This is a genomic window from Bradyrhizobium sp. USDA 4369 (assembly GCF_054056435.1).
Genome location: NZ_JBSRYH010000001.1, coordinates 4,373,108 through 4,428,956, shown reverse-complemented (window position 1 = coordinate 4,428,956; position 55,849 = coordinate 4,373,108). Strand labels below are relative to the sequence as shown.

Genomic DNA, 55,849 nt, shown 5'->3' with positions numbered 1-55,849 from the left:
GAGGGCGTGACGGCGATGTGGTGGCGTGGGGCAAGTGCTTTGGTGCTGATGGCAGCATTGGTCCAGCAGGCGCAGGCGCATCCCGAGCGTCCCCCGGCGGAGTTGCCGACCGTCGATGTCGACGCCCCCAAACGAACTGCCAAGCCCAAGCCACAGATCAGGCGCGAGGCGCAACGGCCGAAGCCCGGCGCACCGCGATCGCCTGCTCCGGCGACGCCAGCGGCAACGGCCGCAGCCCCCGCGGCACCGTCCGGCGCTGTCGGCTCCGGGCCGGCGCGCCCGCAGGGCATGGCGAGCGAGGTCGTGATCACCGGCGAGGAGATCAACGCCCGTCCGGCCACGCGCCCGGGCGAAGTGCTCGAGGCCGTGCCCGGCCTGATCGTCACCCAGCACTCCGGCGAAGGCAAAGCCAACCAATATTTCCTCCGCGGCTATAATCTCGACCATGGCACCGACCTCGCGCTGTTCGTCGACGACGTGCCGGTCAATATGCGCACGCACGCCCATGGCCAGGGCTATGCCGATCTCAACTGGCTGATGCCGGAGACGATCGGCCGCGTCGACGTGCGCAAGGGTCCTTACTTTGCCGACGAAGGCGATTTCGCTTCGGCCGGCAGCGTGCATATCGGGCTGGTCGACAGCGTACCCAAGGCGATCGCGCAGATGACCGCCGGCAGCTTCGGCTATCGCCGCTTCTTCGGCATGGATTCCGTGCATGTCGGCGACGGCCACCTCCTGATCGCCGGCGAGGCCGGCCGTTATGACGGGCCGTGGACCACGCCCGATGACGCCAAGAAGCTGAACGGCCTGATGCGCTACTCGCAGGGCACGGCCACCGACGGCTTCTCGATCACCGGCATGGCCTATGCGAACCGCTGGACCTCGACCGACCAGGTGCCGGAGCGCGCCATCACCTCGGGCGATCTCGGCCGCTTCGATGCGTTCGACCCGACCGATGGCGGCAAGACCAACCGTTTCGCGCTGTCCGGCCGCGTCGCCGGCACGGATGATGCCGGCTCCTGGAAGGCCAACGCCTATGTGGTGAAGAGCCAACTCGATCTCTACAACAACTTCACCTATGCGCTGCGCGATCCGGTCAATGGCGACCAGTTTCACCAGCACGACGACCGGCTGATGCTCGGCGCCAACGCGTCGCGGACCTTCAACGGCAGCTTTGCCGGACGCCCGATGGAGACGACGATCGGCGTCCAGACGCGCTATGACGACATCGCATTGGCCTTGAGCTACACGAACCAGCGCAGCTTCCTGCGCGCGGTCCGCAGCGACAAGGTCGGCGAAGGCAGCGTCGGCCTCTATGTCGAGAACAGCGTGGGCTGGACCGACTGGCTGCGCACCACAATCGGCTATCGCGGCGACTATTACCAGACCCACGTCTATTCGCTGTACAACGGCAACAACACCGGCGATGCCGCGGCCAGCCTCGGCAGCCCAAAGTTCCGCATGGTGATCGGCCCGTTCAACAAGACTGAATTCTTCCTCGGCGCCGGCTATGGCATGCACAGCAACGACGCGCGCGGTGCGACCACCACCGAGGACCCGGCGGATTCGACCAACAAGCTCGCCTCCTCGCCGCTGCTGGTCCGCACGAAGGGCGCGGAGGTCGGCGTGCGCACGCGCATCATTCCGGGGCTCGATTCGTCCCTGAGCGTCTTCATGCTCAATCAGGACTCCGAGATCCTGTTCTCAGGTGACGCCGGCGATACCACGGCCAGCCGGCCGAGCCGGCGCTATGGCTTCGAGCTGACCAATCACTACCGGCCGGCGTCGTGGATCGACATCGATGCCGATCTCGCCATGACGCATGCGCGCTTCGTCGGCACCGACAGCGACCAGGCCGCAACCTATGCCCAGCTGGTTGGGTTCGGCGCGCCCGCCGAGGTGCTGCGCGGCAATGCGCCGGGCAACTACATCCCCAATGCGCCGTCCATGATCGCCTCGGCCGGCATCACGCTGGGCGAGAAGACCGGCTGGTTCGGCGGCCTGCGCTGGCGCTATCTGGGATCGACGCCGCTGACCGAGGACGATTATTTCCGTTCGACCGCCACCAGCGTGTTCAACGGCCGCATCGGCTTCCGCGACGCCAATGGCTGGCGTATCCAGCTCGACGTGCTGAACCTGCTCAACACCAAGGCCAACCAGATCTCCTACGGTTACGGCTCGTTGCTGCCGACAGACCAGCTCTACCAGGATTGCTACGGCAGGACGCCGAAGGGGGTGCCGGCGCAGGTCTGCCAGGCCGGCGTGATGGACCGCGTGCTGCATCCGATCGAACCGCTGACCTTCCGGGTGACGGTGGCCGGGACGTTCTAGCGGCTGCGTCGCGATTCGGATCTCAGATGATCGGTTTCAGACCATGACGCTTTCGCTGGCAGCGCAACGTAGCTTGCGCCGATCATTCGGCCTCATGCTAGGATGAGCCCCCAACAGACCGAACGACGCCTCCATGACCGATCGCGCCGCTCATTGGCAGACCGTCTACACCACCAAGGCTGAAACCGAGGTCAGCTGGTACCAGGCCGATCCGGCGACGTCGCTGCGGCTGATCCGCGATGCGGTCGCGGCGCCGGCTGCGCGGATCATCGAGATCGGCGGTGGCACCTCGCGGCTGGTCGATGCGCTGCTGGCCGCGGGCTACCGGGCGCTCACCGTGCTCGACATTTCCGAAGCGGCGCTCGCGACCACCCGTCACCGGCTTGGCGCGGCGGCGGGCGATGTGACCTGGATCAGGGAAGACGTCACCACCTGGATGCCGGACGCGACCTATGACCTCTGGCATGATCGCGCGGTGTTTCATTTCCTCACCGAGGCGCGCGACCGCACCGCCTATGTCGAGCGCCTGCGCAGGGGCGTGGTACCGGGCGGCGCCGTCATCATCGGGACCTTTGCACTCGATGGCCCGGACAAATGCAGCGGGCTGCCGGTGGTTCGCTATGATGCGCAGCGTCTTGCTGCGACGCTGGGCTCCGGCTTCACGCTCGAGAACAGCTGCAGCGAAACGCATCGCACGCCGTGGGGCTCGGTGCAGCAGTTCCAATTCTGCCGCTTCCGCGCCGGTTAGTCAGCAGCACAAAGGCGGACCGTCCGCCACCACGACGATCTCGAAATCAGCGGCCTCCTCGCACGCGATGTCCTCGGCTCCGGCGGACACCACCTCCTGCTGTGGCGGCGTCCGCCATGGAATCGGCTTCGGCGGCATCTGCTCCAGCCGCTTTGCATCAGCGACAGCGCGGCGCGCAACTTTCAGTGAGCGGCAGACCAGCACGGCCTCCGCGTCGGTGCCGACCTCGAAGCCTGAGCCAATCGCCCTGATGCGATACGATGCCATCTTCGCCTCTCCCAACCCGCCAGCAACCAAACCCCGCGCGCCTTGTTCCTTGGGACTGTGGCAGGTCTAGTGTCGGCCATTGGCGGACGGCCAGGATGGTCAACGATGTCTTAACGCGCCATCCGCGCTGATCGCGTTTGCGTGCCGGTCCGGCACAAACCGGCGGGAGGGTCGCCCGGCGCTCGGAGAAATCCACAGACACGCACAGCGGCGGATGGGGAGGGGCGAATAGCGAATAGGGAGTGGCAAATGTTCGGCGAGCTGAGGCGCGCCCTACTCGCTACTCCCTATTCGCTATTAGCCCCTCAATAATCGCGGAGCTCGTCTTCCTCGTTGATCAGCTGGCCAATGCTGCGCGGCGCCTTGCGGGGGATCGCGCTGGTCACATCGGGATCGCGCTGGCCATAGCCGTAGCGGCGCTGCTGGGCGCGCGACGCGACCGCCTCGCCGGATTGCGCCGCCGGCTGGCAGATCAGGCGGCGGCTGGCCCGGCGCATCAGGTCCACATGGATATGGTCGTAATGATAGACGTTGGAGCCCGGCGCCAGCACCGTGGTGAACTGCTGGCAGGCGCCGCCCTGCACGTCGCGCAGAAAGCCCTGCTCTTCCGGCAGCCCGATCCAGCCATCCTTGACGCTGATGCGGCGGCCGTCCGCCAGCGTGAAGGCGGCGATGTCGAGTGCATTGCCGAAGGCGTGCTCGGAAATATGCGCGCTCGGATTGCCGTTCATGCCGCGGCAGGAATAGGCCGAGATCTGCTTGATCTCGACCACCCGCATGCCGAACCAGCGCATCGCCGCGGGCTGCACCGATTCGGCGAGCCAGCGGTCGAGCGCGGACACGATCGGACAAGCGAGCGTCGCCGTCGGTTTCACCGCGACCGGACCAACCGCGCCCACCACATCACCGCGCGACGGGCCGAGCCGCGGCGATGCGTCCGGCTGCTGCTGCTGATAGGGACCGCGTGAAGCCGCGGGCTGGTTGCGATAAAGCGGCGCTGCGCCACCGTCGGGAGGAAGATTGCTGTCGTCCTCGCCCGGCGCCGCCCCGGGCGGCTCGAGCCGCAGCGGCGCACCAGCGGGCGCGCCATAGGACGGCGGCGACGCGGCCGCATTCGATGGCGGATAGACAGGCTGTGGCGTCACCTGCGGCCGATAGGTGGCCGGCGGTGGATAGGCTGGCTGTTGCGGGCTGATCGGCCAGCGCGGCTGGCCGCCGATCGCGGCCGGCGGACGCAGGCTCTCATCGGCAAAACCATAGCTCGCATTGGCCTCGCCGATCGCCGCCACCTTCAACGGGTAATCGGCGCCGCACATGCCCGGGCCGGAGATCGGCTCGATGCGGACGATATCGGCGCTCTCTTTCACGGCGCCGGATTTCAGGCAGGCGATCTCGGCCTCGGCCCGCCACGGTTCGCGCTCCTGGAAAAATCCACGGCCGCAACCCGCAAGCGAAACAAGGACGATGGAGCCGACGAGATACAAACGAACTCCGCGCGTCATGTGCAGAGGTTTGCGGCAATTTGCTTAAGGACCTGTCAATGTCGTCTGTTGACGCCGCGGAAACCATGCCGCCGCGGGCGACATGCGATCGACGGCGAAGCGGCAGCGGCGCTGTCTTTTTTGCCGAGGCCGAACGGCTATCATCGCCGCGCGCTGCAGCCGCGCTGAACGTGAAAAACGGGAGCCGTGTCATGACCCTTGCCGGTCGACTGAGCATGGTGATCGCCTATGTCGCGTTTGCATTCGTGGGCGCGATCGTGATCGGCCTGTTCTGAAGCGCCATCGGCGTCACATGCGCACTTGCCACACGCGAACTTGATCGGCTGCCGTCGCGATGCGCGCAGCATTGGCGGTCGATGCCGACCGTGAGCTGCGTCACAGATGCGCGGCGCTCGCGCGCCTAGCGTTGCCTCAGGTTCACGACGCGGCCCGAGGGAGTTCAACCTATGAAGACCATGTTTCTGGCTGCTGCAGCCATCTTGATCGCGGGCAGCGCGGCGCAGGCCGGCAGCTCGATCGCGTTCGATATCGACGGCCGCAAGATCCGGGTCACCCTGCCCCGCAACTGCCAGTCGCTATCCTGCCTGCAGGTCTCCGGCATCGATCTCAGCGGCCTGAAATCCAAGTTCGATGACGACGACGCCCCCGCGAGCAGCGCCGCTGCGGCAGCCCCGGCTGCGGCGGCTCCTGCGGCCGCCGCGCCCTCGACGCCCGCGCCCGTGGTCAACCCGCCCGTGGTGAACGCGCCTGCGCCCGTCACCGCAGCGCCGGTTGCAGCCGCGCCTGCTCCGCTCGCCCCGCCGGTCGCGGTGCAGATGCCGGCGGCGCCGGTCACTTCGAACGCCGCGCCGCCGGCCCCGGCCGCACCGGTGGCCGCGCCGGCGCCGGCAGCAACCGCCGTCGCCGTAGCGCCCCCGGCCGGCCAGCCGGCGCCCGCCGCGACGGCGGACCCGAACTCACCGCTCGGCCTGTGGGCCACCGAAGGCGGCAAGGGCAATGTCGTGATCGAGCCCTGCGGCACCAACATCTGCGGCTTTGCCGAGAAGACCCGCGAGAAGATCCTGATCAACATGAAGCCGAAGGACAGCAAATGGGTCGGCCGCATCCACGATCCGGACGGCGGCGGCAACTACGACTCCACGATCGCGCTGAAGGGACCGAACACGCTGCGGGTCCAGGGCTGCGCCTTCGGCGGCCTGTTCTGCGGCGGGCAGACCTGGAAACGGATCAGCTGAGAAACGGATCAGCTGATGACGTGTCGGCTGACATTGTCCCGCGTTGTCAGAGTCCCTCGTTGCCAGCGATACCAAGGCCCCGCCGGATCGGCCCCCGGCGGGGCCTTTCTTCATCGGCCGCGGCTCACGCCACCTTGGCCGGGATCGCCGGAGCAACGGAAAGCGCCGCGGGCAGCGGCAGCGACAGCCGCACGCGCAGACCACGCGGCGCATTGGGCATCAGCGCGAGGCCGCCATCGTGCTTCTTCATGATCTCCAGCGCGATCGACAGGCCGAGACCGAATCCGCCGGCCGAGCGCGCCTGGTCGAGCTTGACGAATGGCTCCAGCGCGCGCGCCTGCAGCGCCTGGGGAATGCCCGGGCCGTCGTCGGCGACCTCGATCGCAATCATGCCGTCGGTCGCGACCGACAGGCTCACCACCACCTCGCTGCCGTGCTTGACCGCGTTCTCGACCACATTCGTGACGGCGCGCGACAAGGCCCGCGGCCGGCCCTCGCAGACGAGCCGCTGCGGCCCCTGATAGGTGACGGCGTGGCCGACATCGGCGAAATCGCAGCAGATCGTCTCCAACAGGCTCGACAGCTCGATCCGTGCCGGCTGCTCGGCCTTGGTGTCGTCGCGCAGATAATCCAGCGTCTCGTCGAGCATGCGGCTGACCTGGTCGATGTCGCGCAACATCGCCGCGCGCATATCACCGTGCCCGATCCGGTCCGAGCGCAGGCGGAGCCGCGTCAGCGGCGTGCGCAGATCGTGGCTGATGGCGGCCAGCATGCGGGTGCGGTCGTCGAGCAAGGCGCGGATGCGGGCCTGCATGTCGTTCAGCGCCTCGGCAACCTGGGCGATCTCCCTGGGACCGCGGCCGCTGAGCGGCGCCTGCGCGGCCGGCGACCGGCCGAACGCGGCGGCCGCGCGCGCCATCTCCGACAGCGGCCGGATGATCGCCCGCGCCGCATAGATCGACAGCAGCACGCCGAGGATCAGAGTGAGGAAGAGGAACACGAAGGTCGGCTTCAGCACCATCGGCCAGAACTCCAGCCGCGGCACGTCGTCGAACACCAGCGCGCGCTCGCCATCGATCTGGACGATGATCTGCGTCGGCGGCGGCGCGGCGCCGTAGCTGACGCCATGGAGCAAGGTGATGTCGCGCAGCACGCTGAGCTGGCGGCGGGCCAATTGCGACGTCCAGGGCACGTTCCGCATCGGCCTGGCCAGCAGCGTGAGCGAGGTCAGCGGCACCAGCTCGACCTGGATGCCGGAATTGCGCAGGCTCGACAGGCTGCTGTCCACGGCCCCGGCATCGTTCGCGGCGCGGACAAAGTGCACCGCCTCGGCCACCCGCGCGACGCCATAGGCCGGCGATTCCTGCTCGTCGGGCGGATCGAGGAACAGCAGCGCCGCCGCGATCATCAGCACCACGCCGAACAGCACCGACAGCGATGCCAGTGTCACGATCTGCGTGGTGAGGCCGAGCCGTGGGCACGTCTTGTTGTCAGGCTTCATCGATGGTCTCGACCCTTGGCGTGAAGACATAGCCGCCGAGCCGCACGGTCTTGATCAGGCTCCAGCTCCTGGCGCCGGGCTCGATCTTCTGCCGGATGCGGCTGATGTGAACGTCGATGCTGCGCTCGACCGGTCCGGCCTGGCCGCCATGCGCAAGCTCGATCAACTGCTCGCGCGACAGCACGCGGCCGGCGTTGCGGCAGAACGCCAGCAGGATGTCGAACTCGGCGCTGGTCAAGGTGATCTTGACGCGGTCGGGATCGAACAAAGTGCGCGTCGCCGGCTCGATGCGCCAGCCGTCGAAGGTCATCGGCGCCTGCCGCGCCGCGATCACGGCGGGATGCAGCTGCGAGCGGCGCAACAGCGCGCGGATGCGCGCCACCAGCTCGCGCGGATTGAACGGCTTGACGATATAGTCGTCGGCGCCGAGCTCGAGCCCGAGAATGCGGTCGATGTCCTCGCCCTTGGCGGTCACCATGATGATCGGCACGGTCGAGACCTGGCGCAGCCGACGGCAGATGCTCATGCCGTCCTCGTCGGGCAGCATCAGATCGAGCATGATCAGATCGACCTGCTCGCGCTGCAGGACGTCGTTCATCGCCGCCGCCGAGGCGACGAAGCGCGGCGCAAAGCCATGCTCCTGCAGCAGCTCGGTGAGCAGCGCCGCGATCTCGCGGTCATCCTCGACGCAGAGAATGCGCGCCGCTGCCGGTATGTTTGCGTCTGCAGCCACGGCGGTATTGTGTGACGACATCATGTGCGGAACATGGTCGATTTGAGTCGAAATGAACAGCCTGAAGCGGCCCCCGATCGTGGCGAAAGTAAGCTGTATTGTTAAGGCGGAAACATTTCTTCACGCGACTTAATCCCGCGCAATCGGCTTACCGCTTAAGGCTTTGGGCATCAATGAAGCATCAACAGGGAAGTCCTGCGGCGTGGCCGACCGGCCGGCGCGGCCCGCTTCCGAACGCGATCGCCAGCCGCCGTGACACGCCTCCTGCTCGCATTATGCCTCGCAGCCCCGCTGCTCGCCGGCTGCGCCGTCGGCCCGGACTACGTCACGCCGGATTTCGGCGTGCCGAAAAGCTGGAGCAGCGAACGCCGCCGCCCCGCGCAGGCGCTGAAGCTCGCGCAATGGTGGCGCAACCTCGCTGATCCGCAACTCGACCAGCTGATCACCGAGGCTGTCGGCGGCAATCTCGACGTGGCCTCGGCTAAGGCGCGCATCCGAGAGGCTCGCGCCACCCAGCGCCAGGCGGTCGGCGCGCTGTTTCCGAGTATCAGCGGCACCGGCTCCGCGACCGAAACACGCAGCGCCAGCTCGTCGACGGGCGGTGTCGCCATCGGCCCGACCACCTACAGCCAATATCAGGCCGGCTTCGATTCGAGCTGGGAGCTCGATCTGTTCGGCGCCAATCGCCGCGCGGTCGAAGCCGCATCATATGGCGTCGACGCTGCGGATGACGATCTGCGCGCGACGCTGCTGACCCTGGTCGGCGACGTCGCCTCCAACTACATCGATGCCCGCGCCTACCAGGCGCGGGTGGCGTTGGCCAAGCGCACCGCGGCCTCGCAACGCGAGACCGCCGCGCTGACCGAGCGCAAGCAGAACGCCGGTTCGGCGTCCGCCGTCGACACGGCCAAAGCGAACGCGCTCGCTGCCAGCACCGAGGCGACGATACCGACCTATGAGAGCTCCTATCAGCAGGCCGTGCACCGGCTCGGCGTGCTGCTCGGCCGCGATCCGGCGGCGCTCAGCCTGCGGCTGTCGCGCGCCACGGCCATCCCCTCGCCACGTCTGCCGCTGCCCAAGGGCATCCCTGCCGACATGCTGGTGATGCGGCCCGACGTGCGCAAGGCCGAGCGTCAGCTTGCGCAATATACGGCGAAGATCGGCCAGGCGACCGCGGCGCTCTATCCGGATGTCAGCCTCAGCGGCACCGTCTCGACGTCAGCGCTGAAGCTCGGCGACATCGGCAAGAGTTCGACGATCGGCTGGTCGATCGGGCCGAGCCTCTCCGTCCCGATCTTCAATGGCGGCAAGCTGCAGGCTGCGGTCGAGGTCGCGGAGGCGCAGCGTGACCAATATCATGTGGCCTGGCAGAGCGCCGTGCTAAGCGCGCTGGAGGATGTCGAGAACGCCATCGTCAACCTCGCCCAGGAGCGCATCCGCATTCGCAGCCTGACGGAATCGGCGCGCCGTTACAGCGAGGCCGCCAAGCTGTCGCGCTCGCTGTACGAGACCGGCTCCAGCACCTTCCTCGACGTGCTCGATGCCGAGCGCTCGCAATTCACCGCCGAAGACAGCCTGCTGTCAAGCCGGGCCACGCTGGCAAAGGACTACGTGGCGCTGGCGAAGGCGCTCGGCGGCGGCTGGACCGGCGCGATCGACAGCTCCGTTCCCATTGTCGTCGACGACAACACCGGTCCACATCTGGCGCAGACTGTCGTGGCCAGGTAACCGAAGCGTTTTTCCGAAGAGATCAAACCCTCGCCATGAACGCGCCCCTGCCTCCCATGCCCAGACCGGCCGCCATCGACGGCGGCGTTTCGTCGCCGGTCAAGCCGAAGCCGCAGCGCCGCTGGTCACGACTGATCGTCGGTGCGGCCATCGCGCTGGCAGTGGTCGCTCTGCTCGTTGCCCGCTACAGCAAAAATCCCAACGCCAATCTGGTCACGGCCCCGGTCACGATCGGCGATGTCGAGCAGACCGTGCTCGCGACCGGCACCTTGAAGCCGGTCAAGCTTGTTGCGGTCGGCGCCCAGGCCTCGGGACGGCTGGTGACACTCAATGTCGGGCTCGGCCAGAAGATCAGAGCGGGTGACCTCATCGGCGAAATCGACTCGCTGACGCAACAAAACACGCTGCGGACCAATGAGGCCGCCCTGCGCAACGTGCGTGCGCAGCGCGACGAGAAGGTCGCCACGCTGGCTCTTGCCGAGGCCAATATGGCGCGGCAGCAGGTCACGCTGGCGCAGAAGGCGTCGTCGCGGGCGGATTACGACAATGCCGAAGCGACCGTGAAGCAGACGCAGGCCCAGATCGCGCAGCTCGATGCGCAGATCGTCGAGGCGGAGGTCGCCATCGAGACTGCGCGCGTGAACCTCGCTTATACCAGGATCACCGCACCGATCGACGGCACCGTGCTGTCCATCGTGACCCAGCAGGGCCAGACGGTGAATGCGGTGCAGTCGGCGCCGACGATCGTCGTGCTCGGCCAGGTCGAGACGATGACCGTGCGCGTGGAAATCTCCGAGGCCGATGTCGTCAGGGTCAAGCCGGGACAGAACGTCTACTTCACGATCCTCGGCGATCCCGATCGCCGCTTCCACGCGACCCTGGACTCCATCGAGCCGGCCCCGGAATCGATCAAGAGCGATTCGAGCTTCTCATCGACCTCGACGACGACATCGAGCAGCAGCAGCTCGTCCTCTTCCACCACGTCCTCGGCGATCTATTACAACGGCGTCTTCAACGTCGCCAATCCGGATGGGCAGTTGATGACCTACATGACGGCCGAGGTCCACATCCTGCTTGGTGAAGCGCGCCACGTGCCGACGATTCCGTCCTCCGCGCTCGGCAACGCCAATCCGGACGGCAGCTATACGGTCCGTCTGCTCAATGGCGCCGGGGCATTGGAGAAGCGCAACGTGCGCATCGGCCTCAACAACAAGATTCGGGCCGAGGTGAAGTCCGGCCTGAGCGAGGGCCAGCGCGTCGTCATCGCCATGCCCGAGGAAGGTCCGAAGCAAGCCGTGATGCCACCGCCGCCGTCATCCGGAGGGCCATGATGGCAGAGGTGCTGATCGACCTGCAGAATGTTGGACGCCGCTATGCCTCCGGCGACAGCACGGTGCACGCCTTGCGCGGGATCGACATCCAGATCGCACGCGGCGAGATGGTGGCGATCATCGGCCAGTCGGGCTCCGGCAAATCGACCTTGATGAACATCCTCGGCTGCCTTGATCGGCCGACCTCCGGCAGCTACCGGATCGCCGGCCGCGAGATGAGCTCGCTCGATCCGGACGAGCTCGCGGCGTTGCGTCGCGAGCATTTCGGCTTCATCTTTCAGCGCTACCATCTGCTCGGCGAACTGACCGCCGCGCAGAACGCCGAGGTTCCCGCCGTCTATTCAGGGCTCACGCAGGCTGCGCGACGCCACAAGGCCGAGGCGCTGCTGCAGCGGCTCGGCATGGGGAGCCGCATCGATCACCGGCCAGGCCAGCTCTCGGGCGGCCAACAGCAGCGAGTCTCGATCGCCCGCGCGCTGGTCAACGATCCCGACGTCATCCTCGCCGACGAGCCGACCGGTGCACTCGACCGCGCCAGCGGCGAGGAGGTGCTGCGCATTCTCGACGAGATCAGCGCCTCCGGGCGCACGGTCATCATCGTGACGCACGACGCCGGCGTCGCGCAGCGGGCGCGGCGCATCATCGAAATCCAGGATGGCCGCGTCATCTCCGACCGGCTCAATCCACGCAGCTCGACACAGGCTACGACCACGGCAGCCGAGGTCCTGACGCCCTCCGCATCGTCATGGTGGCGCAGCTATCTCGATCGCTTCCGGGAAGCCTCGCGGATGGCGCTGCTCGCCATGAACGCACACCGGATGCGGGCCTTCCTCACGATGCTCGGCATCATCATCGGCGTCGCCTCCGTCGTGCTGGTGCTGGCGCTCGGCAAGGGCTCGCAGGCGCGCGTACTGAAAGACATCAACCGGCTCGGCACCAACACGCTGGAGTTCTTTCCGGGCAAGGATTTCGGCGACACGCGCGCCAACAAGATCAGGACCCTGGTGCTCGCCGACGCCAAGGTCATGGCAGAGCAGCCCTATGTCGATGCGATCTCGCCGACGGTGTCGACCACCAGCACCCTGCGTTTTGGCGCCATCGAGGTCAGCGCGCAGGTCTCGGGCGTCGGCGAGCAATATTTCCGCGTCAAGAATACCGAGCTCGCGGAAGGCAGCTATCTCGACGCCGACACGGTGCGCTCCTACGCCCAGGATGCGGTGATCGACGACAATGCGCGCAAGGCGCTGTTTCCGGATCTGGATGTGAGCCCGCTCGGCAGCGTGGTCCTGATCGGCAAGGTGCCCTGCCGCGTCGTCGGCGTCACCAAGCAGCAGCAGGCCGGGTTCGGCTCCAGCTCGACGCCGATCGTCTATCTCCCCTACACCACTGTGCAGGCCCGCTTCATTGGCAACCAGGTGCTGCGCAGCATCAGCGTGCGCGTCGACGAGGCGACGCCGATGGCCGCCGCCGAGCGCGCGGCGACGGCGCTGCTCACCGCGCGCCACAACGCCAAGGATTTCTTTGTCCTCAACACCGACGACATCCGCAAGACGGTCGAGAGCACCACGCAGGTGCTGACGCTGCTGGTCGCGGCCATCGCCGTGATTTCGCTGCTGGTCGGCGGCATCGGCGTCATGAACATCATGCTGGTGTCGGTGTCCGAGCGCGTCGGCGAGATCGGCGTACGCATGGCGGTCGGCGCTCGCCGCAGCGACATCCTGATGCAGTTCCTGATCGAGGCGGTGCTGGTCTGCCTGCTGGGCGGCGCGCTGGGCCTCGGACTCGCTGTCGGCTTCGGCTCCATCTTCAATGCACTCGATGTCGGCTTTCAGCTGATCTATTCACCGCTCGCCATGGTCGGCTCCGCGGTCATCTCGATGGCGATCGGGATCGGCTTCGGCTACATGCCCGCACGCAGCGCGTCGCGGCTCGATCCGGCGACAGCGCTGGCGCGGGAATAGGTCTCGGCACACAGGGGGCTTAGCATCTCAGACGATCCGAGTTGATGAACGACAGCTGCGCTCTCACCCATGGCGATTGAAGCACGGCGAGCTCGGCGCCCCCCACCCTGCAGCAAGGCGATCGCATTTGACGAAATGGGACAATCGCAGCAAGAACGCCTGCCAATCTGTTACTCCGTCATGCCCGGGCTTGTTCCGCCTGCGCGGCCGTAGCCGCTCCGGCGCGGCGTAGGCCCGGGCAGGCGGGACAAGCCCGGCCATGACGTGGAGACAGATGGGCGCACTCTGTAAAGCGCCATATGGGATGGTCCTGCGCCGGATGGCGTCTTCCGCAGTTGGCCTGACACAGCCGCCCTCCGCGCGCTGGCGCTACCGCTTCGCCGCCATCTGCGTGCTCGCTGCGGCGTCCTTGGCAACGGCGCCCTTGTCGACCCATTCGGGCGGTGCGCCGAGCCGGTTGGCGACCATGCCGATCAGGCCGGGATCGCGGCCGAACACCTCGCAGGCCACGTACTTTGGCTTTCCCCCCAGCGCGGCGCCGATCCGTTCAATCGACGGCAGCTTCGGCGCCTTGCCGAACGGCGTCTCGCCGGTCACCAGCATCTGGCCGAAATCGGCGCTGAACGAGGCCGCCAGATCATAGGCGTCGCCGGCCTGTGACAGCACCGGCGAATTGGTGAACGAATTGGCGCCACGCGCCCACACCATCGCAGCCTGCTGACGTCCCTTGCGGTCGACCGCCTCAGCTTCGACCGTGAGACTGCCGAGGCCGATCGGCAGCCGCGGCACCGGCACGGGAACGCCGAGCGCACCGGGCACGGCCGACACGACCTTGGACGCCCCCGCCGCGACCGGGTCGGTTGCCGCCGCCTGGGTGATGAAGGTGCGCGTCGTCAGGTCGGCCTTCTCATACGGAGCGACGACCGTGAAACGTTCGCTCAGATTGAGACACAGCGCGCGATCGACGGCATTGGCGACCAGCCGGCGCTGCTCGTCGCTCAGAACCTCGTTGGCCTGTCCGGAAAACGACGTCGGCATGATGCGGATGGTCGAGGCCGCGAGCACCGCGTCCTTGTCGACGTTCAGCAAGGACTTGGCGAGAACGCCGTTGGATTCGGACAGCGTCTGATAGGACGCGAGCGCCCCGCTCTGCGTCATCGGCGCGGTGGCGCAACTGGCCAGGCCCAGGGCCGTGCAAAGCATGGTCACGCGAGCGGCGGCCGACGTGTACGATCTCACCCAACACGCGATGTCGACTTCGACCATGCCCGGACCGCCTCACGCCTATCATGTCCGCCCTTTGCGGACGGGGCATCCTTCTCATCCGACAATTCGGACAGCGTAGGGCGGAAGCGTGGAGAGATGTTACGAAACGGCGCGAACCACGGAGAGAGTGCGGCGTGCGTGTCGCGAGCATGGCGTTGCCGCGACAAGCACTATTCTCCTACGGGAGCCCGGCCTCCAGGAAGGGTCGCCTATCCGGCAGGTCGATAGGACAACTGATTAGGACGAGCCGCGCAGCGATAAGCCAATGTCCCCACTCCCCTCGTGGGTCAGCGGAGACCCCGCATGAGTCCGCCACGCGAGAGGCGGCGCACCTGACGGACCCGCGTCACCCCGCAATAGCGCGATTGGTTCTCAGCAATTTTGCGCAGCGGACAGCAGTCATTGCCGCGCGCGGCCCGCACAGGGGGCTTTCGGCAGGATCCGTTGCGGATCAACCGCTTCGCCAAGCACGCTCAGGCGGCGCGGCCGAGCCAGGCCCGCATCTTCTGCGCCAGGCTGCGCCGGGCGCTGCCATTGGGCTCATCCGCGACGGCTGAAGACGTGTCCGGGCGCAGCTCTGCCGCCGCGTCCGCATTCGGCATGTCCGATGGCGCTTCGGCGCTCGCGCGGGCGTCCTCGGCGGCCGGCGCAGGAGAGCCGGGCACCAGCGATTTGATCGCGGCCGCCACCGCCTCGACGCGCGCGAGATCCGCCGGCGCGCGCTCGGTTTCCGGCGGTGCCGGCTGCAAGGTCTCCGCTTCGACCTGCAACGGCGCGGGTGTGTCGGGCTGGACCGGCGCGGGGGGCTCCAGCACGGGCACCACCTCGGCTGCGGGCTCGCACGCGATCTCCGGGGGCGCCTCGGCCGGCTCTGGCGGCGGCGCGGGGACCTGCGACGACAGAGTAACGCGGCTGCGGCGCTTCTTGGCCGTCGCAGGCTTTTCCGCCACGACCGTCTCTGCCGGCTTCTTCTCCGCCGAGGCCTTCTCTGCCGAGGACTTTTCTGCCGAGGCTTTATCGGCCTGCGCCTTTTCGGCCGCGACCTTGGGTTCCAGCGCCGGCTTCGCCTTGACCTTGCGAATCAGGCCGGCCAGCGCATAGGGGCCGACCGTCTCCAGGAAGGTCTTCTCGTGATCGCGCGACAGCCGCTCGACAGCGGCGTCGAGCGGCAGCCAGTCGACCGCGCGAACATCGTCCATAAGCGGCTGCATTTGGTCCCCGGACGCCTCCATGCGCCAATAATGCACGACCTTCGAGCGGGTGCCGGTGTCGTAAACCAAGGTGCCGAGGAACTCGTGCACGGTCACCCTGTGGCCGGTCTCTTCCAGCACCTCGCGCTTGGCGGCGTCACGCGGCGTCTCGCCGTCGTCCAGCTTGCCCTTGGGCAGCACCCATTCGTCGCGCTTGCGCAGGCGCACCACCGCGACCCGCGGCGGTTGCTCCCGCCGCAGCACAATGCCGCCTGCCGCCATGATGGGCGCTCTCGCCATCGCCTCTCCTGTGGCCGGGGATCGCGGGGGCCGCGATCCCGATTCGTGAATTGAGCGCAACGATATAGTGAAGCGCAACGGCGAAATCGAGCGCCGGTGGCGCAGATCTTACATTCCCTCGGCGGCGACGCGCCTGCGCCACAGCGGCTGACCGGCGCGAATCCGCGCGCCCTCGGCGATCTCGGGGCAGAAGGTGAAGTCGCCAGGCGCAAGCAGGATGATGGTGGAGCCGTGCTCGAACCAGCCGAGCTCATCGCCCTTGCGCACGACATTGTCGCAGCTGTAGGCGAGCGGCCGTTCGGTCTGCGCGTTCAATACGCGGTCCAACGCGTGCAGGCGGATGCTGGCGACCAGGATCGCGGCGACCGGCACGATGGTGAACGGCTCGCCTGTCGCGAGATGGGTGCGGATGACGGCGCGCTCATTCTTGCAGAACAGCCGCTCGACGCGCTTCAGCGCGATCGGATTGACGTTCCAGACGTCGCCATGGATCAGGCTGACATGGTCGAGCGTCATGTCCGCTGGCGCGTGAAAGCGGTGATACATGCTCGAGGTCAGCCGGATGGTGATGAAGCAGCCGTTGCGATGGGTCTCGACCACGGCGGGATCCATGACGAGGTCGCGCAAGGCGTAAGGCGCGCCCTTGATCTGATAGAGTTCGCCATCGCGGATCTGGCCATGGGCGCCGACGATGCCGTCGGACGGGCTGGTCACGATCGCGGGATCGGGATCGAACGGCCGCAGCCCGGCCTTCAGCTCGCGGGTGAAGCAGGCGTGCAGGCTCTTGAACTCGCTCTCCTTGGCCTCGGAGAGGTCGAGATCGGAGAACAGCTTCCACAGCGCGATGGAGGCGTCCTTCACCAGCGGATTCTCGATCTTGGAGAACCAGCCCATGAAGCGGGTCAGCGCGGCGCGCGGCACGCGGTTGGTGAGCAGGAAGTTGAGGTCTTCCTGTTGGGTGAAGGAGGCGATCAGGCTTTTGACTGTCATGAATCTGTCAGCAGGAGTGGTTAGCGCTTTTGGGCATGATGGAAAACGCGATTCCTTATGTAACGCTGGCGATTGGCGCTGCCGTGACGGCCGCCGTCGCCCCCAAGGTCAAGGCCCGCATCGAGCTGTCGCGTGCCAAGCACCGCTCGCTCGCCGGCCATTCCAAGATGTCGCGGCGGATCTCCAGGCTGATCCCGCGCTATGAGTTCGAGATCGACGACTTCTTCCGCTCCGATGGCGCGCCGCAGGAGATCGCCACCCGACGCCAGGACGGCTTCTTCCGGCTCGGCGCGCTGTTCCAGGAGAAATTCGCCAAGAGCCGCGCGCTCACCGCCGAGGCGGCGAGCCGCATCTCCGACCTGCAATTCACCCAGTCCTACCGCGTGCCGTTCCAATACAGCCGGCTGGTCAAGGAGCAGCTCGGCGCTGGCTCGTTCATGCAGGCCTCGTCCGGCGTCACGCTGACCGACCTCGACGGCAACCAGTTCTACGACCTCACCGGCTCCTACGGAGTCAACATCTTCGGCTACGACTTCTACAAGGAGTGCATCGCGGCCGCCGAGCGGCGCGCGCAGGCGCTCGGCCCGGTGCTCGGCCTGTATCATCCGGTCGTTGCCGACAATGTGAAGCGCTTGACCGAACTGTCCGGCATGGACGAGGTCTCGTTCCACATGTCCGGCACCGAAGCTGTCATGCAGGCGGTGCGGCTCGCCCGCTACCACACCGGCCGCAGCCATCTGGTGCGCTTCGCCGGCGCCTATCATGGCTGGTGGGGCGACGTGCAGCCCGGCGTCGGCAATCCGATCGCGCCGCACGAGACCTATACGTTGGCCGAAATGTCGGAACGTACGCTGCACGTCCTGCGCACACGGCGCGACATCGCCTGCGTGCTGGTCAATCCGCTGCAGGCGCTGCATCCGAACGGCAACGCGCCGGGCGATTCCGCGCTGGTCGATTCCTCGCGCAAAGGCCGCTACGACCGCGAGGCCTACACGGCCTGGCTGAAGCAGTTGCGCGAGGTCTGCACCGAGCGTGGCATCGTGCTGCTGTTCGACGAGGTGTTCCTCGGCTTCCGGCTCGCCCCGGGCGGCGCCCAGGAATATTTCGGCGTCAAGGCCGACATGGTGACCTACGGCAAGAGCCTCGGCGGCGGCCTGCCGATCGGCGTGGTCTGCGGCCGGCACGAACTGATGCGCCGCTTCCGCGACGACCGTCCGGCCGACATCTGCTTTGCCCGCGGCACCTTCAACTCGCACCCTTACGTGATGACGGCGATGGACGAGTTCCTGAGCCGGCTCGACAGCCCGAACTTCCGCACCATTTATGACGGGCTCGACGCCACCTGGGACGGCCGCGCCCGCGAGCTCAACACCGCCCTGAGCGCGCGCGACCTGCCGGTGCACGTGTCCAATCTGCAGTCGATCTGGCTGGTCGAGTACACCGTGCCCTCGCGCTACAATTGGATGCTGCAATTCTATCTGCGCGCCGAAGGCCTGGCGCTCAGCTGGATCGGCACCGGCCGCTTCATCTTCAGCCTGAACTACACCGACGCCGATTTCGCCGAGGTCACCAAGCGCTTCGTCCTGGCGGCGGAGAAGATGAAGCAGGACGGCTGGTGGTGGAACGATGGCACCCTCACCAACAAGGCGATCAAGCGCCAGATCCTGAAAGAAATGCTCGGCGCCGTGGTCGGCCGTTGAGGTCGCTCTCTGCCCCGCTTTCGCGGGGCGGTCGCCGACGGCGATCGGAGTTTTGCACTCGTCTGTCTCCAGGCCGTCATAGCCGGGCTTGTCCCGGCCAGCCACGTTGGTCGGCATCCCGGGAACGACATGGATGCCCAGGACAGGCCTGGGCATGACGGTGTAGCTCACGAGCAAAACTGCTCGTCGCGACAGTCCCCTCTTCTTGTATGGAATCGCCATGCTCCCTTGCGGGGCAGTTCGGCCCGCCTGCAGACCCCGACGGGCGGCGGCTGTCGCCTCTGGCGCTCGCATACTGGGCGGAGCACGCCTGCCCCCTCCCCGGCCCTCCCCCGCAACCGGGGGAGGGAGCGCACCGCGCTCATCGCGACAGCTTGCGTCCAACATCGAGACGTTCCCACAAACACCGATGCCCGGGGCAGGCCCGGGCATCGCGCAGTTCAGATCGAGCGCCCGGCTCAGGCGTGCTGCTCTTCGAGGTTCTCGCCCATCAGGTGAAGGCCCGGATCGATCAGCTCGCCGCGCAGCAGCGCCAGCGGCGCCGAGCGGTACTGCATGAAATCGTTGAACGGGTCGGTGATGATCTTGGTCATCCAGACCAGGCCGGTCTCGACGTCGCGGATGAAGAACAGCTGGACGGTGCGGAAGACGAGGCCACCGATGCCGATCACGAGCCAGAGCTTGGCGGTCTCGCGGGCGAAATCCATCGCCGTGGTCCAGGGCGACAGCAGGCCGAATAGGGTCGGCTGCAGATACAGCACCACCGGGGCCGCGGCCCAGATCGACATCAGCACGACCTTGCGCTGCAGATTATAGCCGACCTTGATCTCTTCCTTGTGCTCGTGGGTCGCCTGGTTGACGTGGTCATAACCCTTCGGCTCGAAGAAGAAATGCCCGGCCTGGCGCGACGTCATCGACACCAGCCAACCGATCAGCGCCGACATCAGCGGATCAAACACCATCATCACATAGGCGATCAGGAAGCTGAGCGCGCTGACGAAGTGCAGGCTCTGATTGATGCGGCTGTGGTGATAATAGCGATGGTCGTCCCAGCGCTGGATCCGCAGCTGCTCCAGGAAATGCTTGATCATGGTTGCTCCGAAGAATGAGTTGCAGGTCGTGTACAGGGATTCGGTGTAGATCGTGTGACATCATCAAGATGTCACACGATCGGACGCAAGAAAACGTCGAAAACTACCGAGAAGCGCGCGCGCCGCGGAGGGAGGCTGCCGCGCCTCAGGCTGCGGCAGCGAGGTCCTGCTTGCGGAAGCGCACCAGCGAGAAGTGTCCGAGCGGCGGGATCAGGCGGCGCTCGACCAGCTCCATGCGCTGCGCGCCAGCGAGCCAGCGCATGTAGCGCGACCAGCCGAACTCGGCGGTGCGGAAGCCGAGCCGGCGCACCACCGGCTGCAACGCCTGCTCGATGACCCGGCGCAGACCATCATCGGCGCTGACGCGGGTAAGGATGATCAGCTCGCCGCCGGGACGCAGCACGCGGGCGAACTCGTCGAGCGCGACTTCCGGATTCGGCACGGCGGTCACGACATATTGCGCCATCACGACATCGAAGGAGTCGTCGGGAAAATCGAGGTTCTCGGCATCCATCACCGCCAGACCCTCGACATTCTTCAGCCGCTGCTCGGCGACGCGGCGCATCGCCTTGCCGAGCATCGCCTCGGAAATGTCGGTGCCGAATACCCGGACATGCGGGGCATAAAGCGGCAGCGAGATGCCGGTGCCGACACCGACCTCGAGCACGCGCCCGCCGAGCTTGTTAGTGGCGCTGATCGCGGCCTTGCGGCCCTTCTCGAACACGCCGCCGAAGACGAGGTCGTAGATCGGCGCCCAGCGATCATAGGCCTGTTCGACCTGCTCGCGATCGAAATCAAGCTCCTGCGCACCGCGGAGCTTCATAGTTTCTGCCATCGTTACATCTCACTCTGTTTTGCAATTGATGTGGTGACGCGATGTTAGCCGTCAGCCGCGTACGACGCTCTGCCCGACCAGCACCGGCGTGGGACGCACGACACGGGACGGCTGCAGCACGGCGAGATTGCCGATGAACTGGCGCGCGCTGTTCTCCCAGGAGCGATCCAGCGCGAAGGCGCGGCAGGTCTCGCGCGACATGGTCAGGGCCTTGAGGCAGGCGGCGCGCAGGTCCCAGTCGATCGCACCGATCGGATGATCGGCAATGACGTCGAGCGGTCCGGTGACCGGGAACGCCGCCACCGGCGTGCCGCAGGCCAGCGATTCGAGCTGCACCACGCCGAAAGTATCGGTCAGGCTCGGAAACACGAAGACATCGGCCGCCGCCATATGCGCGGTCAGGTCCTTGCCGGTCTTCTCGCCGAGGAAATGCGCCTTCGGAAAACGGCGCTCCAGTTCGGCCTTCTGCGGACCGCCGCCGACCACGACCTTCGAGCCCGGCAGATCGAGCGACAGGAACGCTTCCAGGTTCTTCTCGACCGCGACGCGGCCGACAGTCATGAACACCGGACGCGGCAGATCGAGCGCGGCAGGCTCGTCCGGATTGAACAGCTTGGTGTCGACGCCGCGCGTCCAGAAACCGAGCTTCTTGAAGCCGCGCGAGGCCAGGTCCTGCTTCAGCGAGTTGGTCGCCACCATGGTCATGGCCGCGGCATCGTGAAAGCGGCGCATCACCCAATAGCCGACCGCGTCGGGAATGCCGGTACGCACCGACACATATTCCGGGAAACGCGTCGTGTAGGAGGTCGTGAATGGCAGGCCATGGCGCAGACAATAGCGGCGCACCGCCCAGCCGATCGTGCCTTCGGTGGCGATGTGAATTGCATCAGGTGCTGCGGCCTCGATGCGGCGAGCGATTTCGCTGGCCTTGGTGATCGCAAGCCGCAGGCCCGGATAGGTCGGCACACCGAATGACGGAAACCCCTCCGGCGTGAGGAAGGTGATATCGGCGCCGAGGCCCGCGGCCGCGCGCGACAGCGACGTGAGCGTGCGCACCACGCCATTGACCTGCGGGTGCCAGGCGTCGGTTGCGATTAAGATCCGCATAAGTCGATCCGGAAAGTTGCAGCGATTCTGAACATCCGCAAATTCCGACATTCTTATTTCAGGCGTGTGACGTCATCGAACTGTCGAAGGTTCTTTTTGCCGCTCCCGGCCGTTTTCCGCGATGTTCGTGGCCCCCGCGGCGCAGCGGCTGTCGTGAAACCGTCATGAAACAAACGGTTAAGCCGACGAAGCCGTTTTGCACCTGCTACGAAAACGCAACGAAACTTTTCTCCCTTATGAGTTGCAGCATAAGGCGCCGATCAAGCTGCGCCAAAGCTGATGACAGGCGACTGATTTCAAATCCGCTGACCGACGTAACGGCAGCGGCGCACGCGCGATCAAACAGGGGACATTGATGTTCACCTCGGGCATATTCCGTTGGCATTTCCGCATCCTCGCCGGCGCGCTGATGACGGCGACCATCGTGACGGCCACGCCAACACAGGCCGCCTCGCCGGCCCCGCTCCCGTTTCCTTTCCTGCTGCCACCGGTTCCGAGCTTCGAGCCGCCGGCAGCCGAACCGCAGACGCTCGCGCCCAGCGAGGACGACGCGACGGCTTATGATTTGCCGGCCCGCCTGCGCCGCCAGGTGGTGAACTACGCCACCCGCGAAGCGCCAGGCACCGTCATCATCGATACGCCCAACACCTATCTCTACTACGTGCTCGGCAACGGCCAGGCGATGCGCTACGGCATCGGCGTCGGCCGTGATGGCTTCACCTGGTCCGGCACCCAATCGGTCACCAGGAAGGCCGAATGGCCGGACTGGACGCCGCCGCCGGAAATGATTGCCCGCCAGCCCTATCTGCCGCGTCACATGGCCGGCGGACCAGGCAATCCGCTGGGCGCCCGCGCCATGTATCTCGGCGGCACGATCTATCGCATCCACGGCACCAACCAGCCGGCAACGATCGGCACGCATGTATCCTCGGGCTGCATCCGCCTGACCAATCAGGACGTCATCGACCTCTATGCGCGCGTCAATGTCGGCGCCAAGGTGATCGTGCTGCCGATGGACCGTCGCGCCGATCTCGGCCGCATCACCCGCTGATCGTCACGCCTGCAGTCGTTCACTTCTCATCTTCCCCTTCCTCCCAGACTTGGACCGCCCGGGCCCCGCGCCTCAGGCGGTCTTTTTTTGCGCCCTGGTCTGATAAGCCGTCTGGCGCCGCCTGCGCCATTCACCATCGCGACCGAATGATGGCGGGCAGCGCGTCCGGCTGCCCTGGCGCGCCTGCGTTTGGCCCTGTAAGCTTGGCAACCTTGCATTAACCGCGATCTCGCCGTTGCCGGAGCGCGCCGGGATCGCCACCGCTGGAGTCCGTGGATACGACATGAAGCTTCCGACGCCGCGTCCGGACTGGCAGAACAAGCCGCATCCGCTGGCTCCGAAATCGCAGCCGCCGCTGCGACGCTCGCCGCCGCCGCTGCGAATCATCCTGTTCGGTGCGGCCGGGCTCGCAGCGCTCGTTCTCATCGGCATCATCGTCGCGGAAGTCTTTCTGTTCTCCAGCACCACCCCCCCACCGCCATTGGCCGCGTTGCCGCCATTGCCGCCGGCGACCCGCAACTCGACCATCATGGCGCCGGTGTCGATCTCGCTCGGCGCCATCCGCGACGCCGCCGAAAAGGCGACGCCGCGCAATTTCTCGGGCAAGGCCGAGAATCCGGTCACGCAGCTGCTGCAGAATGCCGATATCGGCTGGAACGTGTCGCGCGGCGCCATCGCCGCGACCGGTGCCCAGGACACGCTGTCGCTCGCGACGCCGCTGTCGGGCCGTCTCAACGTCACGGGCACGTTGTCGGCCAAGACCACCGGCGCCCTGGGAGACGCCATCGGCGGACTGCTTGGATCGGACGCCGCCAAACAGATCGGGGTCAATATCAAGAATCTCAACGCGACCGCCGACATCAAGGGCAATGTCATGATCGCGATGCGCCCCCGGCTGGCCGCATCCTGGTATGTCGAGCCCAACTTCGCCGCCCAGGTCAACCTGGGCGACACGGCTTTGACCGTTGCCGGGGCGCGCCTCAACGTGCCGGCGCAGATGAAGCCGATCATCGACAAGAACGTCAATGATCAGCTCGGCGTGCTCAGCGAGCGGCTGCGCAAGGACCCGACCCTGAGGCGGAACGCGCAGATCCAATGGGAGCGCGCCTGTCGCTCGGTCCCGCTGCAGGGCACGGCGCCCGGCCTGCCGGCCGTCTGGCTCGAGATCAAGCCGACCCGGGCGCTGGCCGCGCAACCCGTGATCGACGCAAATGCCGTAACGGCCACGATCGGGATCGAAGCCGAAACACGGGTGACGCCGGCGCAGACCAAGCCGGAATGCCCGTTCCCGGAGAAGATCACGATCGTCCCGCCCACGGCCGGCGGCATCAATGTCGCGGTTCCGATCGACGTGCCCTTCACCGAACTCAACAAGCTCGTCGATTCGCAGCTCGCCGGGCGGACGTTTCCGGAAGACGGCTCCGGCCCGGTCGCCGTCACCGTGAAGCATGCGACCGTGGTCCCCTCCGGTAACCGGCTGCTGATCTCGCTCCAGGTCAAGGGCAAGGAGAAGGAAAGTTTCTTCGGGTTCGGGGCCGAGGCAACCGTCCATATCTGGGGACGGCCGATGGTCGATCAGGCGCAGCAGATCCTGCGCCTGTCCGACCTGCAACTGGCTGTGGAATCGGATGCGGCCTTCGGCCTGCTCGGCGCCGCCGCGCGCGCTGCGGTCCCGCATCTGCAGCGCGCGTTGCTGGAGCGCTCGGTGATCGATCTCAAGCCGTTCGCCGATAATCTTCGTGAGAAGGTCGCCGCCGCGATGGCCGAAATGCACAAGAACGAAAACGGCGTCAGGGTCGATACCGACGTCAACAATCTCGCTTTGACCGACATTGCCTTCGACGCCACAACGCTGCGCGTCATCGCCTCGGCCGAAGGGACGATGACGGTGCGTGTCAACGCGCTGCCAGGGCTGTGAGCTGAAACCTTTCGCAACCGTCCCATGCGCGGCCTCGCTTTGCAGGGCGCCGTCAAGACAGCTAGAACTGCGCCCGCCAACAACAACAATCTCGGGAGAGAAACATGAAACCTTCGGCGCAAGCCGTCGCCGCAGCCCTCGCGCTCGCGGCCCTCTGCGGAACCGCTCAGGCCCAGACGATCTCGGACGATGTCGTCAAGATCGGCGTGCTCACCGACATGTCCAGCCTCTATGCGGACGCGACCGGCAAGGGTTCGCTGGTGGCCGTGCAGATGGCGGTCGAGGATTATGGCGGCAAGGTCAAGGGCAAGAAGGTCGAAGTGGTCTCGGCCGACCACCAGAACAAGCCGGATGTCGGCGTCAACATCGCCCGCAACTGGTATGACAATGAGAAGGTCGATGCCATCTTCGACGTGCCGACCTCTTCGGTCGCGCTGCCGATCTCGGCGCTGACCCGCGAGAAGAACAAGATCCACATCAATTCCGGCGGCGGTTCATCCGACATCACCGGCAGCCAATGCTCGCCCAACACGGTGCACTGGACCTATGACACCTACGCGCTGTCGAACGTGGCGGGCAAGGCGATGGTCAAGCGCGGCGAGGACACCTGGTTCTTCATCACCGCCGACTACGCGTTCGGTCAGGCCCTGGAGCGCGACGCCGCCAATGTCGTGAAGGAGGCCGGAGGCAAGGTGCTCGGCGACGTGCGCCATCCGTTGAACTCGTCGGACTTCTCCTCCTTCGTGCTGCAGGCCCAGGCTTCCAAGGCCAAGGTGGTCGGTCTCGCCAACGCCGGCGGCGATACGCAGAACGCGCTCAAGCAAGCGGCGGAATTCGGCTTGGCGCAGAGCGGCCAGAAGATGATCGCGCTCTTGATGGAGATCACCGATGTTCACTCGCTCGGCATCAAATCGACCGCCGGGCTGATCGTCACCGATGCGTTCTACTGGGACATGAACGACGAGACCCGCGCCTTCTCCAAGCGCTTCAACGACAAGGTCGGGCACATGCCGACCATGATCCAGGCCGGGCTCTATTCCGCGACGATGCATTACCTCAAGGCGATCGAGGCCATCGGCACCGACGAGGCGCCGAAGGTGATGGAGCAGATGCGCGCAACGCCGGTGAACGATTTCTTCGCCAAGAACGGCAAGATCCGCATCGACGGCCGCATGGTGCACGACATGTATCTGTTCGAGGTCAAGAAGCCGGAGGAGTCGAAGGGCGACTGGGACCTTTACAAGCTGATCGCGACCGTGCCGGGCGACGAGGCGTTCCGCCCGCTCGACAAAGGCGGCTGTCCGCTGGTGAAGTCGAACTGAGCCTCGGACTGCGACCTGCCCAACTCATTCGTGACAGCGCGCCTGGCCAAGCCTGGCGCGCTGCTTTTTCTGAAGCATTCCAATCCGGCCCCGGGCACCGCGACCAGAACGTGCCGCTCGCGGTAGCCTGATGCATCAACGTCGCGGACAACCTGAAGCCACGACTTGTCCGCTTCTTCACCTGTGAGCTTGACGGGCCCTGATGAAAGCAGCAACAGGTAGGAAAGACGTTTCACTGGCTTGCCCGACGTTGCCGCCAGGAAACATTACGTAACAAAATTCTTCGCAAAACGCCGCGATTCTAGGTCAATTGACGGTATGGCCCAGACACAACCACACATCCTTGTCGTCGAGGACGACCGCGAAACGCGGACGCTGATCGCGAAATATCTGCGCAACAATTCCTGCAATGTCACGACCGCGACCGACGGCCGCGAGATGACCCGCATCATGGGCGATCACCGGATCGACCTTTTGATCCTCGACGTGATGTTGCCGGGCGAGGACGGCCTGACCCTCTGCCGCAAGCTACGCGCCGAATCGCAGGTTCCGATCATCATGCTCACTGCGCGGGGCGAGGATGTCGACCGCATTCTCGGCCTGGAAATGGGCGCTGACGACTATCTGCCGAAGCCGTTCAATCCACGCGAGCTACTCGCCCGGATCAATGCCGTGCTGCGCCGGCAGGCCGCCGCGATGACCGCAAGCGCAACCGAGGGCGCGACCGCGCTGAGCTTCCTCGGCTGGCGGATCGATTTCCGGCTGCGCGAGCTGCGCAATCCCGAAGGCGCACGCGTCGCGATGACCAGCGCCGAGTTCGATCTGTTGCGCACCTTCTGCGAACGGCCGGGCCGCGTGCTGTCGCGCGACAGCCTGCTCGACCTGACGCAGGGCCGCAGCGCCGGCTCGTTCGAACGCTCCATCGACGTGCTGGTCAGCCGCATCCGCCGCAAGATCGAGCCGGATCCGCAGGAGGCCACCATGATCAAGACGGTGCGATCCGGCGGCTACATGTTCACGCCTGTCGTCGAGGTGGTGACGGCGCCGCAGAACCACTGACCGCTCGGATCGGATGATGGCGGGATGATGTCGTTCGGCTTTCTCAACCTGAAGGGCATCCGCGGCCAGATCACCGCTCTGGTGGCGATCTCGATCGTTGCGCTGCATGCGATCATCACCGCAACATTTCTGATCTATCGCGCAGAGCAGCCCGAGGGTGAGAGCGAGGCAGGTCCGTTCCAGCTTGCGACCGCCATCCGCATTCTCGGTCGGGCTCCCGCCGGCGACCGCCCGCGGCTGATGGCCGATATCGTTCGTGCCTATCCCGGAGTTCGACATCAAACCTCATTCCGGTCCGCTGCCGAGCGAGCCCGGACGAGCGCCCGAGCCGGGCGCAGAAGGCGCGCCGAGCGCGGGCGGACCAGGCTTCGAACCCCACCGCGGACCTGACGGCAGACCTCCCGGACCCGGCGGCTTTCGCGGCCTCGGCCCCGGCTACCGGATCTTCATGTCGCCACCCGGATCAGGCGCGCGGCGTGTCGTCGTCGCACTGCCCGACGGCGACCTGATCTCGGCCAGGACTCCTGACCGGCCGCGCCGGCCGCCGTTCTGGGGCGCTCCATGGTTGACGACCATCCTGTTCGCACTGATCAGCACGACCTTGCTCGGCCTCTGGGCCGCGCGTGCGCTGACATCGCCGCTGTCGAGCTTCGCCAGGGCCGCGGAGAATTTCAGCCTCGATGGCGATGCGCCCGCGCTGCCCGAACGCGGGCCGGAAGAAATCCGCTCATTGGCGCGCGCGCTGAACAGGATGCGGCAGCGCATCACCCGCGCTGATGAACGACCGGACCAAGATGCTCGCGGCGATCAGCCATGATCTGCGCACGCCCCTGACCCGGATGCGTTTGCGCTGCGAGTTCGTCGAGGATGAGCTGCAGCGCAGCCGCATGCTGGCCGACCTCGACCAGATGCATACGATGCTCGGATCGGTGCTGTCGTTCCTGCGCAACGGCCGCAAGCTCGAGCCGATGACACTGGTCGATATCGCCAGCATCCTGCAGCTCGTCGCCGACCAGTTCGCGGATGTCGGCCATCAGGTCAGTTATGTCGGTCCGACCCACGCCATGGCCACGGTGCGACCCGACGATCTGATGCGCTCGGTCACGAACCTGGTCGAGAACGCCGCGAAATATGGCAAGGAGATCGTGATCAGGCTGACAGTCTCGGGCAATCGCCTGACCATCGACGTCGAGGATGACGGCCCGGGCATCGCGGATGCCCTCAAGCCAGACATGCTCGAGCCTTTCGTGCGCGGCGACGATGCCCGCAACATGGACGAGGCCACCGGCTTCGGGCTCGGACTGTCGATCGCCAAAGCGATCGTTCAGGCCCATGGCGGCGAGCTGTCGCTGCACGACCGGCACCCCTGCGGATTGATCGCACGCATCGAGCTGCCGCTCAGCCGCAGCAGCCTGCGCCCTGCAGCGTGACATGCGCGAACGCGCCCGGACGAACCGGGCGCGCCGCGACACAGCCGATCGATCGCTGTTTTCTTACTCCGAGTACTTGAACTCGGGCATCGACTTCAGCTGGTCCTTGCTCGCGTTGATCATCGCGTGATCGGGATACCAGCGGCCCTTCGAAGAGCTCATCGACGAGGACGAAGTGCCGGTGGCGGCGCCCGTCGTCGTGGTCGCCGGCGGCGTGGTCGAGGAAGTCGTACCAGAGGCCGGAGCGTTGGAGGCGGTGTTGGACTGCACCGGCTGATCCGAGAACTTCACCTGGTCGAACGAGACCGCGACGAGGTGTTCGCCCATGCCGAGGAAGCCGCCGACGCCGATCACGACGCCCTTGACGTTCCCGCTCTTGTCGACGAGCAGATCGTCGATCGAGCCGACATTCTCATTGTTGTTGTTGTAGACCTTCACGCCGACCAGTTTGGAACTGCGCCAATCACCCTGATAGGACGCCGCCGTGGTGTTGGCGGTGGTCGTGGTGCTGGTCGTGGTGGTGGTGCTCTCCGCAGCAAACGCCGCGGTCGCGAGCAGCAGGGAACCGGCAAGGCCGGCTGCAACAGTCTTCTTCATCACCATGTGGTGTCTCCTCTCAGTGATTGGTGACGAGAGAACTGCAGCGGACAGTCGCCGTTCCGCGGGAACTCCGATTTCGTCATGCTGCGCGACAAGCGGTCTCAGTGCAGCGCCGAAATGTGCCTGAGTAACAGTTCCGACAAGTCACTCCGGAGGCCCCGCGATCACGTCGCGTGGCGCGCCGGCATCTGCCAGGACATCATCGCTGGCTTGCTCATATCAACGCGCATGGCAGGGCGGCTCAAGCCGTCCAGCCGCATCCAGCTGTCCGCGAGTCTGGGTCTATGCGGCCGCCGCGCCGCAAGGCGGAGAGCCCGCCGGGCCCGACTACGCGGCCAGCGCATCGTCCTGATCGACGGCCTCGGCATAGAACGCGATGGTCTCATAGCGATAATCGCAGAGGCGGCAATGCCAGAGGAAGGCGGTGCGCCGACCATCCTTCTCGACCCAGGACGGCAGCGCGATCGGCTCGCCGCATTGGGCACAGGGATTGTTGCGCGGCAGGTCCAGGACGCGGATGTCGGCCTGCCTGTTGTTGCTGAAACGATCGGCTGTGGTGTCGGTTGCCTTCACGGCCATGACGCGCTCCCTCTCTGTTCAGTTTCTTGAATGAGTCAGGCTTGCTGTCGAACTGATACGGTGATGATAGTCGAGCACTGCCTGATTTGCACGCGCCGAGATGCCGCGCGACATCCGACCTCACGTGATAATCATCAGGATTGAATCAATTCCTGCCGGAATCGACCGGCGGTTCCGTGCTGTGTCGGGCGCCTGCTTTGCGCAGATGAATAGTGGCGATGTCATCGGCATAGACTTTTTGCCAGCCATCGACATGGTCGAGCAGCTTGGTCGCCGCGCTCTGGGTGCGCAGCAAGGTCGCCTCGATGTCGTAGTCCTTCAGCAGCCGGAACAGATTGTCCGGCTCCATCAGTCCCGATGCGGCGTTGTGATCGACGAAGAACTTTTCGCCGTAGAGCTCGGTGCGGCCGTCGATGAACGGAGCTATTCCGGTCGAGATCAGATAGCCGCCGAAATCATAATCGTTCAACACGCGCGTCAGATTGAGCTTCTTGAGCTCGGTCACGGCCGCCACCGGCGTGCCGCGCATGTTCGGCGCGAAGGTCAGGATCGACAAGGACGCCAACGTGCCGGCGCCGAGCGCGAGCACCACGGCCGCTGTCAGCGCGGCACGCGCCCCCGTTGGCACAACGGGCAACGGGTCCAACTGCCGCGCCAGCGGCGCCGCGATCACCAGCGGCCCGACCAGCGCCAGGATCTCGGCGGCGCGCGCCTGGGCCAGCGCCATGTGCAGCAGGCCGAGCAGCATCAGGATGCGGACCGGCGGCAGCTTGAGCCCATGATACAGCGCAAAGCCGATTGCCAGCAGCAGGCAGACCTCGAAGGGCCCGAGGCCCTGGAAATCCGCCGCCTTCCATTCGACGATCAGCGGCAGCGCCTGACCGAGCGACAGGATCTTCTGCGCCGCGAGCAGCGCGTTCCAGCCATAGGGCGTGCAGCAGCTCGCGGCCACAGCGAGCGCGGCGAACGCCATCCAGCGCAGCGCCAACGCGCGGCGAAGCGGCGGCTCGGCATTGACCATCGCATCAAGCGCAGCGGGCACCATGAAGAAAAGGCCGAACACGAATCCGCCGTGAAGATTGGCCCACAGCGCGATCAGGAGCGCCAGCGCCACAGGCGGCACCGCCTTGCGATCGGCGGCGTCGATCAATCCCGCCATCCAGGCCACCAGGATCGGAAACGCCAGCACATGCGGCCGCGCCAGCAGATGCGGCAGGCAGAGCAGGAACGCGGCCACGACGAACACCAGCATCGTGCTGTCGCGCAGATGCCGGCCGAGGGCACGCGCGAACAGCCCGAAGGCCAGCGCGATCGCCGACGCCGCCAGCACCACAGGGCCGGTCCAGCCGGCGAGCCTGTAGGCCGCGGCATAGCCGACCTGCGCGAGCCATTGCGTCGAGATCCAGGGCGCGCCGCGCATGGTGAAGGAGTAGACGTCGACCTCGGGCACCGCGCGGTGATCGAGGATCCACTGCCCCACGGTGATCTGCCACAGCGTGTCCGGATCGTTGAGCAGACGGTTGCCGGAGATCAGCAGCAGCGCATAGACGCCGGCGCCGACCCACAGCGGTAACAGCGCGCGTGACGGCCGGATGGTCGCTTCGGTGTGGGTGACGGACAGCGTCATCGCGGCATGGACCTGGCTGGGAGCTTGCGGCCAGCCAAGCACGCCCCGTCTAATTCGGAGTAAACCGTGGCGCCGCGGCCGCCGCACATCCCGCCCCAATTCCGCCACATTATCGCCCGGCGATCGCGCCAATTACGGTGCGTAAAGTGTTAAACGTGTGCCGGGGGGCTGCTTGGCACGCGCGTGGTTCCCGGGGGATCCTGACACATGAAACGTATCGTGCTGACGGCCTGGATCGCAGGCCTTGCGATGGCCGGTCACATGCCGGCGGCCATGGCTGCGGAAGATATGGCTGCCGAAGACGCGGCCCCTCCTTCGGCGGCGAAGGCCAAGATCGGCAAGACGGCCGCGAAGGCCAGCACGGCCGTCAAGCTGGCCCATGTCCGCCCGGACGGTATCAAGGAGCTCGCTGCGCACAGCGCTGTCACCAAGGCCGCGCGCGAAGTCGAGGCCATCGAGGCGGTAAGCGGCGCCGACAATTTGCAGCCGGTCGACGCCAATGCGGCCGCGCCGGCCGCCGAGACCGAGGCGGTGCCGGTCGACACCCCGGCTGCCGAGCCCCGCGAGACCGATCGGAAGGCCGCGGACGTCAAGCCCAAGCACATGAACACCGGCCATCCGCATATCGATGCGCTGGTCGCCGTCCACGCCGCCGCCAACGACGTTCCCGAGGCGCTGATTCACCGCGTGATCGTGCGCGAGAGCAAATATCAGAAGGACCTGGTCGGCCGTTGCGGCTGCATCGGCCTGATGCAGATCAAGCTCGGCACCGCGCGCGGCCTCGGCTACACCGGCGACGCGGCCGGCCTGCACGATCCGAACACCAACCTCACCTATGGCGTGAAATACCTCGCCGGTGCCTATCGCGCCGCCCGCGGCGATCACGACCGCGCCGTGGCTTATTTCGCCAAGGGCTATTACGAGGAGGCCAAGCGGCAGCGTCTCGCCGATGCGCGACCGTTCGCCCGGCCCGAGCGCGTCGCCGCCCCGCTCGACATCACGCCGAAGATCACCCCTGTCCGTCACGCCCGCGCGCATTGAACGCGATCGGTTCCTCGGCGATCGGACCTTCTTTCCGTGACACTCCGTTGACACGGGGCCGTATCGGTCTATTTTAAGCGCGTTCCGAGGGGAGCTCCGAGGGGGAGCTGAGATACCGCACGTGATGCGGTGACCCTTTGAACCTGATCCGGGTCATGCCGGCGAAGGGACAGGGATGCAGCAGACAACCACGACACGCGGGGATCGTCCCGTATCCATCATTGGCGCGGGCATTGCCGGCGCCTGGCAGGCGCTGTTGTTCGCGCGCGCCGGCCACGCCGTCACGCTGCATGAACGCAGCGACGCCGACCTGATGCTCTCCACCAGCCATTGGGCCGGCGGCATGCTGGCGCCGTACTGCGAGAGCGAAATTTCCGAACCCGTGATCAGCCGGCTCGGCCTCGCCTCGCTCGCTCTGTGGCGGCGCGAGCTGCCGGAAACGCCGTTCAACGGCTCGCTGGTGATCGCGCATGCGCGCGACCGCGCCGATTACGACCGTTTCGCCCGCCGCACCTCCGGCTATGAACGCCTCGACGCGGCGCAGCTCGCAACGCTGGAGCCGTCGCTGGAGGGCCGCTTCCGCGAGGGGCTGTTCTATCCGACCGAAGGCCATGTCGAGCCGCGCCGCGTGCTGCCGAAGCTGCACCAGCGCATCATCGAGGCCGGCGGCCGCGTGCTGTTCAACAGCAACGTCACGGCGTCCGATCTCGACGGTCTCGTGATCGATTGCCGCGGCCTCGATGCGCGCGACGCCGAGCCGGAGCTGCGCGGCGTCAAGGGCGAGATGATCCTGATCGAAACCGCGGAGGTGCAATTGGCGCGGCCGGTCCGGCTGATGCATCCGCGCTGGCCGCTGTATCTGATCCCGCGCGCCGACAACCTGTTCATGCTGGGCGCGACCTCGCTGGAGGCCGAGGACAGCGGCGTCTCCCTGCGCTCGGCGCTGGAATTGCTCGGCGCCGCCTATTCGGTGCATCCGGCGTTCGGCGAGGCGCGCATCCTCGAATTCGGCTCGGGGCTGCGGCCGGCCTATCCGGACAATCTGCCGCGCATCACCGTGACGAGCGAGCGTGAGATCCGCGTCAACGGCCTCTATCGCCACGGCTTCCTGATCGCGCCGGCCCTGGCGCAGGCGACCTTGAACTACGTCGCGCATGGCCAGATCGACAATGAGGTGATGCGATGCGCGTGACCGTCAATGGCGAGGCCCGTGACATCAGTTCGACCGATGTCGCCGCGCTGCTGTCCGAGCTCGACTATGAAGGCAGCCATTTTGCCATCGCGCTGAACTACGACGTGGTGCCCAAGAGCCGCTGGTCCGAGACGCCGCTGAAGGCCGGCGACGAGATCGAGATCATCACCCCCCGGCAGGGAGGGTGATGATGGCCATGAGACGCGCGCTCGCACGCCACCTGCAGCTGTCGTCCCCGCGAACGCGGGGACCCATAACCACCGGCCGCCGTAATGGCGCTCGATCTCTCCTACCATGCCCCCGCGCGACATCACGCGGTATGGGTCCCGGCGTTCGCCGGGACGACGTGGGAGAAGAGACCGCACCTCACTCACAGCTGTCATCGCCCGGCTTGACCGGGCGATCCAGTACGCCGCGGCCTCTCGGCCTGACCGCACTGCCTCTGGAATACTGGATCCCCGCTTTCGCGGGGATGACAGCTTCCATCGTGGCGACCACCGTCCGCAACGACGGAGACAATTGATGCCCACCTTCTACGACAAGACCTTCGCCTCGCGCCTCCTCATCGGCACCGCGCTGTATCCGTCGCCCGCCATCATGCAGGACGCGATCCGCGCCTCCGGGGCCGAGATCGTCACCGTGTCGCTGCGCCGTGAGGCCGCGGGCGGCAAATCGGGCGATGCGTTCTGGAAGCTGATCCGCGAGCTCAACGTCACGGTGCTGCCGAACACCGCCGGCTGCCGCAGCGTCCGGGAGGCCGTCACCACCGCCAAGCTCGCGCGAGAATTGTTCGGCACGTCCTGGATCAAGCTCGAAGTCATCGCCGACAACGACACCCTGCAGCCGGACGTCGTCGGACTGGTCGAGGCGGCGACGATCCTGGTCAAGGACGGCTTCGAGGTGTTCCCTTATTGCACCGAGGATCTCTCGGTCGCGACGCGGCTGGTCGATGCCGGCTGCAAGGTCGTGATGCCGTGGGCGGCGCCGATCGGCTCCGCCAAGGGCATCATCAATCGCGATGCGCTGAAGCTGCTGCGCGACCGCCTGCCCGATATCACGCTCGTCGTCGACGCCGGCCTCGGCGCCCCCTCGCACGCGGCCGAAGCGCTCGAACTCGGCTATGACGCAGTGCTGCTCAACACCGCGGTGGCCAAGGCCGCCGACCCGGTGGCGATGGCCCGCGCCTTCAAGCTCGGCTGTGACGCCGGCCGCACCGCCTACGAGGCCGGGCTGATGGACGCCCGCGATTTCGCCTCCCCCTCCACCCCTGTCGTTGGGACACCGTTCTGGCATGCCGTATCCTGATCGCTTCTATCCCGTCGTCGACAGCCTCGCCTGGGTCGAGCGCCTGACCAAGCTCGGCGTCGGCACGGTGCAATTGCGCGCCAAGGATCTCAATGACGGCGAGGCATTGCAGATCGTCACCGACGCGCTGGAGATCACCAAGGGCACGGCGACGAAGCTGATCGTCAACGATTATTGGCGTGCCGCGATCGTCGCCGGTGCCGAACATCTCCATCTCGGCCAGGAGGACCTGGCGGACGCCGACGTCAAGGCGATCAAGGAGGCCGGCCTCACACTCGGGCTCTCCACCCATGACGACGCCGAGTTGGAGAATGCGCTGGCGGCCGAGCCCGATTATGTCGCGCTGGGGCCGATCTTCCCGACCACCTTGAAGGCGATGCGCTTCGCCCCGCAGGGCATCCCGAAGATCACCGTGTGGAAGCAGCGCATCGGCCACATTCCGCTGGTCGCGATCGGCGGCATCAAGTTGAAGCAGGCCGCCGAGATCTTTGCCGCCGGCGCCGACTCGATCGCGGTCGTCAGCGACGTCACCCAGAACGCAGATCCCGACGCCCGCGTCCGCGCCTGGTTAGAGGCGACAAAGGAGCCGGCGTGATGCCCCGCTCTATCCATCGTCATTGCGAGCGCAGCGAAGCAATCCAGGGCCCCGCGTGCCGCCCTGGATTGCTTCGTCGCGACCTCTCCTCGCAATGACGTGCCCCATTCACTCCGACAACGACAATTGACCAGGAGGATCCGATGAACATCCGCTCCAACCCCGACACGACACTGCCCGCCGTCACCACCGGTCCGCTGCCCTCCTCGCGCAAGATCTATGCAGCGCCGGACTCCGCACCCGATTTGCGCGTGCCGCTGCGCGAGATCATCCTCTCCGAAGCGGCCTCCGAGCCGAACCTGCCGGTCTACGACACTTCGGGCCCCTACACCGATCCCTCCGTCACCATCGACGTCAATGCCGGCCTGGCGCGCAACCGCACGGCCTGGGTGCTCGAGCGCGGCGGCGTCGAGGAATATGAGGGGCGCGACATCAAGCCGGAGGACAATGGCAATGTCGGCGCCGACAAGGCGGCGAAAGCCTTCGTCGCGCATCACAAGCCGCTGCGCGGCCTCGACGGCCACAAGATCACCCAGCTCGAATTCGCCCGCGCCGGCATCATCACCAAGGAGATGATCTACGTCGCCGAGCGCGAGAATCTCGGCCGCAAGCAGCAGCTCGAACGCGCCGAAGCCGCGCTCGCCGATGGCGAGAGCTTCGGCGCTTCGGTGCCGGCCTTCATCACGCCGGAATTCGTCCGCGACGAGATCGCGCGCGGCCGCGCCATCATCCCCTGCAACATCAACCATGCCGAATTGGAGCCGATGATCATCGGCCGCAACTTCCTCACCAAGATCAACGCCAATATCGGCAACTCGGCGGTGACCTCGTCCGTTGAGGAGGAAGTGGACAAGATGGTCTGGGCGATCCGCTGGGGCGCCGACACCGTGATGGACCTCTCGACCGGCCGCAACATCCACACCACGCGGGAATGGATCCTGCGCAACGCGCCGGTGCCGATCGGCACCGTGCCGATCTACCAGGCGCTGGAGAAGTGCAACGGCGATCCCGTCAAGCTGACCTGGGAGCTCTACAAGGACACGCTGATCGAGCAGTGCGAGCAGGGCGTCGATTATTTCACCATCCACGCCGGCGTGCGGCTGCAATACATCCACCTCACCGCGTCACGCGTCACCGGCATCGTCTCGCGCGGCGGCTCGATCATGGCCAAGTGGTGCCTCGCGCATCACAAGGAGAGCTTCCTCTACACGCATTTCGACGAGATCTGCGACATCATGCGCAAGTATGATGTGTCGTTCTCGCTCGGCGACGGCCTGCGTCCGGGCTCGATCGCCGACGCCAACGACCGCGCGCAATTCGCTGAGTTGGAAACACTAGGCGAACTGACCAAGATCGCCTGGGACAAGGGCTGCCAGGTCATGATCGAAGGCCCCGGCCACGTGCCGATGCACAAGATCAAGATCAACATGGACAAGCAGCTCAAGGAGTGCGGCGAAGCGCCGTTCTACACGCTCGGGCCGCTGACGACAGACATCGCGCCGGGCTACGACCACATCACCTCGGGCATCGGCGCTGCCATGATCGGCTGGTTCGGCTGCGCGATGCTGTGCTACGTGACGCCGAAGGAGCATCTGGGTCTCCCGGATCGCAACGACGTCAAGACCGGCGTCATCACCTACAAGATCGCCGCCCACGCCGCCGATCTCGCCAAGGGCCACCCCGCCGCGCAGCTGCGCGACGACGCGCTGTCCCGCGCCCGCTTCGAGTTCCGCTGGACCGACCAGTTCAACCTCGGCCTCGACCCGGACACGGCGAAGAGCTTCCACGACGAGACCCTGCCGAAGGAAGCCCACAAGGTCGCGCATTTCTGCTCGATGTGCGGTCCGAAATTCTGCTCGATGAAGATCACCCAGGACGTCCGCGACTACGCCGCAACGCTGAATGATCCGGCCACGGTCGGCATGACTATCTCCGGCACCATCGAGGACGGCATGGCCCAGATGAGCGCCAAATTCAAGGAAATGGGCGGCAGCGTGTATCTCGACGCAGAGAAGGTGAAGGAGAGCAACAAGGCGTTGTCCTGACGCCGCGCCCCACTCTCTCCATCGTCATGGCCGGGCGCAGGCCCGGCCATCTATCAAAGCCGGGCGCAAGCCCGGCTTTTTGTTTGATGACCTCGGCTGTTTGCTTCAGAACTTTGCATCCTCGCAGACCCGCTTCAGCTTGATATGAATGAAATAATCGACGGAGGCCTCATGCCCATCCACCACATCCCCGCCCCACCCCACGTCAAAGCCCCACCGCTCTCGTTCGGCACGCGCGTTGGCGATCTCCTCTTCGTCTCCGGCATTCCCGGCTTCGATGCCGACGGCAACCTGCCCGATGAGTTCGAGGCGCAGTTCGCCAATGTCGTGACCAACTTCACCCGTGTGCTGACCGAAGGCGGCGCAAACGTTAGCGATCTCGTCAAGGTCAACGTGCTGCTGACGCGCGCGGCTGATGTTGCGACCATGAACCGGCTCTATGCCGCAGCGTTCGGGCCGGCGCCCTACCCCGCGCGGACGACCTGCGTCGTCGTCGCGCTGCCCGATCCGAAGATGTTGATCGAGATCGAGGGTATCGCGGCGATCGCAAAACCGTAGGATGGGTGAGCGGACGGCGATCAACAAAGGGCTCCACACTGACAGATGATGGCGGGGCGTTCGCGTACCCCACCATACGCCGCGCTGTGTTACGCGCCCCTCCAAAGATCATCTGCGGCGAGGCTTTGTCTCGGCGCTCACCCTCCCTCCAGCTCAGGCAGGGCAATCGTTTGAACCCGACGCGCTAACGCGCAAGTTGGCGCAGCCCTGATGCGGCGCGGCCACGCTGCGGCGAGGTGTGCCGGTTCGCGCGCATTTGCCGCACAAAACCGCCATCGGCGCCTTCAAAAGGAACCACCGAGCACCCACACAGGGCCCGCCCCATCGGGGCCTGCTTGTTGCCGGAGTTGTCGATGTCGCGTTTCACCACCGTTTGTTTTGTTGGCGGGCTTGCTGCCGCTTCTGCTTTTGCCTCCACCCCGGCGCAGGCCGGCTACTACATCCTCCGCTGGGACAACACCGGGATCTGCCAGGTCTGGAGCGAGGCGTTCACGTTCAAGCCGATCCGCTGGCCGTCGGGCTACAAGATCGTCAGCCGTCCGGTGCCGACCTTCAATGAGGCGGTCAACCTGCAGGTCAGGCTGCGTCGGCAGGGCCGCTGCACGCTGTGAGGCGCCGCCGTCGCGCTGGTACTGGAGACCGGGCGTCCGCCTCACCAGCGCGAGGCCCGACATCGCTGTGAACGGCTCACGGTCCCGCCTTGCGCGGCCGGCGCTTTTGTCGCACCACTTCGCGGTGGCTGCCGCGGCTGCATCGTGGCCGCGGCTGCAGCCATGATGATCTGGTCGGTTTGTTTCAGGAGATTGACGATGCGTCGCTTGACCACTCTCGCTGTCGCCGCGGCCCTGACGGCCGCCTCGCTCGCAACCCCGGCCCTGGCCGCGCCGGCCGCCAAGACCGGCTATTACGTGATCCGCTGGGAGAATACCGGCATCTGCCAGATCTGGAACACCGAACTGCAGTCGAAGCCGCTGGAATGGCCGTCGAGCTACAAGATCGTCTCCAAGCCGGTGCCGACCTTCGTCGAGGCCACCAACATCCAGCTCAAGCTGCGCGACGAGCGCCGCTGCTTCCTGTAAGCGAGACCAAGCCGCGGCCGCCGGCTGCGCTCAGGCTCGGCTGGCGACCGGGCTCGCTTGCATCGGCACAAAGCCCGGCAGCGCGGCGATCCGCGCCAGCCATGCCGCTCGCCCATGCCCCCCATGGACCGCCTGCCCGATCAGCTCCAGCCCGGCCTCCGCCTCGTCTTCGTCGGCACCGCCGCGAGCGCCCGCTCGGCCGCGACCGGGCATTATTACGCGCATCCCGGCAACCGCTTCTGGCCCACTTTGTTCGCGGTCGGCCTGACGCCGCGGCTGTATCGACCGCACGAATTTCCGGCGCTGCTGTCGCTCGGCATCGGCTTCACCGACCTGTGCAAGCAGGGCGCGGGCATGGACCATGTGGCGCTCAAGGCCGGCGTCGATGTCGCGGGCTTTGCGGTGAAGATCCGGCGTCATCGCCCGCGCACCATCGCCTTCACCAGCAAGAAGGCTGCGAGCCTGTTCTACCGCAAGCCGACCGGCGCGATCGCGCTGGGGCGCCAATCCGAGCAGGATGACTTCCCGACGGCGTTCGTGCTCGCCTCGCCCTCCGGCGCCGCGTCCGGTGCGTGGACCTTGCAGCCGTGGCAGGAACTGGCCGAGCACGTCACGTCGGGTTAGCGCATGGTCCCACGAAGGTGGAGATGGGCCGCGCTGGACCTGATGGCGGCCGACAAGCCGACGCATCAGCAGAATGCCGAAGATATCAGCCGAACGCCTGTGGCACGTTCCGCTGTCGTCGCCCGGTCAAGCCGGGCGACGGCGGTTGTTTGTTCGGTCGAAGGATGCCGCAACTACCTGATCGTAATCGCGAGGCCCGATAGATCGACATTGGCCAACAGCCCGATCTGCTCGCCGGAGAGTTCGAGCACCGCGCCCTTCTGGTTGGTCAGCACGATGCCGCGCACGCCGCGGCCGACGGCAAGGCCCGCACCGGCGGCGCCATAGACGCCCTCGACGTCGGACGGACGCCAGATGTTGCTGACGCGGCCGCGCAGCACCGTGCGCGAGCCGCCGAACACGAGCCCCCAATCGAGGCCGCCGGTCGACAGCGGATAGGCGCGGCCATGGAAATGCAACATGCCACTGCCGCCGGAGCCGCCGATGATCCATCCCGCCTTGTAGATGGTCAGCGTGATGAAGCCGCCATCCGCATGCGCGGTGGTGGGCAGAACGGCGCCGGCTGCGGCCGTCAGTGCCACCAGCATACCGCGAAGGAAGGACGCAATTTTCATGGATCAAATCTCCAGTGACGTGAAGTCGAGGTCATTCGATAGCCACTTGTGACAATCGCGCCCCACCAATCGAATCGATCGGGCCGAATTTAGCCCTTTGCGCGGCGCCAAGCATATGGCGCCGCTTGTGTGTTCGAAATGCCGCCACTTCGCCCCCGCGCGGCCGGCCCGGCGATCCGGGCGACCTGCGCCGCCGGGCGCGCAGGCACGCCGGGTGGCGAAATGGGTCGAGACCCGCGCAAAACCATGGCGCTTTAGGGGTATTTCAGGCCCGGACGGCCACTACGAGCTTGCGTTAAGGACCCGTTAACCTTGTCCGACCACGGTGATTTACGGGCTGGATGTTTAGTTGGTCTCGATGTTTTCGCACCGTTTTCATGCGGTGCGGGCGTTGATCGGGAGGAGTTATGTCACAAGAGTTGTCAGCCGATGCCGCAAGTCCGTCACTCGTTCCACTCGTTATGCCGCCGTCGCCCTCCGCGACGGAGGTTCTGCCGCTGTTGATCGGCACGCCGCTGTCAGACATCGAGCGCGAGCTCATCGTCCAGACCCTGGCGCGCTGCAACGGCAATCGCACCCATGCCGCCCGGCTGCTCGGGATGCCGGTTCGTACCCTGCGGAACAAGATCCGCGGCTACACCGCCGAGGGCATCGCGGTCCCGGCCTATACGGCCTGAGACGACGGTGGACCATGCGAAATCCCTTCGCATGGAACTCATCAGGACGCGGTGCCGATTGATGTTGATCGATCGGCCTCGCGGCTCTGCTGCAATTGCTGCGGTTGTTGCGGCTCTGTTACCCTTCGCTGCGAATCAAATGATCGTAGCGGAGTTGCGGTAGTGGCGAAGAATCCGGCCGGACGCGGCCTGCAGGGCCCAGCGGGTCCACGTGGCCCGCAGGGGCAGCCTGGGAAGCGCGGACCGGATGGCCAGCGCGGCAAGCCTGGTCCTGACGGCAAAGCAGGGCCGCAAGGCAAGCCCGGCCCGCAAGGGCCGCGTGGCGAGGTGGGTCCACCGGGCAAACCGGGGCCTCAGGGGCCTGCAGGGCCGCAAGGCCCGCGCGGCGAACAGGGCCCACCGGGCACGCTGCCCACCATCGACCAGCTGATGCCCTGGCTGGAGCAGATCTTCGAGGCCTATGAGGATTACAAGCGCACGCGTGACCGCGAGGCGCATGAGCGCGAAGCCGCGCAACTCGCCGTGCGCGATATCTTCGCCGCCGTCCAGCATGACGATGCGCTGGACGAGGCCTTCGAGGACGACGATCCCCACGAGATCGACGTGCCGAAGAAGAAGAAAAAGAAGAAGCACAAGAAAAAGAAGAAGCACGAGAAGCACGCCGACGAGCCGGACGCCGAGGACGAGGCGTTCTGAGCGTTGCGGCCTGTCCTGGCGCGGTCGCCTGGCTCTGGCCGAACTCAGCGGCCGAATCTGGCGGCCGAACGTTCGCGCGCCTTGGCGGCCTCGATCTCGCGATCGCGCGGCGGAGCCTGGGTCTGCAGCGAGCCCAACAGCCGCCGCGCCGCGTCGGCCACCTCCTCGACCGCACGTGCGAAGGCGGCTTCATTGGCCTGCGACGGCGTGTTGAAGCCGGACAGCTTGCGCACGAACTGCAAGGCCGAGGCTTGAATTTCAGCCTCCGTCGCCGGTGGCTCGAAATTGAACAGCGTCTTGATGTTGCGGCACATGACGGGTCTCATCAATCCGGTGCTGAACCAGGTCGCCGGACGTGCTAACATGCCCCCGACGCGGCCGCCAAGAGTCGCGCATGATCCGGGGGAATTCATGCTTCGACAAATCATGCTTCGGCCATTCGTGTTTCGGCCCTGTGTCGCCGTCCTTGCTGCTTTCGTCGCCTGTTGCGCCCCGGCCAAGGCCGCGGACTATCCGGCCCCGAAACAGGCGGACTTCGTCGTCAAGGATTTCAAGTTCCACACCGGCGAGACACTGCCGGAACTGAAGCTGCACTACACCACCGTGGGCGAGCCGACCGGACAGCCGGTGCTGGTGCTGCACGGCACCGGCGGCTCGGGCGCCAGCATGCTGGTGGCGCCGTTCGCCGGCCAGCTGTTCGGCAAGGATCAGCCGCTCGACGCGACGAAGTACTACATCATCATCCCTGACAGTATCGGGCACGGCAAATCATCCAAGCCATCCGACGGGTTGAAGACCGGCTTCCCGGCCTATGACTATGCCGACATGGTCGATGCACATCACCGGCTGCTCACCGAAGGTCTCGGCATCAAGCATCTACGTCTCATCATCGGCAATTCGATGGGCGGCATGCACAGCTGGGTCTGGGCAACGCGCTATCCCGACTTCATGGATATCGCCGTGCCGATGGCATCGCAGCCGACCGAGATGGCGGCGCGCAACTGGATGCTGCGCCGGATCATGCTGGAGACCATCCGCAACGATCCCGACTATAGCGGCGGCAACTACACGACGCAGCCGCGCATGATGAAGTACGCCGTCACGGCCTATGCCACCGCCACCGCCGGCGGCACCATCGCCTATCAGCTCGCGGCACCGACCGCGGCCCTGGCCGACAAGATGGTGGAGGAGCGCCTGGCGCAGGCTGTTCCCACCGACGCCAACGACTTCATCTATCAATGGGAGTCCTCGCACGACTACAATCCGTCGGCGGATCTCGGGAAGATCAAGGCGACCGTGATGCTGATCAACTCCGCCGACGACGAGCGCAATCCGCCGGAGACCGGCGTCACCGGCGAGGCGATGAAGCGCGTCGCCAATGGCAAGCTGCTGCTGATCCCGGCCTCGGCCGAGACGCGCGGCCATCTCACCACCGGCAATGCCAAATTCTACGCGCAGCCGCTGCGCGAACTGCTGGCGAGCGCCCCGCAGCGGGGCGGCTGATAGCGAGAGGTAAGGACGAATGCGCAGGATCGTGCTGGCCGCTCTCACAATGGGCTCGCTCGCCTCTGCCAGCGTTGCCTTCGACAATGGCCAGTTCGAGAACGTTCCCCCCGATATCCGCGCCTGGTTCAAGAGCGTGATCGCGCCCAACGGCGTGCCATGCTGCGACATCTCCGACGGCCACCGCACGACCTATGACGTCCGCGACGGCACCTATTGGGTGCCGATCGAGGGACGCTGGATGGCGGTGCCGGAGCGCGCCATCATCCGCGACCGCGGCAATCCGGTCGGCGAGGCCGTGGTATGGTACGTCCACCATCGCGGCGACATCATCATCAGCTGCTTCGTGCCGGCCGACGCCGTCTGAGAAGCCGCCCCGCATCCAAGGAGAACCGCTTTGAACGACCTCACCCAGCCGAACCTCGCCGCGATCTATCCGAGCCCGAACGAGCGCGTGATCGCGAAGGTCCGGCCGGCGCTGGACGTTCACAGTCGGAAGTTCATCGCATTGTCGCCGTTCTGCGTGATCGCAAGTGCGGGCAAGGATGGCAGCGTCGACGCTTCGCCGCGCGGTGGTCACCCGGGGTTCGTCCATATCGATGGCGACGATCGTCTGCTGATGCCGGACCGCCCCGGCAACAACAGACTCGATAGTCTCAGGAACGTTTCGGAAGGATCCGGCCTGGTGCAGCTGATCTTCTTTGTACCGGGTCTCAACGAAACCCTGCGGGTCAGCGGCACGGCCGCGCTGTCCACCGATCCCGCCCTGCTTGCGCGGCTCGAGGAGTTCGGCAAGCCGCCGCGCTCCGTGCTCGTGATCGGCGTGCAGGAGGTCTACTTCCATTGCGGCAAGGCGATCATGCGCTCCAAGCTCTGGTCGCAGGAGGCACAGGTCGCGCGCTCCGCAATGCCGAGCATCGGTGAGATCATTCATGATCAGACCCGGCTCGGCACACCCGAGCCTCAGCACGTCACCGACGAACGCTGGCGCGAGCAGCTTTGAGAATGCGATCTGTTCGCATGTGAGCGTCAGCGAGGAGTCATCACCCCTCTCCTATGATCCACATGCGCGAAAAGGTGCGCATGCCTTGACGCAGGTCGACAGTCGCGGAAATGGCAGAAATCAGCTATGACTATGTCATTCTCCGAACTGGAAACGATCCTCGCCAATGCCGACGCTGTTCCGTGTTGCCTGTTATTTGCCGCGCGCCCTGATGGCGAGCGGACTCGTCCTGTTGGCACTCGGGACGGTGCCCGCCAAAGCGGTGGCCGAGGATGTGAAGCTCACCGCCGAGCAGGCGCGCAATCTCGGCATCCGCGTCACGCATCCCCTCCCGAGTCCGACCGACAAGACGCTGCCCTATCCGGCGCAGATCGTCATCCCCACACCTCAGCTCTGGGTCGTCAGCGCCCCCGTGGCCGGCATGGTCACGAATCTGGCGGTCGGCCGCGGTGACCGCGTTACCGCCGGACAACCGCTGCTGACATTGGAGAGTCCGAGCTTCGTCTCGCTGCAACGTGAATATCTGCATGCGCTGGCCCAGGAGGTTCTCGCCGCTCAGCAGTTGAAGCGGAACGCCGATCTGTTCGACGGCAAGGCGGTGCCGCAGCGCGTGCTGGAATCCAGCCAGGCCGAAGCACGCCAGGCCAGCATCGTGGTCGCGGAGCGACGGCAGATGCTGCATCTCAGCGGTCTCTCCGACGACGCGATCGCGCGCCTGACCAACGAAGCGGCGATCAGCGCCACCTTGACGGTGAACGCACCCCAGGCCGCTTCGGTGGTCGAGATCGCGGTGTCGCCGGGCCAGCGGATGGAGCAGTCCGCACCGCTGGTGAAACTCGCACGGCTGTCGCCGCTCTGGGTCGAGATTGCGATTCCGGCCACGAATATCGGCGCGATCAAGATCGGCGCCAAGGTCGAGATCGACGGCTATCCGACTCCGGGCCGCGTCATCCTGGTTTCCGAGACAACCGATGCCGCCACCCAGACGATCCTCGTCCGGGCCGAAATTCCGAACAATGGCGAATTGCATTCCGGACAGACTGCGGCCGCGCGCATCGGCTTCATCTCTGCGGGGGAGAGCGCCTGGGAGATCCCGTATAGCGGCCTCGTCCGGCGCGGCGAGCAGACCTCGATCTTCGTCGCGATCGAGGGCGGCTTCCGGCAGGTTCCGGTGACGCTGCTCGCCGAGGATCAGGATCACGTCGTCGTATCAGGTCCGATCACCGAGCAGAACGACGTCGCCGTCGGCGGCATCTCGGCGCTCCGCGGCATTCTCTTGCGGCTGGGGCAATGATGCTGCAGCGCCTCGTCGCATTCGCGCTGTCGCAACGGCTGTTCGTCCTCCTGAGCGTACTGCTGCTGATCGGCGCCGCCGCCGTGTTCCTGCCGAGCCTGCCGATCGACGCTTTCCCTGACGTCTCGCCGGTTCAGGTCAAGATCATCATGAAGGCGCCCGGTCTCACCCCCGAGGAGGTCGAGCAGCGCGTCACCGTGCCGATCGAGCTTGAGCTGCTCGGCCTGCCGAACAAGAGGATCCTGCGCTCCACCACGAAATACGCGCTGGCCGACATCACGGTCGATTTCGAGGATGGCACCGACATCTACTGGGCACGCAACCAGGTGTCGGAACGGCTCTCGAACATCTCCCGCGACTTCCCCGACGGCGTGAGCGGCGGCCTTGCGCCGATCACGAGCCCGCTCGGCGAGATGTTCATGTTCACGATCGACAGTCCGGAGCTGTCGCTCGCGGAGCGGCGGAGCCTGCTCGACTGGGTGATCCGGCCTGCGCTCCGCACGGTGCCCGGCGTGGCCGATGTCAACGCGCTGGGCGGCCAGGTCCGGGCGTTCGAGATCGTTCCCCGGACCGATGCGCTGGCCGCGCGCGGCATCTCCTATGAGCTGTTTCGCAAGGCGATCGAGGCCAACAGCCGCAACGACGGCGCCGGCCGCGTCAACCAGGGCGAAGACAGTGCGCTGGTGCGCATCGAGGGCAGCATCCGCGGCATCGACGACATCAAGGCCATCGTCGTGGATACGCGAGATGGCATCCCGATCCGCGTCAGCGACGTCGCCCGGGTGCGGATCGGGGCGCTGACCCGCTATGGCGCGGTCACGGCCGACGGCAAGGGCGAAACCGTGGAGGGCCTCGTGCTCGGGCTGCGCGGCGCCAATGCCGGCCAGTTGGTGCGCGACGTGCGCGACCGGCTCGAGGAGCTGAAGCCGTCGCTGCCGGCCAGCGTCAGCATCAACGTGTTCTATGACCGCAGCAAGCTGGTCAACCGCGCGGTCGGCACCGTCGTGCGGGCGCTCGGCGAGGCCACGGTCCTGGTCGTCGTGCTGCTGCTGCTGTTCCTCGGCAATTGGCGCGCCTCGCTCGTGATCGCGCTGAGCCTGCCGCTTGCCATCGCAATGGCGCTGCTGGTGATGCGCGCCGTCGGAATGTCGGCCAACCTGATGAGTCTCGGCGGGCTCGCCATCGCTATCGGCATGCTGATCGATGCGCTGGTGGTCGTGGTCGAGAACATCGTCGGCAATCTCGGCAAGCATGATCAGAGCCGAAACGCACCCTTGGTCCACATCGTGTTCCGCTCCGTCTGCGAGGTCCTGCAGCCGGTGGCCTCGGGCGTCCTGATCATCATCATCGTCTTCGTGCCGCTGCTGACCTTGCAGGGCCTCGAAGGCAAGCTGTTCATCCCGGTCGCGCTGGCCATCATATTCGCGCTGGCGGCGTCGCTGCTGCTCGCACTGACCGTGATCCCCGTCGCGACCTCATTCGCGCTCACATCGGCATCCCACCATGATCCTCTGCTGATCCGCGCAGCCCAGCGCGTCTACGCACCTGCGCTCGGATGGGCGCTCGGCAATGAGCGCAAGGTCATCCTCGCCGCGATGCTGTGTCTCGTCGCCGCCGGCTATGACTACAGCCGGCTCGGCAAGACCTTCATGCCGACGATGGACGAAGGCGACATCATCGTCAGCGTCGAAACCCTCCCCTCCGTCAACCTCGACGAATCGCTCGCCATCAATGCCAGGCTGCAGACCGCCTTGATGAAGGTGCCCGATGTCGCCGGGATCATCGCGCGCACCGGCTCCGATGAGCTCGGCCTGGATCCCATGGGCCCCAATCAGACCGACACCTTCCTGGTGCTCAAGCCGGCGGAGCAGCGGCAGAGCGAAAACCGCGAAGCCCTGCTGCAGAAGCTTCGCGACGTGCTCAGCGATTTTCCAGGCATCTCGCTGAGCTTTACCCAACCGATCGACATGCGCGTCCAGGAGATGATCAGCGGCGTCCGCGGCGACGTGGCCGTGAAGATCTTCGGTCCTGACATCGCCAAACTCAACGACATCGCCGCCAGGCTTTCGACGATCCTGTCGGGCATCGATGGCGCGGAGGACGTCTATACGACGCTGAACGAGGGAGCGCAGTACTACACGGTCACAGTCAACCGGTTGGAAGCCGGCCGCCTCGGTCTCACCGTCGACTCCATCGCCACCTCCTTGCGCACCCAGATCGAGGGACGGACGATCGGCACTGCGCTGGAAAGCGGCCGCCGCACCCCGATCCTGGTGCGCGGCGGCGAAGCCACGCGCGAGGCTCCGACCCTGCTCGCAATGCTGCCGCTCACGCTGGCTGCCGGACAACATGTCGCCCTGTCGCAGGTCGCGCGCATTCAGCGGGTCGACGGCCCGGTGAAGATCGACCGCGAGGACGGCAATCGCATGAGCGTGGTGCGCAGCAATGTTCGTGGCCGCGACATGGTCGGCTTCGTCCAGGCGGCCCAGCAGAAAGTGGCCGCGGAGCTGCAGCTCCCGGCCGGCTATCGGCTGACCTGGGGCGGCCAGTTCGAGAACCAGCAGCGCGCTGCCGCGCGCCTGTCCGTCGTCGTGCCGGTCGCGATCGGGCTGATCTTCGTGCTGCTCTTCACCACCTTCGGCTCCGTTCGCCAAGCCCTGCTGGTGCTGATCAACATTCCCTTCGCCCTGATCGGCGGCGTGTTCGCACTGGTCTCGACCGGCGAATATCTGTCGGTGCCGGCCTCGGTCGGCTTCATCGCGCTGCTGGGAATCGCCGTTCTCAACGGCGTCGTGCTGGTCTCTCACTTCAACCAGCTTCGCACGCAGGGGTTGGCGGAGCAGCTCATCGTCGTTGAGGGCGCCAAGCGCAGGCTTCGGCCGGTGCTGATGACGGCGAGCATCACCGCGCTTGGACTGGTTCCTCTGTTGTTTGCCTCCGGGCCGGGATCCGAGGTTCAGCGTCCCCTGGCCATCGTCGTGATCGGTGGACTGCTGTCCTCCACCCTGCTCACGCTGATCCTGCTGCCGATTCTGTATCGTCGATACGGCGGGCCGTCCAAGGAGGCGAGATGACCAGCCAATCCGTCTGCCTGACGCTGATTGCCCCGTACGAGCTGCGCGGCGAGCTGTTCGACTATATCGCCGAGCAAACCGATCTGGTCACCGGCTTCACGGCCTCCGAGGTCGCCGGGCATGGCACGCGCATCCGGCTGCGCAGCGCTGCGGAGCGGGTCAAGGGACATGCCGACGAAGTCGCAGTGCAGATCGTGCTACAGGACAAAGACTTCGAGCAGTTGCTGGAGCGGCTCAAGAGCGCGTTCGCCGGAACGAAGCTCGTCTATTGGGTTGTCCCGGTGAGGACTTTCGGCGTCCTCGACTAAGCCGTTCCCACCCTCTCCGGAGTGGTCGATTCGGGGCCAGGCGTGTTCGGCCCTGAATCGACCAGCGCCAAGAGCAAGCGCCGGAGGGCGGAGATCAGTGCTCGCTTTCGAGCCCGCCCACATGCTTCTGGGTGTAGAGTTCGAGGCCGATGCGGCCGATCAGATCGAGCTGAGTTTCGAGGAAATCGATGTGATGCTCCTCGTCCTTCATCAACTGTTCGAACAGGTCGCGCGAGACGTAGTCCTTCACCCCGTGACAATAGGTTGCGGCCTCCTGGTACAGCGTCCGCGCGGCGATCTCGGCGGCGAGATCGCATTCGATGATCTCCTTGACGTTCTGGCCGATGCGCAGCGGATCGAGCACCTGCATGTTCGGGAAACCGTCGAGAAACAGGATACGGTCGGTGAACTTGTCGGCGTGCTCCATCTCCTCGATGGATTCCTTGCGCCAGACCTTGGCCATCTCCAGAAGGCCCCAGTTGTTCAGCAGGCGATAATGCAGCCAATACTGGTTGATGGCAGTCAGCTCGCTGCGCAATCCCTTGTTGAGATATTCGATGACCTTTGGGTCGCCCTGCATAGATAAGCTCCGAAAAAGTTAGAGGCCGCAGGCGCTCAATAACAGGTTCGGAGTGCGGAGACGACTCTGTTCATGCGCATTTTCAGAGCGAAACAGCCGCGTTTACGGGCAAATACGGATCAGCAGGCAGCCAAGGCGAAGCGGCTTTGAAGGTCGTCATCGGCGGCCTGCACGGAAGCGTGCCCATGACCATGCTGGCAGCCTGTCTGACAGGCGCGCGCGCAGGGCCCCAGCGCCTCATCGATGATGCTCTTGATCGTGCGTGCACACCGTCCGCATTCCGCGCTGCAGCCAAGGCAGCCATAGACCTGCTTGGGGCTCCGCGGCGTTTCGTCCGCCGACTTCACCGCCTGGCGGATGTCGTGATCACTGATGACGTTGCAGGAACAAACAATCATGAGAAACCGGCCAATCCTCGTTGGTCAGCTATCGATAGTCATCCGCCCCTAGCCGCGCAAAGGGAAAACGGCGCTTTTGAAGCTATTCCAATCTCGCGATCAACCTAGAATGGATCCAATGATGCGACTTGCCGCAGATCAAACTGACAAAGATATTGATGGACGGGCAGCGCCGGGCTCAATCCCCTCCCCCGTCGCCGCCGCCATCTCCACCGCCGCTGTCGCCTCCGCCATCGATTGGATTTCCCATGGCATCGGTCGAGGTATTGAAGAACCAGCTCGTCAGACCGGAGCCGTCGGTGCCGCTGTCCGATACACCGGAGTCGCGGCGGGTATCATTGTCGGCAGGTGAGCGGCGCGCATCCCGGCGCCGGTCGGCCCGCACCAGCAGCACGTAACCGAGGGCCGAGGTCAGGCAGACGGCCATGGCGATGGCAATCGGGGTTGTCATGGCCGTCGTGCCCCACCGAAATATTTTGTGCAATGCAGCATTGAACGCATTCCGAATATGGGTCGTCCAACTGGACGAGCCCGTTCATTGATCATTCAAGCGGGATATGTGAATCTGGCGTGTGGCCCGATGCGCCACCTGCCGACCGAGTGAGAAAGGTGAGGTCATGAAGAAGACACTTGCGGCCCTGGCCGCCGTCGCGACGCTGTCGACCGCAGCGTTGGCTCCTGCTCCTGCTGAAGCGCGCAATGGTCGCGTGGCGGCCGGCGTAGCGGCGGGGCTGATCGGCGGCGCCCTGATTGGCGGTGCAATCGCAGCGGGCAGCAATCCCTATTACTACGGGCCCGGCTACACCTATTCTCCCGGCTACTCTTATGGACCCGGCTACTCGTATTACGGTGGCCCGGCCTACGTCGCCGACCCCGGTTATGAGTGCTATTGGCAGCGCCAGCGCTTCTGGGATGGTTATGGCTGGCGGATTCGCCGCGTGCGGGTGTGCGAGTGATCGTTCACCTTCATTAATTCCATGACCTTGCACTGGAATTTCGGATAGCCGTGGCCCGGTCGGCCACAAAAAACCGTTTTTCCGTCGCATGACGTCGGAGAGAGTTTACGAAGGGTTGACGAGTTGTCGTGTTTTCTCACGTCGCTGATGGCCCTTCGTCGAGCGTGCAAATCACCAACCGGGCGCCTTCAGGGGCGCTCCTCCAGGAGATCTCGGAACATGAAGAAGATCCTGACCGCATTGGTTGCGGTTGCGACAATCGCCGGCTCGCTGTCCGTGACCGCACCGGCCGCAAAGGCCGGCGACGTTGGCGCGGGCGTGGCTGCCGGTCTGATCGGCGGCGCTCTGCTTGGCGGTGCGATCGCGTCCAGCCGTCCGGCCTATGGCGGCCCGGTCTATGGCGGTCCGGTCTATGTCGAAGCTCCCCCGCCGGCCCCGCCGCCGTGCGTGTGGCGCCGTGAGCGCTATTGGGACGGCTATGGCTGGGTGTCTCGCCCGGTTCGCGTCTGCTACTGATTCCTGACGACGCATTTCGATGCGGCACCAGCCCGGCCCCATGGCCGGGCTTTTTGCTGCCCGCATCCAGCCTTTGCGGCGGCCGTCAGCGCGCGGCGTTGATCGCCTGCAACACCGTTTCGCTCGGCCAGCAATCGACCTTCAGGCCGGCCCTCTTCTGGAATGTGCCAAGCGCGGCGCGGGTCTGCATGCCCGCCTTGCCGTCGAGCTTGTCCGCATAGAGGCCGAGTCGCGTGAGCCCCTTCTGCATCGCCTCGACATCCTTGCTTCGCAGCTGCTGGGACGCCGACCACGGCGTCGCAAACCCGGCCTGGCTGCTCATGCGGTCGGCGAGATGGCCGACGAACAGCACGTAGAGGTCGGAGAAATTGTACTCCTTGATGACGAAGTAGTTCGCCGTCGTCAGGAACGCCGGGCCATAGATGCCTTCGGGCTGCAGCAGCGACGCCGGCTGTTGCTGCTCGGCGGCGCTCAACCGCTGTCCGCGCACCGGAACGAAGCCGGCCCGCAACCAATCGCCGATCGGTTTCTTCACCTCCGGCACGCCCATCGTGCAATCGACATCGGCCGGCGGCTTGACCTCATAGGCCCAGCGCAATCCGCTCTGCCATCCCTTGTTGGCGAGCTGTTTTGCCGCCGAGCCCAGCGCATCGGGCACGGAGTGCCAGAGATCGACCTTGCCGTCGCCGTCGAGATCGACGCCGTGCTTGTAGTACTCCGACGGCAGAAACTGGGTCAGGCCAACTGCCCCACCCCATGACGCCCTGAGGTCGCGGCGCGTCACGACACCGTCGCTCAGCATCTTCAACGCCATGATGAACTCGGTGCGATACTGGTCCTTGCGCCGGCCGACATAGGCCTGGGTCGCCAGCACGCGCAGCGCGTCATAGGGCAGCGCATAGCGGCCGAAATCGGTCTCGCGGCCCCAGATGGCGAGCACGATCGGACCGGGCACACCGAAGCGGCGCTCGATCTCGGCGAGCGCCGGGCGATATTGCCGGATCAGCTTCTGGCCATGCGCAGCCAGCCGCGCGATCGAGGCCTCCTTGATGTAGTCGGCCGGCACCTGCACGAACTCGGCCTGAGCCGGCGCCCCCGTCGCCGGACGGCCGGGCAGCAGCAGGTCCGGGAGCTTGTAGTCGGGCTCCAGCCCGCGTGTCTCGGTCTCGAATGCCGCGCGCGAGACACCCTGCTCCTTGGCTTCGGGCCAGAGCGAGGCGACGAACTGCGTGAAGGCGGCGTCGGCGGCGCGGGCCGGGCCGGCATGACACAGGACAGTGAACAGGCAGACGACAAGAAGATGACGGAGCAGACGCGGCACCGTGTCAGGCATCCTGGAGGCCAAGACGCCGTTCGATGTGCTCGATCCTCATGTCCATCCGGTCCAGCCGATTGGACATGCTGGCGTACTGGTTCTTGAGGTTCCCGATTCGCTGCTTCAGCTCGCGAATGTCCTCGCGCACATGGTCGAGAGCGCTGCGGATGTGGCGCAAATGCTCCAGCACGAGGTTCTCGACGTCAGTCATGACATCAGCCTAGCACATCCAGCGATCCCTGTGAAAGCCAGGTCGATAGACCCGTCGTTCAGTGCCCCGCCGCCTGCTTCGCGTCCTCGATCGCGGCATTCGACAGCTTGTCGACCATGGCGATGCCGATCGCCGACAGGATGAACACCGTATGAATGATGGTCTGCCACATCACGCCGGTCTCGGTGTAGGTCGACTTGCCCGATGACAGCGCGCCCGCCTCGATGAACGTCCGCAGCAGATGGATCGACGAAATGCCGATGATCGCCATCGCGAGCTTGATCTTCAGCACGCTGGCATTGACGTGGCTGAGCCATTCAGGCTCGTCGGGATGGCCCTGCAGATTGAGCCGCGACACGAAAGTCTCGTAGCCGCCGACGATCACCATCACGAGCAGGTTCGAGATCATGACGACGTCGATCAGTCCCAGCACGGCGAGCATGATCTGCTGCTCGGAGAAGTCGAAGGCGTGGGCGAACAGATGCCAGAGCTCCTTCAGGAAGAGCACGACATAGACGCCCTGCGCGATGATCAGCCCGACATAGAGCGGCAGCTGCAGCCAGCGCGATCCGAAGATCAGCATGGGGATGGGGCGCAGCGCTCCGCCCTTGGAGGACAGGGGCGCGTCGGGGGAAGACATGATCGGGAATCTCGCGGCTGGATGGGATTGCGGAACGACTATCTACGCAATCGCAGCCCGCGGAAAAGCGACAACTGGCCGCAGCCGGGGCGCGACGCTTTGTCTCCCGAGAGACAGCGTCGCGCCACGCGGATCAGCGCGTCAGCTTCTTGTACTTGACCCGGTGCGGGATGACGCTGTCCTGGCCGAGCCGGCGCATCTTGTCCTTCTCATAGTCCTGGAAGTTGCCTTCGAACCATTCGACATGGCTGTCGCCCTCGAAGGCCAGCATGTGAGTGGCGATACGGTCGAGGAACCAGCGATCGTGGCTGATGATGACGGCGCAGCCGGCGAAATCCTCCAGCGCCTCTTCGAGCGCGCGCAGGGTGTCGACGTCGAGATCGTTGGTCGGCTCGTCGAGCAGCAGGACGTTGGCGCCGGACTTCAGCATCTTGGCGAGATGCACGCGATTGCGCTCACCGCCGGAGAGCGCGCCGACCTTCTTCTGCTGGTCGGCACCCTTGAAGTTGAACGACGAGCAATAGCCGCGCGAGTTGACCTCCTTCTTGCCGAGCAGGATCAGCTCATTGCCGCCGGAGATCTCCTCCCACACCGTCTTGTTGCCGTCGAGCGCATCTCGCGACTGGTCGACATAGCCGAGATGCACGGTCTCGCCGACGGTGATGCTGCCGGCGTCCGGCTTCTCCTGCCCGGTGATCATGCGGAACAGCGTGGTCTTGCCGGCGCCGTTCGGGCCGATGACACCGACGATGCCGCCCGGCGGCAGCTTGAAGGTGAGATTGTCGATCAACAGACGATCGCCGAAGCTCTTGGTCAGGCCTTCGAAATCGATGACGTTGTTGCCGAGGCGCTCGGCCACGGGAATGATGATCTGCGCGGTCTGGGTCTGCTTCTCGCTGGCCTTCTTGAGCAGCTCCTCGTAGCGCTGGTAGCGCGCCTTGGACTTGGCCTGGCGGGCCTTCGGCGAGGCCGCGATCCACTCCTGCTCGCGCGCCAACGTGCGCTGATGCGCGGCCTCCTCGCGGCCCTCCTGCTCCAGCCGCTTCTGCTTCTGCTGCAGCCAGGACGAGTAGTTGCCCTCGTAGGGAATGCCCTTGCCGCGATCGAGCTCGAGGATCCAGCTGGTGACGTTGTCGAGGAAGTAGCGGTCGTGGGTGACGATCAGGATCGCGCCGGGATAGTTGCGCAGATGGCCTTCCAGCCAGGACACCGATTCGGCGTCGAGATGGTTGGTCGGCTCGTCGAGCAGCAGCAGCTCGGGCTGATCGAGCAGCAGCCGACACAGCGCGACGCGGCGTCGCTCACCGCCGGAGAGCTTGCTGACGTCGGCATCGTCGGGCGGACAGCGCAGCGCATCCATCGCCTGGTCGACCTTGCTGTCGAGATCCCACAGGCCCTGGGCCTCGATCTCGTCCTGCAGCTTGGTCATCTCGTCGGCGGTTTCCTCGGAATAGTTCATCGCCAGCTCGTTGTAGCGATCGAGGATCGCCTTCTGCTTGCCGACGCCGAGCATGACGTTCTCGCGCACCGTGAGCTTGGGATCGAGCTGCGGCTCCTGCTCGAGGTAGCCGACGCGGGCGCCCTCGGCGACCCAGGCCTCGCCGGTGTACTCCTTGTCGATGCCTGCCATGATCTTGAGCAGGGTCGATTTACCCGACCCGTTGACACCGAGCACGCCGATCTTGGCGTCGGGATAGAAGGACAGGTGGATGTTATCGAGCACCTTGCGGGTCGGGTAGGTCTTGGACAGACCCTGCATGAAGTAGACGAACTGGCGCGCCATCGCGTGTCCCTCGGAAAACTGCCGGATTTTTCGGAAAATGGTTGCCGCTGATGTAACCGCGCGGTCCCCAAAGGGCAACCGGCGAGGCAGCCTTGGTCGCAGCGATCACCGGGAGAATTGCGCTCGAAGCGCGGCCCTACCCGCCTTTGGCCCACGGTCGATTACGGGTTCAACACCATGTGTGCGGTCGATCACGACAATTGCAACCATCTTTTAATTAATTCGGCGGGACACTCGGTCTCGGCGCGCAAGAATCACGCGCCCAATCGGCAAAAGCCCGAGACGACAACAGCGAGAGCCCGTCATGGCAACCTTCACGTCAGCCTCCCTATCCGCTTCCGCGGCAGAACGCCGAAACCGCTCCCGTCTCCTGGACGACGTCCGGGGCTTCCTTCGTGAATTCATCGCCCGCACCTTCAATCCATACCGGCCGGAACTGC

55 protein-coding genes, 1 pseudogene and 1 riboswitch (1 of these 57 only partly in view) are annotated in these 55,849 nt (G+C 65.7%); of the genes and pseudogenes, 34 read left to right on the top strand and 22 right to left on the bottom strand.

Annotated features, from left to right (window positions below):
- The first annotated feature begins 15 nt into the window (after positions 1–15).
- Complete coding sequence (locus ACVIJ6_RS19890) at positions 16–2,331, top strand: TonB-dependent receptor (protein WP_456777035.1); 2,316 nt, start codon at positions 16–18, stop codon at positions 2,329–2,331.
- A gap of 133 nt (positions 2,332–2,464) precedes the next feature.
- Entirely contained in the window at positions 2,465–3,079 is a 615-nt protein-coding gene (locus ACVIJ6_RS19885; RefSeq protein ID WP_456774068.1) for a class I SAM-dependent methyltransferase, read from the top strand.
- Here ACVIJ6_RS19885 and ACVIJ6_RS19880 read toward each other — a convergent pair whose 3' ends face one another.
- Together ACVIJ6_RS19880 and ACVIJ6_RS19875 are read right to left on the bottom strand one after the other, a co-directional pair.
- Positions 3,080–3,346 (bottom strand): hypothetical protein, encoded by a 267-nt coding sequence (locus tag ACVIJ6_RS19880; RefSeq protein WP_456774067.1) that lies wholly within the window; start codon positions 3,344–3,346, stop codon positions 3,080–3,082.
- Positions 3,347–3,651: 305 nt separating this feature from the next.
- On the bottom strand, positions 3,652–4,848 hold the full coding sequence (locus ACVIJ6_RS19875) for an extensin family protein (protein ID WP_456774066.1): 1,197 nt from the start codon (positions 4,846–4,848) through the stop codon (positions 3,652–3,654).
- 20 nt (positions 4,849–4,868) lie between these two features.
- Between ACVIJ6_RS19875 and ACVIJ6_RS19870 the strand changes: the two genes are divergently transcribed.
- Both ACVIJ6_RS19870 and ACVIJ6_RS19865 read left to right on the top strand, forming a co-directional pair.
- On the top strand, positions 4,869–5,123 hold the full coding sequence (locus tag ACVIJ6_RS19870; RefSeq protein WP_250171892.1) for a hypothetical protein: 255 nt from the start codon (positions 4,869–4,871) through the stop codon (positions 5,121–5,123).
- Positions 5,124–5,294: 171 nt separating this feature from the next.
- Positions 5,295–6,083, top strand: coding sequence for a DUF2147 domain-containing protein (locus tag ACVIJ6_RS19865; protein ID WP_456774065.1), 789 nt, complete (start codon positions 5,295–5,297; stop codon positions 6,081–6,083).
- A 124-nt stretch (positions 6,084–6,207) separates the two neighbouring features.
- On the opposite strand, the gene ACVIJ6_RS19860 is transcribed toward ACVIJ6_RS19865, so the two are convergent.
- Positions 6,208–7,584, bottom strand: a complete 1,377-nt coding sequence (locus ACVIJ6_RS19860; protein ID WP_456774064.1) for an ATP-binding protein — start codon at positions 7,582–7,584, stop codon at positions 6,208–6,210.
- Complete coding sequence (locus ACVIJ6_RS19855; protein WP_456774063.1) at positions 7,574–8,341, bottom strand: response regulator; 768 nt, start codon at positions 8,339–8,341, stop codon at positions 7,574–7,576. Before ACVIJ6_RS19855 ends, ACVIJ6_RS19860 begins: the two co-directional genes overlap by 11 nt.
- A 228-nt stretch (positions 8,342–8,569) precedes the next feature.
- Between ACVIJ6_RS19855 and ACVIJ6_RS19850 the strand changes: the two genes are divergently transcribed.
- From ACVIJ6_RS19850 to ACVIJ6_RS19840, 3 genes are read left to right on the top strand one after another with little or no spacing between them, the layout of a single operon-like run.
- Complete coding sequence (locus tag ACVIJ6_RS19850; protein ID WP_456774062.1) at positions 8,570–10,045, top strand: efflux transporter outer membrane subunit; 1,476 nt, start codon at positions 8,570–8,572, stop codon at positions 10,043–10,045.
- A gap of 35 nt (positions 10,046–10,080) precedes the next feature.
- On the top strand, positions 10,081–11,376 hold the full coding sequence (locus tag ACVIJ6_RS19845; protein ID WP_456774061.1) for an efflux RND transporter periplasmic adaptor subunit: 1,296 nt from the start codon (positions 10,081–10,083) through the stop codon (positions 11,374–11,376).
- A complete protein-coding gene (locus ACVIJ6_RS19840; protein WP_456774060.1) occupies positions 11,376–13,337 on the top strand; it encodes a MacB family efflux pump subunit in 1,962 nt (653 codons plus the stop codon). The genes ACVIJ6_RS19845 and ACVIJ6_RS19840 overlap by 1 nt, the downstream gene beginning before the upstream one ends.
- A 369-nt stretch (positions 13,338–13,706) precedes the next feature.
- On the opposite strand, the gene ACVIJ6_RS19835 is transcribed toward ACVIJ6_RS19840, so the two are convergent.
- From ACVIJ6_RS19835 to asd, 3 genes are all read right to left on the bottom strand, one after another.
- The gene (locus tag ACVIJ6_RS19835; RefSeq protein WP_456774059.1) at positions 13,707–14,603 is read right to left on the bottom strand and encodes a DUF3313 domain-containing protein; all 897 of its coding nucleotides are present in this window, start codon (positions 14,601–14,603) and stop codon (positions 13,707–13,709) included.
- 473 nt (positions 14,604–15,076) lie between these two features.
- Positions 15,077–16,093 carry an NUDIX domain-containing protein gene (locus ACVIJ6_RS19830; RefSeq protein WP_456774058.1) on the bottom strand — a complete coding sequence of 339 codons (1,017 nt, stop codon included), beginning with the start codon at positions 16,091–16,093 and terminating at the stop codon, positions 15,077–15,079.
- Positions 16,094–16,201: 108 nt separating this feature from the next.
- The gene (gene asd, locus ACVIJ6_RS19825; protein WP_456774057.1) at positions 16,202–17,083 is read right to left on the bottom strand and encodes an archaetidylserine decarboxylase; all 882 of its coding nucleotides are present in this window, start codon (positions 17,081–17,083) and stop codon (positions 16,202–16,204) included.
- Between the two features lie 35 nt (positions 17,084–17,118).
- Between asd and ACVIJ6_RS19820 the strand changes: the two genes are divergently transcribed.
- Positions 17,119–18,783 carry an aminotransferase class III-fold pyridoxal phosphate-dependent enzyme gene (locus tag ACVIJ6_RS19820; protein WP_456774056.1) on the top strand — a complete coding sequence of 555 codons (1,665 nt, stop codon included), beginning with the start codon at positions 17,119–17,121 and terminating at the stop codon, positions 18,781–18,783.
- Positions 18,784–19,241: 458 nt separating this feature from the next.
- Here the strand turns inward: ACVIJ6_RS19820 and ACVIJ6_RS19815 are convergent, their stop codons facing one another.
- The 3 genes from ACVIJ6_RS19815 to ACVIJ6_RS19805 all read right to left on the bottom strand — a co-directional run bounded on the left by ACVIJ6_RS19815 (position 19,242) and on the right by ACVIJ6_RS19805 (position 21,816).
- Entirely contained in the window at positions 19,242–19,874 is a 633-nt protein-coding gene (locus tag ACVIJ6_RS19815) for a hypothetical protein (protein ID WP_172241518.1), read from the bottom strand.
- A gap of 145 nt (positions 19,875–20,019) precedes the next feature.
- On the bottom strand, positions 20,020–20,709 hold the full coding sequence (locus ACVIJ6_RS19810) for a class I SAM-dependent methyltransferase (protein ID WP_085972643.1): 690 nt from the start codon (positions 20,707–20,709) through the stop codon (positions 20,020–20,022).
- 51 nt (positions 20,710–20,760) lie between these two features.
- A complete protein-coding gene (locus ACVIJ6_RS19805) occupies positions 20,761–21,816 on the bottom strand; it encodes a glycosyltransferase family 4 protein (RefSeq protein ID WP_456774055.1) in 1,056 nt (351 codons plus the stop codon).
- A 355-nt stretch (positions 21,817–22,171) separates the two neighbouring features.
- Here ACVIJ6_RS19805 and ACVIJ6_RS19800 point away from each other — a divergent pair, with 355 nt between their 5' ends.
- The 5 genes and pseudogenes from ACVIJ6_RS19800 (at position 22,172) to ACVIJ6_RS19780 (ending at position 28,596) form a co-directional block, all read left to right on the top strand.
- A complete protein-coding gene (locus ACVIJ6_RS19800) occupies positions 22,172–22,867 on the top strand; it encodes a L,D-transpeptidase (RefSeq protein WP_456774054.1) in 696 nt (231 codons plus the stop codon).
- A 283-nt stretch (positions 22,868–23,150) separates the two neighbouring features.
- Positions 23,151–24,785: a DUF4403 family protein gene (locus ACVIJ6_RS19795; protein WP_456774053.1), complete on the top strand. Its 1,635-nt coding sequence runs from the start codon at positions 23,151–23,153 to the stop codon at positions 24,783–24,785.
- A 104-nt stretch (positions 24,786–24,889) separates the two neighbouring features.
- Complete coding sequence (locus ACVIJ6_RS19790; protein ID WP_456774052.1) at positions 24,890–26,107, top strand: ABC transporter substrate-binding protein; 1,218 nt, start codon at positions 24,890–24,892, stop codon at positions 26,105–26,107.
- A gap of 318 nt (positions 26,108–26,425) precedes the next feature.
- Positions 26,426–27,166 carry a response regulator gene (locus ACVIJ6_RS19785; RefSeq protein WP_012046088.1) on the top strand — a complete coding sequence of 247 codons (741 nt, stop codon included), beginning with the start codon at positions 26,426–26,428 and terminating at the stop codon, positions 27,164–27,166.
- 24 nt (positions 27,167–27,190) lie between these two features.
- Positions 27,191–28,596, top strand: a pseudogene (locus ACVIJ6_RS19780) (ATP-binding protein).
- A 63-nt stretch (positions 28,597–28,659) separates the two neighbouring features.
- On the opposite strand, the gene ACVIJ6_RS19775 reads toward ACVIJ6_RS19780, so the two are convergent.
- The 3 genes from ACVIJ6_RS19775 to ACVIJ6_RS19765 form a co-directional block, all read right to left on the bottom strand.
- The gene (locus ACVIJ6_RS19775; RefSeq protein ID WP_456777034.1) at positions 28,660–29,196 is read right to left on the bottom strand and encodes a PRC-barrel domain-containing protein; all 537 of its coding nucleotides are present in this window, start codon (positions 29,194–29,196) and stop codon (positions 28,660–28,662) included.
- A 327-nt stretch (positions 29,197–29,523) separates the two neighbouring features.
- Positions 29,524–29,775: a hypothetical protein gene (locus tag ACVIJ6_RS19770; RefSeq protein ID WP_172241506.1), complete on the bottom strand. Its 252-nt coding sequence runs from the start codon at positions 29,773–29,775 to the stop codon at positions 29,524–29,526.
- 145 nt (positions 29,776–29,920) lie between these two features.
- The gene (locus ACVIJ6_RS19765) at positions 29,921–31,402 is read right to left on the bottom strand and encodes a hypothetical protein (RefSeq protein WP_456774051.1); all 1,482 of its coding nucleotides are present in this window, start codon (positions 31,400–31,402) and stop codon (positions 29,921–29,923) included.
- Between the two features lie 207 nt (positions 31,403–31,609).
- Between ACVIJ6_RS19765 and ACVIJ6_RS19760 the strand changes: the two genes are divergently transcribed.
- From ACVIJ6_RS19760 to ACVIJ6_RS19715, 10 genes are all read left to right on the top strand, one after another.
- Positions 31,610–32,443 carry a transglycosylase SLT domain-containing protein gene (locus ACVIJ6_RS19760; protein WP_456774050.1) on the top strand — a complete coding sequence of 278 codons (834 nt, stop codon included), beginning with the start codon at positions 31,610–31,612 and terminating at the stop codon, positions 32,441–32,443.
- 77 nt (positions 32,444–32,520) lie between these two features.
- A riboswitch (TPP riboswitch) is annotated at positions 32,521–32,631 on the top strand.
- Positions 32,619–33,635, top strand: coding sequence for an FAD-dependent oxidoreductase (locus tag ACVIJ6_RS19755; protein WP_456774049.1), 1,017 nt, complete (start codon positions 32,619–32,621; stop codon positions 33,633–33,635). (Overlaps the previous riboswitch by 13 nt.)
- Positions 33,626–33,823: a sulfur carrier protein ThiS gene (gene thiS / locus ACVIJ6_RS19750; RefSeq protein WP_012046095.1), complete on the top strand. Its 198-nt coding sequence runs from the start codon at positions 33,626–33,628 to the stop codon at positions 33,821–33,823. The genes ACVIJ6_RS19755 and thiS overlap by 10 nt, the downstream gene beginning before the upstream one ends.
- Before the next feature lie 334 nt (positions 33,824–34,157).
- Positions 34,158–34,940, top strand: a complete 783-nt coding sequence (locus tag ACVIJ6_RS19745; RefSeq protein WP_456774048.1) for a thiazole synthase — start codon at positions 34,158–34,160, stop codon at positions 34,938–34,940.
- Complete coding sequence (locus tag ACVIJ6_RS19740) at positions 34,927–35,535, top strand: thiamine phosphate synthase (RefSeq protein WP_456774047.1); 609 nt, start codon at positions 34,927–34,929, stop codon at positions 35,533–35,535. Before ACVIJ6_RS19745 ends, ACVIJ6_RS19740 begins: the two co-directional genes overlap by 14 nt.
- 143 nt (positions 35,536–35,678) lie before the next feature.
- Positions 35,679–37,580, top strand: coding sequence for a phosphomethylpyrimidine synthase ThiC (gene thiC, locus ACVIJ6_RS19735; RefSeq protein ID WP_456774046.1), 1,902 nt, complete (start codon positions 35,679–35,681; stop codon positions 37,578–37,580).
- 171 nt (positions 37,581–37,751) lie between these two features.
- Positions 37,752–38,138 (top strand): RidA family protein, encoded by a 387-nt coding sequence (locus tag ACVIJ6_RS19730; RefSeq protein ID WP_456774045.1) that lies wholly within the window; start codon positions 37,752–37,754, stop codon positions 38,136–38,138.
- Positions 38,139–38,491: 353 nt separating this feature from the next.
- Entirely contained in the window at positions 38,492–38,749 is a 258-nt protein-coding gene (locus tag ACVIJ6_RS19725; protein WP_456774044.1) for a hypothetical protein, read from the top strand.
- A gap of 198 nt (positions 38,750–38,947) precedes the next feature.
- Positions 38,948–39,217: a hypothetical protein gene (locus ACVIJ6_RS19720; protein ID WP_456774043.1), complete on the top strand. Its 270-nt coding sequence runs from the start codon at positions 38,948–38,950 to the stop codon at positions 39,215–39,217.
- A gap of 123 nt (positions 39,218–39,340) precedes the next feature.
- Complete coding sequence (locus ACVIJ6_RS19715) at positions 39,341–39,841, top strand: mismatch-specific DNA-glycosylase (RefSeq protein WP_456777033.1); 501 nt, start codon at positions 39,341–39,343, stop codon at positions 39,839–39,841.
- Positions 39,842–40,014: 173 nt separating this feature from the next.
- Here the strand turns inward: ACVIJ6_RS19715 and ACVIJ6_RS19710 are convergent, their stop codons facing one another.
- Entirely contained in the window at positions 40,015–40,455 is a 441-nt protein-coding gene (locus tag ACVIJ6_RS19710; RefSeq protein ID WP_012046104.1) for a hypothetical protein, read from the bottom strand.
- A gap of 407 nt (positions 40,456–40,862) precedes the next feature.
- On the opposite strand from ACVIJ6_RS19710, the gene ACVIJ6_RS19705 reads away from it, so the two are divergent.
- Positions 40,863–41,132, top strand: a complete 270-nt coding sequence (locus ACVIJ6_RS19705) for a helix-turn-helix domain-containing protein (RefSeq protein ID WP_041750961.1) — start codon at positions 40,863–40,865, stop codon at positions 41,130–41,132.
- A 162-nt stretch (positions 41,133–41,294) separates the two neighbouring features.
- On the top strand, positions 41,295–41,828 hold the full coding sequence (locus ACVIJ6_RS19700) for a collagen-like protein (protein ID WP_456774042.1): 534 nt from the start codon (positions 41,295–41,297) through the stop codon (positions 41,826–41,828).
- 44 nt (positions 41,829–41,872) lie between these two features.
- On the opposite strand, the gene ACVIJ6_RS19695 is transcribed toward ACVIJ6_RS19700, so the two are convergent.
- Entirely contained in the window at positions 41,873–42,142 is a 270-nt protein-coding gene (locus tag ACVIJ6_RS19695) for a DUF2277 domain-containing protein (protein WP_456774041.1), read from the bottom strand.
- Between the two features lie 127 nt (positions 42,143–42,269).
- Here ACVIJ6_RS19695 and ACVIJ6_RS19690 point away from each other — a divergent pair, with 127 nt between their 5' ends.
- The 6 genes from ACVIJ6_RS19690 to ACVIJ6_RS19665 all read left to right on the top strand — a co-directional run bounded on the left by ACVIJ6_RS19690 (position 42,270) and on the right by ACVIJ6_RS19665 (position 49,010).
- On the top strand, positions 42,270–43,331 hold the full coding sequence (locus ACVIJ6_RS19690) for an alpha/beta fold hydrolase (protein WP_456777032.1): 1,062 nt from the start codon (positions 42,270–42,272) through the stop codon (positions 43,329–43,331).
- Positions 43,332–43,350: 19 nt separating this feature from the next.
- The gene (locus ACVIJ6_RS19685; protein ID WP_456774040.1) at positions 43,351–43,698 is read left to right on the top strand and encodes a hypothetical protein; all 348 of its coding nucleotides are present in this window, start codon (positions 43,351–43,353) and stop codon (positions 43,696–43,698) included.
- Positions 43,699–43,728: 30 nt separating this feature from the next.
- The gene (locus tag ACVIJ6_RS19680; protein ID WP_456774039.1) at positions 43,729–44,334 is read left to right on the top strand and encodes a pyridoxamine 5'-phosphate oxidase family protein; all 606 of its coding nucleotides are present in this window, start codon (positions 43,729–43,731) and stop codon (positions 44,332–44,334) included.
- Positions 44,335–44,500: 166 nt separating this feature from the next.
- On the top strand, positions 44,501–45,628 hold the full coding sequence (locus ACVIJ6_RS19675; RefSeq protein WP_456774038.1) for an efflux RND transporter periplasmic adaptor subunit: 1,128 nt from the start codon (positions 44,501–44,503) through the stop codon (positions 45,626–45,628).
- A complete protein-coding gene (locus tag ACVIJ6_RS19670; protein WP_456774037.1) occupies positions 45,625–48,702 on the top strand; it encodes an efflux RND transporter permease subunit in 3,078 nt (1,025 codons plus the stop codon). The genes ACVIJ6_RS19675 and ACVIJ6_RS19670 overlap by 4 nt, the downstream gene beginning before the upstream one ends.
- Complete coding sequence (locus ACVIJ6_RS19665; RefSeq protein WP_456774036.1) at positions 48,699–49,010, top strand: DUF3240 family protein; 312 nt, start codon at positions 48,699–48,701, stop codon at positions 49,008–49,010. The genes ACVIJ6_RS19670 and ACVIJ6_RS19665 overlap by 4 nt, the downstream gene beginning before the upstream one ends.
- 94 nt (positions 49,011–49,104) lie before the next feature.
- Here ACVIJ6_RS19665 and bfr read toward each other — a convergent pair whose 3' ends face one another.
- The 3 genes from bfr to ACVIJ6_RS19650 all read right to left on the bottom strand — a co-directional run bounded on the left by bfr (position 49,105) and on the right by ACVIJ6_RS19650 (position 50,439).
- Complete coding sequence (bfr, locus tag ACVIJ6_RS19660; protein ID WP_008964970.1) at positions 49,105–49,590, bottom strand: bacterioferritin; 486 nt, start codon at positions 49,588–49,590, stop codon at positions 49,105–49,107.
- Between the two features lie 119 nt (positions 49,591–49,709).
- Complete coding sequence (locus tag ACVIJ6_RS19655) at positions 49,710–49,988, bottom strand: (2Fe-2S)-binding protein (RefSeq protein WP_012046113.1); 279 nt, start codon at positions 49,986–49,988, stop codon at positions 49,710–49,712.
- A gap of 178 nt (positions 49,989–50,166) precedes the next feature.
- Positions 50,167–50,439 (bottom strand): hypothetical protein, encoded by a 273-nt coding sequence (locus ACVIJ6_RS19650; protein WP_456774035.1) that lies wholly within the window; start codon positions 50,437–50,439, stop codon positions 50,167–50,169.
- 166 nt (positions 50,440–50,605) lie between these two features.
- Here ACVIJ6_RS19650 and ACVIJ6_RS19645 point away from each other — a divergent pair, with 166 nt between their 5' ends.
- Both ACVIJ6_RS19645 and ACVIJ6_RS19640 read left to right on the top strand, forming a co-directional pair.
- On the top strand, positions 50,606–50,944 hold the full coding sequence (locus ACVIJ6_RS19645) for a hypothetical protein (protein ID WP_012046115.1): 339 nt from the start codon (positions 50,606–50,608) through the stop codon (positions 50,942–50,944).
- A gap of 219 nt (positions 50,945–51,163) precedes the next feature.
- Positions 51,164–51,460, top strand: coding sequence for a hypothetical protein (locus ACVIJ6_RS19640; RefSeq protein WP_456774034.1), 297 nt, complete (start codon positions 51,164–51,166; stop codon positions 51,458–51,460).
- An 85-nt stretch (positions 51,461–51,545) separates the two neighbouring features.
- Here the strand turns inward: ACVIJ6_RS19640 and ACVIJ6_RS19635 are convergent, their stop codons facing one another.
- The 4 genes from ACVIJ6_RS19635 to ettA all read right to left on the bottom strand — a co-directional run bounded on the left by ACVIJ6_RS19635 (position 51,546) and on the right by ettA (position 55,409).
- Positions 51,546–52,781: a lytic murein transglycosylase gene (locus tag ACVIJ6_RS19635; RefSeq protein ID WP_456774033.1), complete on the bottom strand. Its 1,236-nt coding sequence runs from the start codon at positions 52,779–52,781 to the stop codon at positions 51,546–51,548.
- 4 nt (positions 52,782–52,785) lie between these two features.
- On the bottom strand, positions 52,786–52,986 hold the full coding sequence (locus tag ACVIJ6_RS19630) for a hypothetical protein (protein WP_456774032.1): 201 nt from the start codon (positions 52,984–52,986) through the stop codon (positions 52,786–52,788).
- Positions 52,987–53,044: 58 nt separating this feature from the next.
- Positions 53,045–53,626 carry a TIGR00645 family protein gene (locus ACVIJ6_RS19625; RefSeq protein ID WP_456774031.1) on the bottom strand — a complete coding sequence of 194 codons (582 nt, stop codon included), beginning with the start codon at positions 53,624–53,626 and terminating at the stop codon, positions 53,045–53,047.
- 133 nt (positions 53,627–53,759) lie between these two features.
- Positions 53,760–55,409, bottom strand: a complete 1,650-nt coding sequence (ettA, locus tag ACVIJ6_RS19620) for an energy-dependent translational throttle protein EttA (RefSeq protein ID WP_456774030.1) — start codon at positions 55,407–55,409, stop codon at positions 53,760–53,762.
- 304 nt (positions 55,410–55,713) lie between these two features.
- Between ettA and ACVIJ6_RS19615 the strand changes: the two genes are divergently transcribed.
- Positions 55,714–55,849, top strand: partial view of a hypothetical protein gene (locus tag ACVIJ6_RS19615; RefSeq protein WP_456774029.1) — the 5' portion only. The gene runs 83 nt beyond the window's last position; the window shows 136 of its 219 coding nt (coding positions 1–136); the start codon lies at positions 55,714–55,716; the stop codon falls past the right edge of the window.

Coding starts and splice junctions, on each gene's coding strand:
- ACVIJ6_RS19855 (WP_456774063.1), bottom strand. CDS start 8,341: ATGATGTCGTCACACAATACCGCCGTGGCTGCAGACGCAAACATACCG.
- ACVIJ6_RS19695 (WP_456774041.1), bottom strand. CDS start 42,142: ATGTGCCGCAACATCAAGACGCTGTTCAATTTCGAGCCACCGGCGACG.
- ACVIJ6_RS19655 (WP_012046113.1), bottom strand. CDS start 49,988: ATGATTGTTTGTTCCTGCAACGTCATCAGTGATCACGACATCCGCCAG.
- ACVIJ6_RS19875 (WP_456774066.1), bottom strand. CDS start 4,848: ATGACGCGCGGAGTTCGTTTGTATCTCGTCGGCTCCATCGTCCTTGTT.
- ACVIJ6_RS19670 (WP_456774037.1), top strand. CDS start 45,625: ATGATGCTGCAGCGCCTCGTCGCATTCGCGCTGTCGCAACGGCTGTTC.
- ACVIJ6_RS19860 (WP_456774064.1), bottom strand. CDS start 7,584: ATGAAGCCTGACAACAAGACGTGCCCACGGCTCGGCCTCACCACGCAG.
- asd (WP_456774057.1), bottom strand. CDS start 17,083: ATGACAGTCAAAAGCCTGATCGCCTCCTTCACCCAACAGGAAGACCTC.
- ACVIJ6_RS19645 (WP_012046115.1), top strand. CDS start 50,606: ATGAAGAAGACACTTGCGGCCCTGGCCGCCGTCGCGACGCTGTCGACC.
- ACVIJ6_RS19725 (WP_456774044.1), top strand. CDS start 38,492: ATGTCGCGTTTCACCACCGTTTGTTTTGTTGGCGGGCTTGCTGCCGCT.
- ACVIJ6_RS19815 (WP_172241518.1), bottom strand. CDS start 19,874: ATGATCAAGCATTTCCTGGAGCAGCTGCGGATCCAGCGCTGGGACGAC.
- ACVIJ6_RS19840 (WP_456774060.1), top strand. CDS start 11,376: ATGGCAGAGGTGCTGATCGACCTGCAGAATGTTGGACGCCGCTATGCC.
- ACVIJ6_RS19685 (WP_456774040.1), top strand. CDS start 43,351: ATGCGCAGGATCGTGCTGGCCGCTCTCACAATGGGCTCGCTCGCCTCT.
- ACVIJ6_RS19730 (WP_456774045.1), top strand. CDS start 37,752: ATGCCCATCCACCACATCCCCGCCCCACCCCACGTCAAAGCCCCACCG.
- ACVIJ6_RS19880 (WP_456774067.1), bottom strand. CDS start 3,346: ATGGCATCGTATCGCATCAGGGCGATTGGCTCAGGCTTCGAGGTCGGC.
- ACVIJ6_RS19795 (WP_456774053.1), top strand. CDS start 23,151: ATGAAGCTTCCGACGCCGCGTCCGGACTGGCAGAACAAGCCGCATCCG.
- ACVIJ6_RS19835 (WP_456774059.1), bottom strand. CDS start 14,603: ATGGTCGAAGTCGACATCGCGTGTTGGGTGAGATCGTACACGTCGGCC.
- ACVIJ6_RS19625 (WP_456774031.1), bottom strand. CDS start 53,626: ATGTCTTCCCCCGACGCGCCCCTGTCCTCCAAGGGCGGAGCGCTGCGC.
- ACVIJ6_RS19755 (WP_456774049.1), top strand. CDS start 32,619: ATGCAGCAGACAACCACGACACGCGGGGATCGTCCCGTATCCATCATT.
- ACVIJ6_RS19785 (WP_012046088.1), top strand. CDS start 26,426: ATGGCCCAGACACAACCACACATCCTTGTCGTCGAGGACGACCGCGAA.
- ACVIJ6_RS19890 (WP_456777035.1), top strand. CDS start 16: ATGTGGTGGCGTGGGGCAAGTGCTTTGGTGCTGATGGCAGCATTGGTC.
- ACVIJ6_RS19650 (WP_456774035.1), bottom strand. CDS start 50,439: ATGACAACCCCGATTGCCATCGCCATGGCCGTCTGCCTGACCTCGGCC.
- ACVIJ6_RS19640 (WP_456774034.1), top strand. CDS start 51,164: ATGAAGAAGATCCTGACCGCATTGGTTGCGGTTGCGACAATCGCCGGC.
- ACVIJ6_RS19630 (WP_456774032.1), bottom strand. CDS start 52,986: ATGACTGACGTCGAGAACCTCGTGCTGGAGCATTTGCGCCACATCCGC.
- ACVIJ6_RS19790 (WP_456774052.1), top strand. CDS start 24,890: ATGAAACCTTCGGCGCAAGCCGTCGCCGCAGCCCTCGCGCTCGCGGCC.
- ACVIJ6_RS19745 (WP_456774048.1), top strand. CDS start 34,158: ATGCCCACCTTCTACGACAAGACCTTCGCCTCGCGCCTCCTCATCGGC.
- ACVIJ6_RS19710 (WP_012046104.1), bottom strand. CDS start 40,455: ATGAAAATTGCGTCCTTCCTTCGCGGTATGCTGGTGGCACTGACGGCC.
- ACVIJ6_RS19810 (WP_085972643.1), bottom strand. CDS start 20,709: ATGGCAGAAACTATGAAGCTCCGCGGTGCGCAGGAGCTTGATTTCGAT.
- ACVIJ6_RS19885 (WP_456774068.1), top strand. CDS start 2,465: ATGACCGATCGCGCCGCTCATTGGCAGACCGTCTACACCACCAAGGCT.
- ACVIJ6_RS19720 (WP_456774043.1), top strand. CDS start 38,948: ATGCGTCGCTTGACCACTCTCGCTGTCGCCGCGGCCCTGACGGCCGCC.
- thiS (WP_012046095.1), top strand. CDS start 33,626: ATGCGCGTGACCGTCAATGGCGAGGCCCGTGACATCAGTTCGACCGAT.
- ACVIJ6_RS19865 (WP_456774065.1), top strand. CDS start 5,295: ATGAAGACCATGTTTCTGGCTGCTGCAGCCATCTTGATCGCGGGCAGC.
- ACVIJ6_RS19675 (WP_456774038.1), top strand. CDS start 44,501: ATGCCGACGCTGTTCCGTGTTGCCTGTTATTTGCCGCGCGCCCTGATG.
- ACVIJ6_RS19820 (WP_456774056.1), top strand. CDS start 17,119: ATGATGGAAAACGCGATTCCTTATGTAACGCTGGCGATTGGCGCTGCC.
- ACVIJ6_RS19705 (WP_041750961.1), top strand. CDS start 40,863: ATGTCACAAGAGTTGTCAGCCGATGCCGCAAGTCCGTCACTCGTTCCA.
- ACVIJ6_RS19665 (WP_456774036.1), top strand. CDS start 48,699: ATGACCAGCCAATCCGTCTGCCTGACGCTGATTGCCCCGTACGAGCTG.
- ACVIJ6_RS19830 (WP_456774058.1), bottom strand. CDS start 16,093: ATGGCGAGAGCGCCCATCATGGCGGCAGGCGGCATTGTGCTGCGGCGG.
- ACVIJ6_RS19845 (WP_456774061.1), top strand. CDS start 10,081: ATGAACGCGCCCCTGCCTCCCATGCCCAGACCGGCCGCCATCGACGGC.
- ACVIJ6_RS19765 (WP_456774051.1), bottom strand. CDS start 31,402: ATGACGCTGTCCGTCACCCACACCGAAGCGACCATCCGGCCGTCACGC.
- ACVIJ6_RS19805 (WP_456774055.1), bottom strand. CDS start 21,816: ATGCGGATCTTAATCGCAACCGACGCCTGGCACCCGCAGGTCAATGGC.
- ACVIJ6_RS19770 (WP_172241506.1), bottom strand. CDS start 29,775: ATGGCCGTGAAGGCAACCGACACCACAGCCGATCGTTTCAGCAACAAC.
- ACVIJ6_RS19715 (WP_456777033.1), top strand. CDS start 39,341: ATGGACCGCCTGCCCGATCAGCTCCAGCCCGGCCTCCGCCTCGTCTTC.
- ACVIJ6_RS19800 (WP_456774054.1), top strand. CDS start 22,172: ATGTTCACCTCGGGCATATTCCGTTGGCATTTCCGCATCCTCGCCGGC.
- thiC (WP_456774046.1), top strand. CDS start 35,679: ATGAACATCCGCTCCAACCCCGACACGACACTGCCCGCCGTCACCACC.
- bfr (WP_008964970.1), bottom strand. CDS start 49,590: ATGCAGGGCGACCCAAAGGTCATCGAATATCTCAACAAGGGATTGCGC.
- ACVIJ6_RS19760 (WP_456774050.1), top strand. CDS start 31,610: ATGAAACGTATCGTGCTGACGGCCTGGATCGCAGGCCTTGCGATGGCC.
- ACVIJ6_RS19740 (WP_456774047.1), top strand. CDS start 34,927: ATGCCGTATCCTGATCGCTTCTATCCCGTCGTCGACAGCCTCGCCTGG.
- ettA (WP_456774030.1), bottom strand. CDS start 55,409: ATGGCGCGCCAGTTCGTCTACTTCATGCAGGGTCTGTCCAAGACCTAC.